Consider the following 57,671-nt stretch of genomic DNA (forward strand, 5'->3'; position numbering starts at 1 on the left):
TCGGTGTCTACATCGGGACCATGGCCGATCCGGAGACCCTGTCCGGACTCGGGTCGTCCTGGCTCCCGGTACTCGCCATCGGCCTGGGCACGCTGGCCCTCTCGGTGATCGGCGGCGCGCTGCTGGGTCTGCATCGTCTGGTCGATCCGTTGACCGGATCTCTGGCCCTGGTGGCCGGCGGCGCGTCCGGGCTGGTCGCGCTCACGAGGGAGCTCGGCGGCGACGAACGTATGGTCGCGGTCATCCAATATCTGCGGGTCGCACTGGTCACCATCACGATTCCGCTGGTGGCCTCGGTGGTCTTCGACGCACATTCGTCCGGCGCCTCGGTGGCATCGCCGAGCGGCGGTGACCAGGCCTGGGGACTCCTGTTGCTGGCGGTCGCCCTGGGCATCGGCATACCGGTCGGGCGGCTCGTCCACCTGCCCGCCGCCGGACTCCTCGGCCCGATGGCGGTGGCCACCATCGCCGAACTGACCGGGCTGGCAGGCGACGCCGCGGTGTCGACGATTCTGCTGACCGTGGCCTACGCGGTGATCGGGTGGCAGGCCGGACTCGGGTTCACGATGGACCGGCTGCGGGCCATCGGCCGTGTCCTGCCGGCCGCGCTCGTACTGATCCTGGCGATCGGTGTGGGCTGCGCGCTGCTCGGGGTGGTGCTGTCGGCGTGGACCGGCGAATCGATGTTCGACTGCTACCTCGCCACCACTCCCGGCGGCATCTACGCCGTGCTCGCCGCCGCCACCGCGGCCGGCTCGAATGTCGCGTTCGTCGTCGCGGCCCAGATCCTGCGCGTGTTGCTGATGCTGTTCGTGGCGCCCTTCGCGGCGCGTGCCGCGGCCCGCCGGTTGGTGCGGTGACCGGCGACCTCGACCGGGTACCGGCACCTGACTAGAGTCGGGGGCATGAACGGGGATGCCAGCTCACCAGCACCAGGATCGAATGCCCGCGAGTTCGACGTCGTCGTATTCGGTGTCACCGGGTTTGTCGGCGAACTGACCGCCCGATATCTTGCCGAGCACGCGCCGACCGGCACCCGGGTCGCGTTGGCGGGACGGTCGGAGACCAAGCTGGCGGCCACCCGCAAACGGCTGCCTGCCCGCGCGCACGACTGGCCGCTGATCGTCGCCGACTCGTCGTCGCCTGCATCGCTCGACGCGATGGTCGCCCGCACCCGCGTCATCTGCACCACTGTCGGGCCCTACCTCCGCTATGGCGAGGCGCTCGTGGTCGCGGCGGCGAGCGCAGGCACCGACTACGTCGACCTCACCGGCGAGGCCCCCTTCGTCCACTTCTCCATCAACAAGGCGCACGAGACGGCCGTCGCGACCGGCGCAAGGATCGTCCATTCCTGCGGGTTCGACTCCGTTCCCTCGGACCTCGGTGTCTACCTGCTGTACAACAAGATCGCCGACGACAAGGCGGGCGAACTCACCGACACGACCTTCGTGGTCAAGTCGTTCAAGGGCGGCATCTCCGGCGGCACCTTCGATTCGGTGCGGGTCATCGCCGAGCAGTCGCGCGACGCGGAGACCCGGAGGTTGCTGCTGAACCCGCACTCACTGTCGGGTGAGCCCGGCAACACGCCGCGGGTGTCGATGTCGTCGGAGCCCAGCGACATGACGATGATCAGCGCCAAGAAGGTCGATCCGTCGATGCGCGGGACCTTGGCCCCGTTCTTCATGGCGGCGTCCAACACCCGGATCGTGCGCCGGACCGACGCCCTGCTGAACAACCCTTACGGCAAGGACTTCCGGTACGCGGAGACGATGTCGGTCGGCCAGGTCCCCGGTGTCTCGACACTCATCGCCGGTGTCGTCGCGGTGGGCACGGGCGTCTTTCTCGGCGCGATGAGCTTCGGTCCGACCCGCAAACTCCTCGACCGTCTGCTCCCGAAGCCCGGCGAGGGACCGAGCGTAAAGGTCCGGGAGAAGGGATCTTTCGTCACCGAGACCTACACAACCACGACCACCGGCCGCCGGTACCGCTCGCAGATGCGCATGAAGGGCGACCCCGGTTACAAGGCGACCGCCATCATGCTCGGCGAGAGCGCACTGACACTGGCCCTCGAACGCGACCGGCTCTCGAGCCTGACCGGCGTGCTGACCCCGGCCGCGGCCATGGGCGACGTCCTCGCGAATCGCCTCCGCGCCGCCGGCGCGACCCTCGACGCCGTCGAGCTCACCTGAGCGCCGCCAAGGCAACCGGAATCTCGCCGACGGCAACCGCTTTCGCGCCGACGACAACGTCAGACGACGACCGCGGCGGGGTCGATCGGCTTCACCCCGTCAACCGTCCGCCGCGTGATCGACGAAATCCCGTCCCCGGGCAGCGTGTCGGTCTCTGTGACAGCCGGACCGGCGGCCGTGCCCTGGGCAACAAGCGTGCCGTAGAGCCTTGGCTCACCTCGGGCGTCCCGCTCACCCTGCACCGAGGTGACCGCGTACGAGCCTTCGGGGAGATCGATGCGATGTGTCCCACCGGCCTCGACGACGTAGAAGTCGGTTTGCGGCAACGTGTTCGACGCCGCGCCACCGGTGAAAACGGTGACCGCGATGTCCTGATCGCTGTCGTTGTGGATGGTCAGCCCACCGGCGTCGGTCGTGTAGTAGACACCGTCCGCCGCCCCGTCGGCGCCGGTCGCGAAGGTCGGCCACAGGATGCCGGTCGCCACACCGTCCGACGGGTCCCAGAACCGGTCATCCGGATCCGCGACGGGATCGGCGGTATCGCGGATCGCCCCACCGAACGGATTGAAGTTGTAGCTCAGCGTCTGGTCATCCTGCACGACGACCATGCCGTAGATGATGGCGCGGCCGGCCGAATCACGTTGTCCCTGCATCACATAGCCGGAGATGTCGCCGGAGGCGTCGATCGTCGTCGAGCCACCCGCGGGAACCACGTACACGCCGTCACCGTGCGGAACGTTGAACTGATCGACCGCGATGATCGCGACATCCGTGTCGGTCGTGTTGGTGAACGTGATCGTGTCGGCGTCCGCGTCGTAGGTGTAGGTGATGCCGTCATTGTCGACGATCCGGTAGTTGTCACCGATCAGCACCTGGAAGTCCGAGGGGTCGAGGTACTTGTTCTCCGGATCGATGCCGGACCACACCAGCCGTGCGGTGAGAACCCTGATCGCCTGGGCAAACAGCGAATCGTCGGTGCCCGCGGCGGCCGGCCGGGTTCCCGACGACAGCTCCGCGACGGTCTGCGTCGGTAGGGTGAACCGCTCGCCAGGCCCCAGCAGACCGACGTAGTCGGTGCCGTCGTCGCGGCTGCGTCGGCTCAGCACGCCTGCCGTCACGAGACTCTGGTTGAGGAAGATCAGGCCGTCGCGCCCGGGTCCGTTCACCAGCCGGTAGAAAACACCCGAGCCGAGCGCCGCGAAGGCGGTAGCGGTGCCCGGTTCGCCGACGAACTCGTCGACCGGTTCGATTGACGACGATGCCGCGGTGCCGGCATCGGATGTCACCGCCGCGGCGGGGTCGGGCGACGTCCGTGTCTCGGAGGCCGGCGGACCCTTGCGATGGCGGCCCGGCGACGTCGGGTCGGCACGGTGACGACCCGGAGTACGGGTGCCGGCATGATGCCGCCCCGGCGACTCGGACTGCGCAGGCGTCGTCGACTGCGTCGTCGGAACCGACGACTCCTCGGCGGGCCGCTGCTCCGGCGTCTCGGGAGCGGCTGTCTCAGAAGCGGGCGTTTCGGGAGATGCGGTGTCGCCGGGTGCGGCGCCCTCGGGGTCGGCCTGGTCCGTCGATCCCGCATCGGCCTCGGGCCCGGTCGCGCCGCCCGTCTCTCCGGACGGCTCCGCTGTGCTCGGAGCGTCGGGTGCAGAGGTCGACTCGCCGGTCTCCCCCGTCGAAGGCACGTCATCGGTGTGACCCGCGCCCACCTCCGCCGTCTCCGATCCCGAGCCCACCCCAGACGGCGCCGAGACGCCAGAGTCGGTTCCGGCACCATCATCCGCGGCGGCGATCGCGGCGGGCGCAGCGATCACCAATGCGGCAGCAATGCCCGATGTGGCGACGATTCGCCGGGTCCGACTCAGCCTGTGCACCGACGATCTCGTCATTTCAGCCCCTCAGCGTCACGACCTCACCGAATCCCGGGAAATTGTCGCCGGGATGGTCAAGAGTTCGATCGCGAGAAAGGCCGGTGACGTTACCGATTCGACAGGTCGCCGGGCGAATCGCTATTGCTGGCCGGGATTGAGCTTGATGAAAAGTGCGTCCATCTCGGCGCAGAGTCGGTCACCGTCGTGGATTGTGCCTTTGATGAACACCTTCCGGCCGTCGACCTTCTCGGCCCAGGTCCGGCATTGCAGAGGCGTGTTCAACGGGGTGATCGATCGGTACTGCACGGTGAGATAGGCGGTCCGGCTGACGCCCTGGATCGCCACCGCCGACGCGTATCCGCCGAGATCGTCGAACGCCACCGCCACCTGACCACCATGCGCCGCCTTGTTGCCACCGAGATGGAAATCGCGGAAGGTCACGGTCGCGAAGACCCCATCATCGTTGACGTCGGTGACCTCGAACGGCGGCAGAGTGATGTTGCCGCGAGCTGGCAGATCAATGCGTGTTCCGGCAGGTGAATGCCACTCGTCGATGCGGACCGCCGCAAGCTTGTCGTTGATGGCGGCGAGCTGATCAATCAGTTCGTCGGTCAGCTCGGGCGTCGGGCAGGCGTAGCGCGCGCGGTCCATGAGCGTGCGGACCTGCTCGCTGAACTCTCCGTACCGCGGGCCGCCTCGTTCGGTCGTGATGGCCGTGTGCGCGCGGAAGCCACCCTCGTGGGGATCCTCGATCTCGGTGGAGGTATCGGGACTGACGGCACCATCGCTCATGGAGCAACCGTATAGAACGGACAATCAGCGGTCGCGACCGACTGTTGTGTTGCCGGCGTATACCGGACTGACGTCAACGACCAGTCAGTCGATCCGGTCGAATCCCGAAGGCGACGGACCTGAGGCCGAGGATTGAACGCGGGAGGATCCGGAATGGTCTCTCACATGGACCACGCGACCGACGACCAGCGCCACGACGAGCGCGACTGTCACCCACACCGTGAGTGCCAACACGATCGCGATCCAAACGGACATATCGTTACTCTTGCAAATAACGAAAACCCCTGCAATGAATTTAACGATAAATAACCGGCAGCTCCGTGTCACAAATGGCGCGCCCGCTTGCCGCCGACACCCCGGCGATACTCTGGCCTGATGGACGTCGATCATCCGACAGAAGACCAGCAGCCCTTCGACACCTCCGCGTGGGCGCCCATCCGCGCCATCGGGGACTTGACCGACATCACCTACCACCGCCACACCGGCTCAGGCCGCGAGTACGGCATCGTCCGCATCGCCTTCGACCGGCCAGAGGTCCGCAACGCGTTTCGGCCACACACTGTCGACGAGTTGTACCGTGCGCTCGACCACGCTCGCCGGTCCCCCGACATCGGCACGGTGTTGCTCACCGGCAACGGTCCGAGCCCCAAGGACGGTGGCTGGGCGTTCTGCAGCGGTGGAGATCAGCGGATCCGCGGCCGCTCGGGTTACCAGTACGCCGCCACACACGATTCCGACGTGGCCGGCGCCGGCGCCGACACCGTCGACGACGCGCGCGTCAAGGCCGAAGGCGGCCGTCTCCACATCCTCGAGGTTCAGCGCCTGATCCGCACCATGCCCAAGGTCGTGATCGCGGTGGTCAACGGATGGGCCGCCGGCGGCGGTCATTCCCTGCACTCGGTGTGCGATCTGACGCTCGCCTCACGTGAGCACGCGCGGTTCAAACAGACCGACGCCGACGTCGGCTCCTTCGACGCCGGATACGGCAGCGCCTACCTCGCCAAGCAGGTCGGCCAGAAGTTCGCCCGCGAGATCTTCTTCCTCGGCGAGGCCTACGACGCGGAGACCATGTATCAGATGGGGGCAGTCAATCGCGTTGTCGCACATGCCGATCTCGAGGCGACCGCCATCGAGTGGGGCCGCAAGATCAACGGCAAGTCGCCGACGGCGCAGCGCATGCTGAAGTTCGCGTTCAACCTCACCGACGACGGCCTCATGGGGCAACAGGTCTTCGCCGGCGAGGCGACCCGACTGGCATACATGACCGACGAGGCGGTCGAGGGACGAGACGCGTTCCTGGAGAAGCGATCTCCGGACTGGGACGCGTTTCCGTACTACTACTGAGCGCGACCTACCCGACGATCTCCCGCAACACCCGCATGTCCTCAACACGTTCCTTGTGCGACCCGGCCGCCGGCGTCCCGAGGATGCAGCCGACCCCGGCGGTACGGAAGGCCTCGACACGTTCCGCCACCAGCGAGCGCGAACCGATCAGCGACATCGCACGCACCAGCTCGTCCGGGACGGCTGCGGCGGCTTCCTGCTTCTTGCCGTCGAGGTACAGGTCCTGGATCAGCTTTGCCTCGTCGGCGTAGCCGTAGCGGACGGCGAGCGCGTTGTAGAAGTTCTTGCCCCGAGCACCCATTCCGCCGATGTAGAGCGCGGCGTGATGGCGGACGGTCTGAAGTGCGTTCGCGACCTCTTGTTCGTCGTCGGAGATCAGGGTCGCGGCCTGCACGACGATCCGCAGCGGCGGCAGCGACGGATCGCGCTTGGCCTTGCCCGCGGCGAGCGCTTCGCCGAACGCGACGTCGACGTACTCGGGATGGAAGAGGAAAGGCTGGAACTCCTCGAACAGTTCGGCGGCGAGCTCGGTGTTCTTGGGGCCGATCGCCGCGAGCAACATCGGGATCTTGTCGCGGACAGGGTGGTTGATGATCTTCAGCGGCTTGCCCAGCCCGCTGCCGCCGTCCTCCTCGGTCAAGGGGAGGCGATAGAGCTTGCCCTGGTAATCGGTCTTCTCGCGACGCCAGATCTGGCGGCAGATCTCGGCGTGCTCACGCGCCCGGCCCAGCGGGTAGTCGTACTTGACGCCGTGGAAGCCCTCGATGACCTGCGGGCCCGATGCGCCGATGCCCAGGATGGCGCGGCCACCGCTGATGTAGTCGAGGCCTGCCGCGGTCATCGCCAGGTTCGACGGTGTGCGCGAGTACATCGGCAGGATCGCCGTCTGCAGTTCCATGCGCTCGGTCTTCGCGGCGATGTAACCGAGCTGGCTGACGGCATCGAAGCTGTATGCCTCGGGGACCGCGATGCGGTCGACGCCGACCGATTCGAAGTCGGCGAGGTTGTTGATGGTCTCGCGGAAATCGCCCGCGTAGTTGATCGGCATTCCGAGCGTCATCGCAGCAGTCATGGTCGGATTCTTCCACAGCTGTCGTGCGGGTCACACAGCTGCCCGAGCGGTCGATCTGTCCCGCCGCAGGCGCGTGGGGGCAGGGAGCCCGCCCGTGCGGTGGCGGATTGGCGGCGGCAACATGAACAACGGATGAACATATCGAGATTCTTGGCAAACTCCCAGGTCAAATCGAACAATTCGGGTGTTCAAGGGTTAGGTGACCGGGCCTGCCGGACCGCATCATATGAACATGACCGGAGAGATGCTGATTCTTGTGCTGCTGGTGATCACGGCACTTGGCTTCGACTTCACCAATGGATTCCATGACACCGGCAACGCCATGGCGACCTCGATCGCGACCGGTGCGCTCAAGCCCAAGGTCGCCGTCGGGCTCTCGGCGATCCTGAACCTGGTCGGCGCTTTCCTCTCCGTGGAGGTCGCGGCCACCATCACCAAGGAAGTGCTGAACATCCAGCAGACCTCCGGTGACGACAAGGGCGACATCGTCAGTGGACTGACGCCCACCACCGCACTGCTGATCATCTTCGCCGGCCTCATCGGCGGCATCCTCTGGAACCTCTTCACCTGGCTCTTCGGCCTGCCGTCGAGCTCGTCGCATGCACTCTTCGGCGGCCTGATCGGCTCAGGTATCGCAGCGCTCGGGATGTCCGGCATCAACTGGCACGGCGTGCTCTCGAAGATCATCGTGCCGGCGTTGCTCGCGCCCGTGATCGCCTGCCTGGTGGCCTCCTGCGGCACCTGGATGGTCTTCGCGATCACCAAGAGGATCGCCGAGAACAAGAAGGAGGAGGGCTTCCGGTACGGCCAGATCGCCAGCGCATCACTCGTTTCCCTCGCCCACGGCACCGGCGACGCCCAGAAGACGATGGGCGTCATCGCGATGGCCCTGATCGTGACCGGTCACCTGGATGCATCCTCGGTCAGTCACGGACTGCCGTTCTGGATCGTGTTCAGCTGCGCAGGCATGATCGCCCTCGGCACCTACCTGGGCGGCTGGCGCATCATCCGGACCCTGGGCAAGGGCCTGGTCGAGATCAGCTCGCCGCAGGGCATGGCGGCCGAGGCATCGTCGGCGGCGATCATCCTCACCTCCAGTGCCGCGGGCATGGCGCTGTCCACGACGCAGGTCGCGACCGGCTCGATCCTCGGCTCGGGAGTCGGCAAGAAGGGCGCGCAGGTCCGCTGGGCTGTCGCGGGCCGCATGGCCATCGCATGGGTGACCACCCTGCCGGCCGCAGGCCTGGTCGGCGCGCTCTGCTTCGGCATCGCCCACCTGCTCGGCAACACCCTGGGTGCGGTGGTGATCTTCGGACTCCTGATCGTCGCATCGGGCTACATGTACTGGCGCGCACAGCAGAACAAGGTCGACGCCAGCAACGTCAACGCCGAATGGGACGACTCCACCAACTCGATCATCCCGGCCGAAGCGGCCATCGCCGAAGCCAAGGCCCCGGTCGCCTGACCACTGTCGCCTGACCGGCCTCTGACGCCGTCAGACACGAAAGGACACACCCCGATGGACATCGTCGAAGCGATCGGCAAGGTTCTGATCGTCGGACTCATCTTCGGCGCCGGCCTACCCGCCCTGTTCGCGTTCGGACTCCGGTTCCACGCCGAGGGTGCATCCGAGACCAATGCCGACGGCACTGTGTCGCAGGGCAATCCGGCCTTACGAGCGCTGGGATACGTGATCTTCGGGGTGGTCGGTCTGCTGATCCTGATCGGCCTCCTGTGGATCACCCGGCAGACGATCTACTACTACACCGACATCAAGATCTTCCCGTTCGGCTACAAGTAGGCGTTTCCGTCGCCACGGTTTGCTCATCGGCCAGGTTTGCCCATCGTCCAAGACTTCTGATCGTCACTGTCGGGATCTTCGCCTGACCACATACAATCGCGGCAGAAATGTCTGCGCTGCCATCGGGGGAGAAAGGGGGCCGCATCCGTGGATCGACCACAGTTCCTCCAGCGAATCGTCGAGTGGCTGCGCGCCGGTTACCCCGACGGAGTGCCGCAGGGTGACTACATCCCGCTCGTGGCGCTACTACGGCGCCAGCTGACCGAAGACGAGGTCCAGGAGGTGTCCGTCGACCTCATCGCCGAGTCCCCGCCGCCCCCGGAACCCATCTCCAAGATCGATGCCGCGGTCCGGATCACCAAGGTCACCCACGAACTCCCCCACGAGGCGGACATCGCCCGCGTCCGTTCGCACCTCGAGGCATCGGGGTGGCCATTCGACGACAGCCCCCTGACCTCGGCCACGCCCGACAATCCATCGACGGACCTCGGCGACCCGCCGACGGCAACCGATGATCCGTCGAGCGGGCGAGACGAGACCGACGAACCCGACGGTGATGAGTCCTGAAGACTCTCCACGCCCTGCACTTGCCTGCCCGACCCGAGGTTCTCGACCGCCTCGGTGACCTGTCCACGATCCTCGACGGTTCCGCCGCATTCGTACCGGTACCCGATGACCCTCGTGAAGTCGCCGTGCTCCGTGACGCACTCGGCGTCGGCGAGGTGATCGACGACGAGGTCTCGCTGGTGGTCTCGACGTCGGGGACCACCGGGGTTCCGAAGGGCGCACAGCACAGTCCTGCCACCCTGGCCGCATCGGCCACCGCCACTGCGACTCGCCTCGGCGGCCCGGGCAACTGGCTGCTCGCACTCACCCCGCACCACATCGCGGGAGTGCAGGTCCTGTTGCGCGCCTTGGCTTCTGGATTCACACCCGCAGTTCTCGACGTGACCGGAGGCTTCGATCCCGATGCATTCGCGGACGCCCTCGACAACCTCGATGGCCCTCGCCGCTACACATCGCTGGTGCCCACACAGCTGATCAAGGTGCTCGACTCTCCTCGCGCCACCGCAGCGCTACGTGAGGCCGACGCACTCATGGTCGGCGGCGCGGCAACGCCGATTCCATTGCTGCGCAGAGCTGTCGACGCCGGAGTCCCGATCACCCGCACGTACGGGATGAGCGAGACCGCGGGAGGCTGCATCTACGACGGCATACCACTCGACGGGGTCACCGTGCGTATCGACGACGCAGATCCGGAAGGTGTGGGCCGGGTGATCCTCGGTGGGTCCGTCGTCGCGCACGGCTACCGCAATCGCCCCGATCATCCCGCCTTCGTCGAACCGGGCTGGTTCCGAACCGACGATCTCGGCCACCTCGACGACGCAGGTGTCCTGTCGATCGTCGGCCGCGCCGACGAGGCGATCTCCAGTGGCGCACTGACAATCGTGCCGCAAGTGGTAGAGGCAGTGATCCTCGACGACCCGGCCGTCGCCGAGTGCGCTGTCGTCGGAGTACCCGACGACCGGCTGGGCGAAAAGGTCGTCGTGTTCGTGGTCGCCTCGGGCACAACAACTCTCGACCCCGAGCGGATTCGGGGCGCGGTTGCCGAGCGACTCGATCGTTACGCCGCGCCACGCGAGGTCATCGAACTCGCCGACCTCCCGACGCGCGGACCGGGCAAGGTGGATCGTCGGGCGCTGCGGGAGCGGTACAGCTGATGACGTCGATGGTCCATGTGTCAGCTCGCGTTTGACGGCACATGGTTTCGCCACGGTCGACCCGTCTGACGATAGAGCGTCTTGTAAGCGTGTTTTGCCCGCTCGACCCCATGTAGCCGAGGGCGAAGACGATGTAGTTCGTCGGCAGTTGTCAGAGCGTCGGCGTACGACGTTGCCCTGCGCTGCAACAACGGATCATCTGTCGGAAATGCGGCGCGAACCGCAAAGTAGTGGTACACAACATCGTTCGCCGCCCGCAGTCTGGTCTTTGTCTGCATGAAATAGCTCAACGCGAATTGCTCGACGTTGTGAGAGAGCTGGTACTCCGACCATATCTGGTCGATGTAATGAACGCTCTCGCGCAGCACATCGACATCCGATCGACTGAGACCGATGACGCCGGAATTCCACATCTGAGTCTCCGGTCCCACAGGGATCGGACGGCCGGATCGGTCCGAGAACGGACGTGACTGCAGGACGTCGAGCAGGGATTCGTTGCTGGGATTCGGGTATGCCGTCAGGCCGCCCTCGCACATGTGCATCGCCGACCTGCCTACGCCCACTCTGTCGATGAGGTGTTGAGCCGATTTCGCGAACCAGGTATCTGTGTCCAGCATGACAACGGGGCCGTCGGAGCGCTCGAGTGCATCGATCATGGCCATCGGCTTCCGCCGGAAGATGTACTCGTGGGACCCGCATCGACCCCACTCGGAGAATGATTCGCTGGATACGACGTCCAGCTCGACCGGTAGATCGTCATAGTTGCGTGGTTGATCGGTCATCATCGTGATCGTGATCGATGGCGAGCGGCGGCAGGCGCGGACCGCAGAGTACAGCGCAAAGCGGGCTTCTTGAACATGCCGCGGATCGGCACCCCAGGAAACGTATAGCAGCGAACCGCTCGAATCCGACACAGGTACAGCTTAACTGGCTGGTCGGATATTACGTTGGCGCTCGAGCACCTTGGCTGACGCCGCCTGGCCGGCAGGTTTGCGATCAGTCAGGAACTGCCACCATTGCCCGTTCGATCGATTCGGCACGTTCCTCGAGTAGATGTCGGCGGCGGGACATCGCCGCGGTGTCACCGAGATCCGCTGCCGCGAGTATCTGCCCCCATCGATACACGTGATCGTGGCGCCGAAGACAATTCGCCACATTGGACTGTGCAATTCTCTCGAGCCGATCTGGATCGGAGGTCAATGCGTCGATCACCTCGGACACGTCCGGTGAGTCGAACGGCAGTGAGATGACCGCATCCGGCCAGCCGAAATCGTCGTCGAAAGAAGCGTTGCGCGGCGCCTCACCGATCAGAACGGCACCACCCGCGGCACCCTCCACATACCGGTAGCCCAGTTCCTGCTGTCCGCCCGTTCGGTCTGGGTCGTCGCAACGAGCAGGATTCACCAGGAAAAAGCGCGATCGCTTGATCATCTCGGCGAAACGGTCACGATGTTCGACGTGATCTGCGATGGGGCAATTGGGGACCGTGTCATAGAGGTAGTAGAAAGCAGGATCCTCCGCCAGTCGCATCAATGCGGCGTGCGTCTTCGGCGGTCGCCTGCCCATCGCGTAGAAGTCGATCAGCCGTTTCGGCGGATCCGGATAGGGGCAGAAGTTGAGAGTGTCCGTGGAGGGAGCAAGATAGTGGCACGGACGCCCAGTGGCCGCGGACAGTGTCTCGACAGTTCCCTGACACCCCACAAAGATCTGGTCGAAGCCCTTCAAGATCCCCAACAAGTCGCCGAGCGCAGGTACGTCGGGCGAATACAGCTCCTGGACGTGACAGATGGTCTGCGGAGCCAATGCTCGCCACATCGCCGACGAACCGATGCTGTAGAGATCATGGACACCCTCGACACTCACGAAGACCAAGTCGTATTCCGCTGCCGCGCCGGGCGGACGCCGACGCGGCAGGACATCGGGCAACAGCACTTCGGATTTCACCTGCAGGCGACGGATCACCTTCACGGCCTCTGATTCGATGGTTCGAATGCTTGCGCCAAGCGAACTCGCCGCCCCTGCAGGGTCCACCTCCGTGGGCGCGATGACGTCCACGGCGTCGACCGCGGCGACGAGGTCCTCGAACTCGTACCGGATGGAACGCGAGATCGTGTGGTCGATCGCCCGATACGAGACACAGAGAATCCGAGGCGACTCAGATCTTGCGCCGAAGCGATAATTTCTCATCAGTGCACACCCCAGTCACTCACATGGTTCTGACGTTCTCGCCTATGCCTCACTGACCCTCTTGAGCCAGATCTCACGCCACATCGGATAAGCACCTCGCGGACAGAACATATAACCGGGGTTATAGCAGCCCATGCACACCGCATCTTCGAGGATTATGGCAGGAGTCTTCATCGTGATCATTTCGCCGCTGCCCTCGTCGAGTAATCTGTCCACGCGCTTCTTCACGCGATAACGCTTGCCGCAGAACGGAATCATCTCGGTGGTGAAAAGCATGCCACGATTGCTGCCCTCGACATTCAATGTCCGCATGATTTCCTGATTGGACTTCACCTCGACGATTTCCCCGGGTTGCAGGTCAAGTGACTCGGTCGGGGTCTTCTTTCCTTTGATCAGGCCGTTGACCATCGGATACTTCCGTCCATGCCCGGACCTGCCGACGATTGTGTTGTAAACGGCGAGCGGCATGAACCGCATCATCGTCCACAGGGTCACGTTCCTGGAGGTCAGGTCCCGCCAATATTGCCGAACGTCTGTCTTGCCCAGCGGCGAACTGGCATCGAAGAGCTTCGTGGCCTGACACGAATACCTGACCGAAGACTCGTCAGGACCTGTTTCGGCGGACCTGGACCCCTGGTCGATCACGGCCCGCTCAGCAGGGTCCAACTCGACATCGGCGGAGTGTTCGTCCGCACCCCCGGGACCGTCCACCGGTTTGATCCACGACGTCTTCCAATACAGCAGACAGCCGGCGTCGCATCCCCCATGACTACTGCCGTCACACCGGACACCGAGATGTACGGCGTCATCGACCTTACGATTCTGAAAGGTGTTGACGATGTCGCAGGCCTTGTGGGCAGAGGCGGACACCTGCAGGCGTGTGCCCGCGAATTTGAGCATCTCGGGCATGAATGGCATGTTTTCCAGCGCGCTCTTGTCATCCAAGGTCTGGAAGATCTCTTCCGGGCTGAGTACCTCCACCCAGTCGCCTCGACGATACGTCTCGCTCATGCGCACCTTCCACGTTGAAATTTGCCACCGGGCAGAGGTGACGCCCAAACACGCTTTTCACCCTGCATTTTAGCGGGATATCGACGCGATGCGCACCGTGAGACGAGCTCACGAGACGTACCATCGACCGATTTATCGCACGCCCGATTCCGGGCTCACACCAAGCGTTTCGTCAAAACCCTCGGTCGCGTTACGTGCCGGATCGAGTCCATTTCCCGACACTGTTTGACGCACAGCCAGGACACAGTCAGGTGAGAAAAGTCAGCTCTGGCATGAACCGGACAAAACGTGCATTCCGGTGGCGGGCCATCGCCAGTTGCTCCATGATCTGAGCGGCCAGCGGCCACACGAGAATCACAATGTCATCTGCCGCCGCCTCCTCGATGGCGGCCGGGTCACGAATGGGTATGAGTGCCCGCGGAAGGAGGCGTCCCTGCTTCGCTGTCGACCGGTCGGCGACCAGCGGGAGGAGGTCGGTTCCGATACCGGCGATGTTGATCAATGCCGTGGCACGGGAGGCGGCGCCGTAGCCGACGACACTTCGACCGTCGCGCCGGCAGCCACGAAGAAACTCCGTCAGATCGTCACACACGTGCCGAGCACGTCGCCCGAGGTCGCTGTAGCCGGACGCGTCGGTCACCCGCTCCGCGCGCTCGACTGTGCGAATCCGCTCTGGGTCGAAAAGGCCGTCAGCAACCTGCGTCGACGTTGCGGCGGAAGCCGCGAGGACGCGCACCGTTCCCGCGTACTCTGAGATCTGCTGAGCCGCAATCGTTACCAGTCCATTTCGCTCAAGCGCGTGCTCGAGACTGAGCAGCGAGAGATAGCTGCGGTGCGAATGGGAGACCACGTCGAACTGGCCTTGCGCAAGGCCGAGAACATGATGAAAGTCGATCGCAACGAGTCCGTGCGGTGCGAGCACGGCCGCCGCTTCGGCGATGAGCCCGTCGAAATCGTCGACATGCGCCAGCGCATGCCCGACGAGAACGAGGTCGACCTGGTCACGCAATTCCTGTACGGCCCCTGCCACGTGTCCGGTACCGGCGAGTGCTGTCGCGGGGAGACCACTCGAACCATCCACATCCCACACCACCATCCGATCTCGGCCGATCGTTTCCGCGATCAGGCGCGGCCACGGATCGTCCACGGGCAGAGCCATCGAGTGTCCGTGCTCGGGTCGCGGACCGATCGGGCGGTCCCCAACGAGTTGAACGAGTGCGCACGACGAGCAGATGGCGAGCTTGACCGGGGCTTCCGGGGCCGGCTCGGAATCCGGCCTGTCACGTAACGCGTCCGGGTCCGGCTGGTCGCCCAGATCGAGGATCGGCGACAAGACCAGACCTCCACACGAGCAGCAACCGCCCGCGTCCACGGGTATCGACGTCAGTCCGGGGTCATTCACCTCGATCGGTCCACCGCATCGATCCGTCGAGCGCACCGCGCTCCTGTAGCGACTCCAGCCGCGCCAGGCGAGTGAATTTCTTCGCGAAATCATCGGATTGCAGACCCGCTGCGGTGTACTCCTTGTAGAGCTCTGCGGCTCCATCGGAGACCGACCACTCGGCGTTGAAGCCGAGCGCAGCGCGGAAACGGGAGAAGTCCACGCGGTAGGAACGCGGATCCGCCCCCGTTTCACCGGTGATGAGGAGCTTCGCCCCGGGGACCGCGTCCACCACGGACTCTGCGATGTCGGCCACCGTGAGATTGTTGGCCTCGGAGCCGACATTGTATGCCACACAATGGATCTTGTCGATCGGCGCCTCCAACGCGGTTCGAAATGCTGCGGCGATGTCGCGCGCGTGTACCAGCGGACGCCAGGGCGTCCCGTCCGAGAGGACGCGCACGTCACCGGTCAGGACCGCATGGGCGACAAGGTTGTTCAGCACGATGTCCACCCGCAGTCTCGGCGAGAAACCGAACGCAGTTGCATTGCGCAGAAACACCGGGGAGAAAGAGTCGTCAGCGATCGCAGCGACATCATCCTCGACGCGGACCTTGCTCTCGGCGTACGGGGTGAGCGGGCGCAACGGCGCGTCTTCACCGACCAATCCGTCGCCTGCGGCACCGTAGACCGAACATGTCGAGGCATATAGGAATCGGCGCACGCCGGCTTCCTTGGCGACGCGTGCCAGACGCACCGAGGCCAGGTGATTGATGTCGAAGGTGATCTGAGGGGCCAACGCCCCGAGTGGATCGTTCGACAAAGCGGCGAGATGAACCACCGCGTCGAACCCCTGCAGGTGCTCCACTGTCACGTCCCGCAGATCCACCTGAAGTCCCGGCGGATCCGTCGGCCACGTGCCGAGAACGCAGTCAGCGAAGAACCCGGTGTCCAATCCGGTCACGTCGTGCCCCGCCGTCTGGAGCATCGGCACCATGACCGTGCCCAGATATCCCTGATGGCCCGTGACCAGAACCCGCATTTCGGTCTCCCTATGACGTGCGGGTGTCACCCGCGGACAAAATCGATGACAGATTTTTCGACGACGAACGCCTCGGCATACCGGGCGTGGCACTGAACCCCACGCAGCCTCGACAACCCGAGAAATGCACTTTCGTCGAACCAGTCGCGACCGACCTGCGACGGATAGTGCCGATGAAGCAGCTCCACCTTCTGGTCCATGATGTCGTGGTCGAGTGGGTGATACATCGATGGTCGCGGTGTGTCGCCCTCCCACTTGAGAATCTCATAGCCCAGCACGAGATGATCCCGGAACTCGGTCGGAAGGAGCTCGGCCAACAATCGGTGGTCCTGATGAGCATCCCCGCGATGCGGGCCGAACACGACCTGCGGTTCGCACGAGAGGCGAAACTCATTGAGCTGCTCTTTGATTCGATTCCAGTTCGCCGGCCCACGACCGTCTGGGATGTCCGCCACCGAAACCGTCAGATCGGCGCCCGGGCAGAAGGCGGCAAGAGCGTTGCGCTCTTCGACCTCGCGCTCGGTCGACCCACCTGAGAGAACCAGGGCGCGCACTCGCACGCCCGGATGGTGACGGCAGATCGCGAGCAGCAAACCGCCCATACCGATCGCGATATCGTCGCAATGCGCCCCGAGAACTGCGATCTCATCGAGTCCGCCGCCGACTGCGAGCCCGATCATTCCGATCCCACATCGCCACCGATTCCCGATGGCTTCTCGGCACTCTCCCACAACATCCACGGACGGTCCCCGAGGTGGTACCTCTCATCGAGCTCGGCTCGCTCTTTGAAGGTGTCGGCAGGCTTCCAGAAACCGTGGTATCGGTAGCCGAAAAGGCGCCCTTCCGCAGCCAGCGCCGCGCAGCCGTCGGCGACCAGGTCTCCTCCGCGTGGGATGCAATCGAAGATGTCATCCGACAAAACGAAATAGCCTCCGTTTATCCACACCTCGGCCATCTCCGAGAGCGGCGTGATTCCGCTGACAGCTCCCTCCTCGTCAACCCGGACACAGTGAAAGGAGGTCTCGGGAGGAACGATCACCATCGACGCGGCCGCCCCCGACTGATGAAACCGTTCGACGATCTCGTCCAGTGGCGCGTCGGTCAGGACGTCCGCATAGTTCGCCAAGAAGTGCTTGTCCCCGTCGAGAAACGGCCGGACGCGGTGGAGACGTTCACCGATGGCCGATTCGAGGCCGGTGTCCACGAAGGTGATGCGCCAGTTACTGATGTCGGAATGCATCAGCTCGACCTGTCCGCCGTGCATCACGAAATCGTTGGAGGCGGCTTCCTGGTATGTCAGGAAGTAGTCCTTGATATGCGACGCGCCGTACCCGAGGCACAGGATGAACTCGGTGTGCCCGAAGTGCGCGTAATAGTGCATGACATGCCAGATCAGCGGCCGCGGGCCCACCATCTGCATAGGTTTCGGCATACCGGAGCCGACGGAATCACGCATGCGCATTCCGTAGCCACCACAGAACAAGACGACCTTCATGACACTCCCTCATCTGGCAACAACTCCGCGCCACCCACCACGTGCAACTCGGGCAACGGGTAGGCCAAACGTCCGCCCCATTGCGCAATATGGGCCAGTTGTGCCGTCAACTCTGTCTCGAGATTCCAGGGCAGTACCACCACGACGTCCGGACGGTCCTTGTCGATCTGCTCCGGATCGCGGATCGGAATCCGTGTGCCAGGCGTGAACCGGCCGTGCTTGTACGGGTTGCGGTCGACGGTGTACTCGATCAGGTCCGTACGAATCCCGCAGTAGTTCAACAAGGTATTGCCTTTGCCGGGGGCCCCGTATCCGACGACGCGCAACTCGTTGTCGCGGCAGCCGAGCAGAAATCTCAGGAGGCCCTGCCTGACCGCTTCTGCCCGCGGACGCAGCGCCAGGTAGCCATCGACCTGGTGCAGACCCGACCGTTCCTCAGCGCGCAGCACCTCCTCGACTCTGTCGCTCGGTTGTCCGGCGGCCTCGGCGGGGCGGGCCCACACCCGCATGGACCCACCGTGCGTGGGGATCAGTTCCACATCCACAACGGCGAGGCCGCCCGTCCGTAGTGCAGCAATGGCCGAGTACAGCGTGTAGTACTGGAAATGCTCGTGATAGATCGTGTCGAACTGCCCGAGACCCACGAGATTGAGAGCGTGGTGCACTTCGATGCTCAACCACCCGTCATCGGCGAGCAGCGCGCGAAGGGAACGCGTGAATCCGAGCAGATCCGGGATGTGAGCGTAGACGTTGTTTGCCACCACCAAATCGGCGGCTCCATGCTCGCGCTTCACATCCGCGGCCAGGTCTTCATTGAGAAATGCAGTGCGCGTGGGGATTCCACGATCACGCGCGGCCGATCCCACGTTGACCGACGGTTCGATGCCGAGGCAGGGTATTCCCGCCTCGACCACATGCTGGAGTAGGTACCCGTCGTTGCTGGCGACCTCCACCACCAACGACTGTTCGTCGAGTCCGAGACGTCGGCGAGCGTCCGATACGAAAGTTCGGGCGTGCTCGACCCAACTGTCGGAATACGACGAGAAGTACGCGTACTCGGTGAAGGTGTCCTCCGGAGCGATCAATGCAGGGATCTGCAACAGAAGACAGTCTTCACACAATCGCAGATGCAGTGGATAGGTCACCTCCGGCGCATCGAGTGCGTCAGCGGTCAGGAATGCTTCACACGGTGGGGTGGCACCCAGGTCGAGAACACTGAGCAGGCGATCCGAACCGCACAACCGACAGTTCATTGTTCCCCTCTGGGCGCGGTCCGACGGAATCGAGAGCGTCGCACGTGACGCACCTTTCGCAACGAGATTGACAGATCGCGACCATAGCAGTTATTCGTTGTGCGCGCGCTAGATTCGACCGTTTGGATGCGGAATTCGTGTGACCTTCACAGCGCATTTCCGCGCCCCCGGATTCAACCTGGACGGCCCGTTGCGAGCAGGCTCCGGACGAGCGGATAGATCCGATCGGCGAAGACGAGATGAGCGCGATCTGTCGGGTGGACACCGTCGCCACCGACCATTCCCTGCCGATCACCGAGCCAATCCTCCGCAATAGGGTCGGCAAACTCCGCACCGTCATGTCGTGCAACATCTTTCAGAGTCCCGACCCGAGCGAGAAGCTGACCTGTTGGCGGCTCGAACCGCGACCAGGCGGGTCCGATCACGAGGATTCGGGCGCGTGGCGAACGGTCACGGACGATCGTGTACGCGCGCGTCACCGACGCAGCGTAATCACCCGGCGCATCGGTGTCGTTCGCGCTCCCGAAGAAGACGACCAATGCCGTGTCCTCGGTGACCGTTCGTTCGGCTTGCGAAACGAAAGTTGTTCCCTGCGTTCCGGGCAAGAGGTAACCCGCACCTCCTTTCGCAGAGACCACGAACCGGACACCGAGGCGATCGTCCTGCGCCCGTCGCTCGGCGATCCTGACCCAGTTCGATCGACCGAGACCCCCGTAGCGCGTTCCGGACGTTGTGCTGTCGCCGATGACGACGACAGTCGGTCCGAGGCTCACGATCTCGGGTTCCGAGCATCCCGACACGCCCACCGCCAGCAGGATCGATGCCACCCACATCACCAGCGACCTCATCGACCATCCCCCACTCCGCGAGCAAATGTGATCATCATGACCAGGACGACCACCTGCGACACGACCGGCACCATCGCCAGCACTCCCACACCGCCTGTGGACCGGGCGCCCAGCACCACCAACATCACCAGGGACACGCCCGCGCCGGTCAGCACGGCGGCTGTGGCCAGACCCGGGCGGCCGACCGCCAGCAACTTCGCGTTGAATCCCTGCGAGCAGGCACTCAACCCCGCACCCACGATCGCACCTGCCACCACCGGCATCGCGTCACGGTACTGCGGGCCCGCGACGTCAACGATCACCCAGGCCATCGGGACGGCCGCCACCACGACGAACGCGGCGTAGCCCGAGCAGACGCCGATCAGCAGGCGGTACAGATGTTCGAAATCCTTCCACCGATGCAGACGCCTGGCCAGTTCGGGAACGAGGACGACGGTGATCGAGGCGGTCACCAGGGTGATGGGCCCGACCACACGCGTGGCCATGGCAAACGCCCCTGCGGTCGCCGTCGTCGCCACGGCGGTGAGCGTCGGAACCTGTAGTTGCGTCGCCACCGCCGAGCCTGAGTACGCCCAGTACCCCAACGAGCTCCGGAAGAGACCCTCGATCGGCCCGACTCCGAACGCCCGAGCGCTGCGCAGTGGAGCTACGACACCCAACGCCACAGGAACAGCGAAAGCAACTGTGACGGCCGGAAAGCTCACCTCCCCGACGTCCAGGTACCAGATCACCACGACGCACAGCGGCACCAAGCGATGAAGCAGCACAAGCACGTTGGCGGAAGTGAGTCGTCCCAGACTGGTCATCTGACCCTGGGCATAGTTCTGTACCGTGTCACCGAGAGCGAGCATCAATCCGGCCATCACCGTCCACGTCGGGATCGTCACTGCAGCAACGAAGAAGGCCATTCCGAAGGCGGTCGTGACCAGGATGGTGTGGACCGAGTAGAGGGTCCCGTAGACGGGACGGTCCTCCCCTGGTGCACGCAGCACGCGCGTCGGCGCACCAATACCTGCTGCCAGTCCGACGATGATGCCGATCGAGTATGCGGTCATCATTCCGCCGAATGCAGTGATCGAACTCCCTCTGGCGACCAGCAACAGACACACGCCGAGCGATGCCGAGCTGACGACTCGACACCCGACACGGACCAGGGAGTTCATGGCGACGCGTCGATCTGCATCCCGAGCAGATCGACCGCCGATGCGGTGAACCGGCTGCACCGCTACCCCGTCACGGAGCCGGCTCGGACGAGGAGCCGACGCGCTCTCCGATAGCCTGCGGTGAGTCGGAGACGGAAGACCGGCCGGGTGGCGACATGGATCGCCGTGGCCAACAACCCGCGTGCTCGTATCCGCCAGGAATCGGCGTATGACAATCGGACCCGATGACTCTCCCGCACGAATTGCGCCCACACGTTGGCCGTCTTTGACCCCTCGTGGAACCGAAGCGCGCCGACCGGCTCGGGGATCACAACCTGTCTGGGCAGACGGGCGGCCATCCGGAACTGCAGTTCGAGGTCCATCACTGCATGCAGATGGTTGTCGAAGCCTCCGACGCTCCGAAGGAACTCGGTCTTCATCGCGATGGAACCGGAGAACGCCGAGCATCCCCGCACCACCAGCCGGTCGACCCTCAGTAGATGACCGGAGTAGTTGTCCACCAACGAACCATCCGCACGAATGATCTGGTGCCCACCGATAATCACGTCGATATCGTCGCAGGAGCGAATCACCCGCCGGATCGCTGCCACGCCGCCGTCGACCACGACGTCGTCGGCGTTGAGCCAGATCGTCCACTCTCCGATCGCACGGTCGAGGCATCGGTTGAGCGCGTCAGACTGACCACTGTCCCTCTCGAACACACACCGCACGCGGGCATCCTGGCGTCCGATGGCCTCAAGACACTCACGACTGCCGTCGGTCGAGAACGCGTCCTGCACCACGAGTTCGTCGTGGACGCCGAGCTGCGCGAGGACGCTGCGGATTGCGGGCAACAGATAAGGCCCCGGGTTGAACGAGGGCATGATGACACTGAGAGAGCCGGGCTGCGGTCGGGATGTCATCGCCGGATCACCACGTGGCCCGGACCCACCGAACTCGCAATCACGGTCCCGGCACCTATCGTCGACTGCGCTCCGACCGTGACGCCTCGCAACACTGTGGCGCGGACCGCGATCCAGACTCCGTCCTCGATCCTGATAGGCGACGAATCCCGCTCGAAACTGGGCGAATTCGGATCATGCCCGCCTGAACACAGCATGGCCTCCTGCGACACGCAGACGTTCGAACCCAGCGCCACGGACTCGGGGTTGATGATCCACACGCCTTCGCCGATCCAGGAATGATCGCCGACGCTCAACTTCCACGGCATGTCGATGCGGACCCGCGGACGGACGATACAGCCGCCGCCGATCGACGCCCCGAACAACCGGAGTACCGCCACGCGGACCCGGTTCGGGACCCACCACCGCATCAGGATCGACGTCGAGACCATCAGCCACAGGCCGCGTACCCACATGGGGCGCCCCCGGTCGATACCGGTGCCCGTGTACGCCGACAGATCTCGCGCCGATGCCCGCGCATCGTCGTCAGACACCGTCGACCTTCTCGTGCTTGCCGGCCTCGTTGACCATCACGTCAGTCTCTGTGGACGTGTCACCGACAGCCCGTTCGTCGGGGTGGTCGCCCGATTCATTGTCGGCTAGTGCGTCATTCGACGGCCTGTCGTCGGACACCTGGCCGGATCGCGGCCGCCTCGACCGCGACGGCCATAGCCTGAAGCGAGCCGGGATCACCAGGGCGAGGAACACACCTACGGCGAGCCCCGCGATCGTGAAGATCGCCACCTTCAGAGGGTCGATGGCGGGGATCTTCTCGATGCCTGCGGCCGCGGGCTGGAGAATCAGCAGGCCGATGGAACCGCCTGCGCCGTCGATGGGTTTCTCCGCTTCCGACACCAGCCCCAGCAACTCATCCGCCACTGCTTGCGCCCTACGAGCAGCCGACTGAGCGGAGTCGGCGGTCGCGGATACATCGATCAGGACGGTTCCTGGTGCCGAGGAGACGGTAACGGTCCGGGCAAGTTCCGCGCCGGTGATGTCTTCTCCGGATTGCTGGGCCGCACGATTCATCAACTCAGGACCCGTGGCCAGCACGAGGTAGGTGGGTATTCGGGCCTGGGCCGCGAGAGTCCCTTGATACGCCGATGTGACGTCCTTCGCCGTCGTTGCCACGAACAGTCTCGTGGTCGCGCGATATGAGTCGGCCGCCGTTATCGAGATGAGCATCGGGATGAGGAACGCGACCAGGCCACACGCGAGCACCAACGGCCATCGACGTACGAGTGTGCTCAGCAAACTGATCACAACATCTCCTCCTGATCGACGGCTGCCGGGCGCCGTTGCAGATTTCTTCCCGGCTGTCGAATGCGATCGGCCTGCACAACGGCCGAGATCGAATCCTGATTCCTGCCGAGAGCCTTGATCCCGAGCCATATGTCGCGTTTCGGTTCCGCACCGAAGGCCGAGTCGCCTCGGCCCACAAAGAACGGAAGGAGCGCAGCAAACGGGGCGACGATTCCGAGAAAGTAGGGAACGAAGACGGACTCGAGGGTGGATATCGCGAGCAGGACGCAAAAGTACACAATGAGCGTCTCGCGTTCACGTCTCGATGCAAGGCAGACAAGCAGCACCGCTGATCCGACCACGACGAGAATCCCCCACAGCCCGACCGACACGCCCATGTCCAGCCAGGCGTTGTGCGGTGAATAGTTCGCCTTGATGATCGACGAGAAACCGAAGTGTTCCCACGCGGTCGGGCCCTGTCCGAATAGCGGAAAGTCCACGATCATCGCCTTGGCACGGTTCCACAACACTCCCCGAAGGGCGAACGCCTCGTCGCCGTACACGAGAACCGCTGGCATCAGGGAGATCGTGAGAGTGCTGAAAAGGCCGAGCGCGAGGATCACATCGCGCATTCGACCGTAGGCCACCCGCAGGGCGAAATGTAGGACAGTCACCACGGCGATACCCAGCAACGCCGTACGGCTTCCCGCGAGGTCGGCGAGGAGGGCGCTTGCGAGCACCAGCATCGCCGCCCGGCCCACTCGAGTGCCGGCGAGCGCAAACGGCAGCATCAGCGCGAGCGTCAGACCCAATACGTTCCCGTTTCCGGAGAACGGCGACGTGATCGCATGGCCGGCGAGTCCGCATTTGTCCACGCGACAGTTGGCCACCACGACATCCGGTTCACAGACGACAGCAACCGCAATACTCGGCGCAGTCAACAAGACGCCTATCCGGCATCCGACGGCGACGGCGGACAGTCGGACGCCGCGGCCCGTGGTCAACACTGCAAGCATCAGAACCACCCACACGCCCCAGCGCAATACTTCGCCGCCTCGTCCATCGTTCACGAGCGGTAGCAAACTCATCGGCAGCAACGTCATGAGCAGGACAACGGGGATGCGGACGCGGCAGGCGGGAGCATTGACGTTCGCGGCCAGGATCACGACCGCGACACACATGGCCGGGGCGAACCAGATGAACGGGAAGAAGTGGGATCCCGGGCCGCCGAGAAACATCGGCCCGAAGAGGAATGTCCATGCCATCGGCCACGCAGTGATCGCGACGACGAAAACGATCACCCGAAGTTCTTCGCCGTCGAAGTCGGCGGGCCGTGGAAACGGCACCACGGCGATGAGGACGATGACCACCGCTGCGACGGCAAAGGTGAGGGCCATCAGTCCGCCGCCCAGATCCGGGTCAGGGTGGCGCCGACATCACCGGCGTTGTTCTCGAACAGTTCCCACACCGCGTACCGACCCGAATACGACCCGATCCGTGAATCGGACACCGACTCCATCCGCCCATCGGGTAAAGCGATGTGCACCGTGTCACGGCGACGTGTGACATCAATGCTGAGAATTCCGACAAGAACGGGGTCGAACGAGCCAGAGGCCAGCGTACGTTGCCCAAAAGACCGTTCCCACACCGACATCTCCCATGTACGAGCATTGACGACAAGGTGCACCCCGGCATTCGGGAAGTCACTGTCGAACCTCGCAGGGGCAGAAGGTAGCCCGCGTGCGGGAAGCACCAGTGCAACAGAACCACTGCCCGATCGCCCGAAATCGACGGATGCACCGATCCTGCCGACCGGACTGGCGAACTCACGTTGGAGATAGACGGCGGCGTCCGGTGCGCGGGCAGCGCCGTGCCCGAGTCCCGAGTCGCCGATGGCCACGCCCGAGAGGTTCCTGTTCCGGTCGATGACCGTGAGTCCTGCGAGGCCCTGGTGCACCGGGGTGAAATCCCACGTTTGCACCCGAAGCGCATCATCGGTCCTCCACTGCGTCGCGGACGCCGCGGCAACACCGAGGCCGAACAGAAGTGCGACAGCCACACAGCAACCGATGGTGCGTACTCCAAGGAACCGTCGTCGGCGGCGGGTCGGCTTCGCTGCGGCATCGGCTGGTTGTTGTACCGGTCGCTCATGCTCGGTCATGAACGAGTCGTCCTTTCCCGTGACAGGTGTGTGCACATGCTCGCGGGTCATCCACGCAGCGTCGTCGATCGCCTTCAACCGCCTCGCAGGCGTTCCTGCGTACAGTCCGGGACTCGCGTCGTCGTCGAGTTCGGTCCATGTCGCCCCGGCGGCCACCACCGTCCGATCCGGGATTCGCGCACCTTTCAACACCAGCACCGCAGTCCCGGTGAACACGTACTCCCCTATGTCTATCGTCCCGATGCTCGTCGCATTGTCGTACAGATCGAGCTCATGTGACTGAATGATCGAGCGGATTCCACCGATCATCGACATGCGACCTATGCGCACAGAACCCGAGCAATCCAGATAGTGGCGATTGACGACGCCCGCACCGTCGGCCAGGAACAACCGGCCTGCCTCGCGGTGGTACTTCTGATAGGCCGGTGCTGCCGTGATCTGATTCCAATTGCCGATGAATGCCTCATCTCCGAGCGACACCGCACCGAGATTCCGGAAAACGTTCATCGAGCCGATGCTGGCGCCACTCCCGAGTGTGAACCGACCACATCTGAGAACAAGATTCGGTCCCACCCGGACGTCGGCTGCCACGGTGTTGCCGAGTGCGCGCAGCAGACGGTTCTTTGCGCGGATCGGTGGAAGGAGCCAGACAACCGAGGACAGTATCCCTTGTACCCGCCCGATCAGCTCGCCGATGATCATCGCGACCTCCCGATCATCGACCGCTGCGAGTACGACCGCCACAGCGCAGCGCCGAGGGCCACCGTGAGCCCGGCCACCGCATAGCGGACCAGGTAGAGCAACGGGCTGTTGTTGAACGGCGCACTCGGCACCGGCGCCGTCGCCACAACCGTTGCGCGCACGGGCAACAGGTTCTCCCGCTCCGGGATCACCTTGGTCAATTCGCGTGCAACAGCGTTCGCCTGGTCGGCGGCGACGACCGGGGAGCTCGCGCGGACCGTGAGGTCGAGCAGGCCCGTGCCACGTGGTGAACCCACGTAGAGGCGGTCACTCAGGTCTCCCGCCGATACCCTGAGGTTGTTCATCGTGACGACGCGTTGCACAAAGGAGTCCGTCACTGCGAGCGCGGCGTATTCGTCCACCCGCGAGTCGAGGAACTGTACGCGCCCAAGCGCGCCTTGGTCGAGCGGGCCACTGTCGGCGGACGTCATGACAGTGGCAGTCGATTCGAATGTCGAAGCTGTGAGCGACGAGGCGACACCGCCGAACACTGTGCCGATCGCCGCGCCGAAAAGGAGCAACCAGAGGTTCGCCCGCAGGAAGCCCGGAATCACCGACATCCTCATCGTCGAACCTCCGACGCTGACGTGACCTCGTGGTAGATACGTTCCAGATTGTCCACGACCGATGGAAGGGCGAACTCGGTGCGCGCTGCCACCAGGCCGCGCCCACCGGCCGACCGCGCCTCATCCGGATTGTCGAGGTAGTACCGAATCGCCTGTGCCAGAGACTCTTCTGAATCATCAACTGTGACGCCGCATCCGTGGCGCTCCACCGCCTCCGCCAGTCCGCACGATCGCCCGACGACAACCGGCCTGCCCACCGCCATCGCCTCCAGCACCGACATCGGATAGGGCTCCTCGACGGATGGCAGAACGTACAGCGACGCTGCCGCCAGCCGGGCGGGCACATGGTCGGGAGCTATCGGCCCCTCGTATCGAATGGCGTCAGAACCCGCTGCCGCGACCTCGTTCTGGACTTCACGTTCGGCGCCACCAGGTGGGCCCACGACCGCGAATCTGGCTGACACGCCGTCCTCGAGGAGCCGGCGGGCAACTCGCACAAATGCCGCTGCCCGCTTTCGCGGGTGAAGTCTGGCGAGAAAGATCACCTCCGGCACCGGGCCAACCGGCCACGCCCGATCCCCGGCAGGCGGAACACCGTTGCCGAGCAGCGCGACCGGCAGCGCGTGTCCACCGAACTCCTCCAGCCGTCGAAGCTCGGTTCGGGTCAGATAGAGTACGCGGCTTGCGCCGCGGAGAGCGGGACGCGTCCACAGCCGGTCGAGAGGAACCGCCAGGAGTCGGGACGAGGCATCGACCATCCCGTGGGGCTGCACGACGTAGGGCACTTTATGATGGCGCGCCATCAGTGCGACCGGGAGTGTCACGAAGTCACGGGCCAGATGAACGTGGACGACGTCGTACTCCGTTATCTCGGCCCGGATCTTTCGCAACAGCCCGTGCGCGGCCAGCCCCGCGAAGCCCACACCGGGGACCACTGTCCTCGCGGGAAACCATTGACATGCAACACCATCAACCAAGCCAGGCACCACGTCGTAGCCCGAGGTCGCGCCGGCCAGGGTGACCACGTGACCTCGATGAGACAGTTCAGCAGTCAGATTGAGCGCAACCCTCGCCGGGCCGCCGTAGGCGCCCGCTGCGTCGAAGAGTGACGCCACATGAAGCACCTTCATCGGCGGCCCGCCGATCGCACCGGTACGTCTGACAGACGCGCACACCAACTCTCGTACCTGTCGAGTGCGGCCTCTCGATCGAACATCTTCGATGCATAGATCTGTCCCGCTTCCGCGAGTTCGGCACGTCGGGCGGGGTTGCCGGCCAACGCGAACACCGCACGCAACAACGCCTCCGGGTCACCGGGACCGATGAGCTCGCCTGCGGCTGATTCTCTGAGCACCGCGGCGGTCACACTGTCGGCCTCCGTCGCCGCAAGCACAGGCCTTCCGGCGCTGAAGTACGAAGTCAGCTTGCTCGGGAGTGCCATCTGAGTGAGCCCAGGGTGCTCGTTCACCAGGAGCACGTCAGCGGCATCGAGCACGGACATGTACTCATCGTCGGGCACCGGAAGGATGAACTGCAGTCGATCGAGCCGGCGACCCAGCCTTTCGAGTTCGTCCCGCTGGTTTCCGTCACCCATCAGCACGAAACGAATCGCGAGGGATTTCTCGTCGGCGATCCGCGCGGCCTCGACGACGTTCTCCAACCCCTGCTTCATACCCATGTTGCCCGTGTGGAGGACGACGATCTCGTTCTCGCCCCACCCGAAACCCTCACGAACATCCGTACGCCCACGACCGACCCCGTGTCGCTCCACATGTGTCCAGTTGGGAATCACGGTGAGGCGGTCCCTCCGCACACCGATCGTTGCGAGGGTGTCCACAAATCTGGCGTGGATGACGACGGCACCGGCGGCCAGATTGATCGAGCGGGTTTCCATGCGAGCCAGCAGCCACGAGACCGCGACGGGCGCACCACCGATCTCGTGGACGCCTGCGCTGTAGATGTCCTGAACGACCACGCCGACCGGCACACGGGCCAATCGCGCCCGCAGGACGACGAGCACCGCCGTGATCAATGACGGGCTGACGGTCACGACCAGGTCAGGATTCTGCTGCCAGCGTCGTAGCAACACGGCTCGCGCAAAACTCAACTCCATGCGTATCCGCCCCAGCACGCGAGGGCGCCTCGGGACATAGTGACGAAGCCGACGGATACGTGCGCCTGAATCGAGTTCCATGTATTCACGCTTGCCGGCGTACCGCCGGTCGACCGTCCACGACGGGTAGTGCGGCAGTCCTGTCAACATTTCGACGCTGTGTCCGCGCGCGACCAGCCCACGGGCTAGGTCCGCGGTGTACGGCGCAATCCCGGTTGTTTCGGGCGCATAGTTGATCCCGATGATCGTGATACGCATCATTGTGCGGCCATTCAGGACGACTACCTCCGAAACACATCGTATACAGCCACGTCAATCGACCTTTTACGATCGAGAACCGGGCTCTGGTCGACAGCACGGAACCGATTTCGCTCCGCCCATCGGTCAGTTGGGGTCGGCACCCGTAATGCCGCTCCAGTATGGGTCGGATCGGCGTGGTACGTGTGGGGGATTCATCGTCATTCCGCAGCAAGAGGTTACGAAGGACCGATCAGCGGCATGGTCCGGCAGGTGTGTCGGCAGAGCAGTCCTGTCTACACATATCGCCGGGTGTGCTCAAGATAAGGTGTGGCAACAAGTCGAACCGGCGCGATGGAGCGGCAGATGACGCAGGATCTCGATCATGTTCTCCTGACCAGATTCAACTTGCCCTCGGTCGGTGCCGAAGGTGTCATCCGTGCACAGGACGGGTGGCTTCGTGACCGAGTCGCGCTCTTCGAGCGCTACTGCCTGCCTTCAGTTCGGTCTCAGACCAACACCGACTTCCAGTGGATCATCTATTTCGATCCGGACTCACCGCAGTGGCTCCGGGAGCGCATCGACACGCACGGGACGACATATACGGCGATCTTCCGGGAGTCCGTCAGCAATGCGCAGCTCCTCGCCGACATCCGGTCGGTGGTCGGTGACAACCGATCCTGTCTCATCACCACAAATCTCGACAATGACGACGGGCTTGCGAACGACTTCATCGACCAGATCCAGTCCGCGGTCACCAGGTCGTCCCGGACGGCCATCTACCTTGCCAACGGATTGATCACTCAATCTCGGCTCCTGTACCTGCGCAATGATCGTTCGAATGCTTTTTGCTCGGTCCGCGAACTCTGGGACGGTGCGCGCACATGTTGGAGCGATTGGCACAACTTGCTGGGCACCAGCATGCCGGTCGTCGTGGTTGATGCCGAACCCGCGTGGCTCCAGGTCGTTCACGCCAGAAATGTGAGTAATCGGGTCCGAGGCAAGCTCGTGTCACCGAGCCCGTACAGATCACGGTTCGTGGGATTGCTCGACGGCGTGGCTGCGCCAACCCCACGAGAACAGATGGCAGACCTCCTACTCGAGCGTCCCAGCCGATTTGTTCGTGAATCAGGGCGTGCCGCCGCCAAAGGCATCATCATGCGTCTGTTCGGAAAAGACGGCCTGGGGAGACTGAGGAATCGCCTGGCAGCCTGAGCTGTCCTGTCTGCACAGCGATGCGCCCGCGCTCACCGGGCAGCCGTTGGTCGGGGTAGCTCGAAGAGTTCGGCGAATGCCTCGCCCCGCTTCTCCCACGTGTTCTGAGAAGCGAGTGCACGACATCGTTCGGCGACCTCCGGGTCCTGCGTTCGGGCGTACAGATCGCGCGCGGCACGCCGGTACTCCTCCACGCCTGAGGCGGTGACAACCACGTCCGAGTCGAGCCACCGCATGGACGACAGAGCGCTCGAGAGGACGGGCTTTCCACACGCCAGGTACTCGAACGTCTTCAGTGGAAAGCTCGACTGATTGAACTCTGTGTCGGCGTACGGGATCAGCCCGATATCGGCCTGTCTGATGATGTCGTTCAGCGCCTCGTCCCGGCGCGGCTCGAACCTGATGAACCCGTCCTTGCGAGACAGAGCGAGCCATTCGCCCATCTTCGAAAAGGTCTCCTGCACAGGGCCGACGAAGAGAACATCGAATCCGTCGTCGACGAGGCAGTCCATCAGACCGAAGTCGATTCGGTCGGAAAGCAAACCGATGAACACCGCGACCGGACGATCCGACCGGGCCCCGGACACGGGTGCTGCGGGGGCCGGGAGGAGGCATCCCGCCGGGACAACCGTAGAACGTACGCCTCGTTTCAGTACCTGCTGCTGAAGATGAGGCGACACGACGACAACCCGGTCCGCGTGCCGCATCATCCTCTTGAACTCATTACGTATCCGGCGCACAGACATTCCCAGCAGCGCGCTGGCCGCGAGGTAGTCATCCAGGATCAGGAAGACAGAGCGCCCCTTGGGCAGAAGCGCCCACGCACTCGGATGAATCCCGATGACCAGGTATCTCAAGCCGCCGCGTGGTGCTCTCCCCCTGAGCACGAACGCCCAGATCTGCACAGCGATCAGCGGTCCGTTGATCACCGACGACGGCCACCAGCCGCCGAATGGGGCACGAACCGGGGAGAACACCGTGAGCCGCCCGTTCTCGCGCGTGCCAACTGTCGGCCGCCAATGTGGCCGCCCGATAGTCCGTGCAGGCTCGACGAACACGATGTCGGCGCGGTCGGCCAACACTCTGGCGATTCGTTGATCGTAGAGCTGGTGATCGTCGAATGTGGTCCCGCCCAGGACAACGATCACCTCACGCCCGCGCTGTGTCATTTCAGCATCTCCTCGAGCAATGAGGAGTGGCGCTTGCGCCAAGACAGGCTTTCGACTCTCGCGATCCGTTCGTCCTCCGCGATCGGCCCCGTCGCGAGCGCAGCCAACGCCGCGGCACCGAAATCATCACCGTCATCCACGAATCGAACCGCTTGCCGCAACACCTGATCCCCCTCGATACCGGCCAGCCGGCTGCTCACGACAGGTCGACCCGAGCACGCGTACTCGTAGGCTTTCAGCGGCGACATCGACTCCGTGAGCCTGGAACGCCGGTGCGCGAGAAAACACACATCGGAGCTCATGAGCAGTTCGACAACCCCGGTTCGCGAGAGATTTCCCACCAGCTCGACACCAGGCATCGTCTTCAAGTCCGCGCCGACCTCAGAGTCGGCCACCGGCCCGGCAAGCCGGACGACGAAACCGCTGGCAACGAGTTCGCGGACTGCATCGACGTCGAGCCTCTTGTCGATCGTTCCGGCGTACGCAGCCACGGGCGCGCCTCGTTCGTCGCGGCGCACCCCGCGAGGAGCCCTCAGCCACAAGGCCGGATCGATGCCGTTCGGCACCACCACCCCGTTCGGGACTCCGCCGATGCGATCCAGGAGGACTCGGGAGACCGCAACCACTCTCGTTCGCTCCGCTGCCAGCTGGTAGGCGCGGTCGAGGCGCCGGGCCACCGCCGCGCTGGTCTCCGGGAACTCCCGCTCATCGTCTTGGGCATAAAAGTAGACCCGCCGATAGCTTTCGTGGTTTCCGTACGCTGCGTGCCAGACATTGAACGTGACGAGGACCGGCGAAGTGATGTGCCGTCGCTTCATCGCAACATCGACCTGTCGGTCGTAGATCCGGTAACGGCGCGTCACCGCCTTCTCGCTGTCGGGCAGTTCGGTCCGGACCGTCAAAGGGCGCACCCCCGACAGGAACGAAGTCGACGGCGCGGGGCGCTCACCCGCGGCCCGCCGCTTGAGCTGAGAGAGAATGCCTCTCGGATGATCGGCGACAAGAAGTTCGCGGACCGAGCCTTTGTCGAGAGCGGAAAGAATGAACTGATCCTCCGTCGTGTAGAAATCTCGCCGTTCGGCATCCACCCACGTGTCCGACACCATTGCGACCACGATTGCGTCTGGGGTCACGCCGCAGCACCGATCCTGGTTGCGTGGGTCCCAGACTGTCGATCGCGCTCCGGGACCAACGTCCATGCGATTCCCATGAGCAAGAAGAAGAGATATGTGACCTGAGGGAACGCGAATGTGTCGAAGAGAAACATCGAGACGAGAATGGCGCCCACCGACGCACCGATGGCGAACACGAGATCACGCTCCGAGCGGCCGGTCGCCCGACGAGATGAGACAGTCAGCCCGATCAGGCATGAAAGAATCAGCAAGATGACCGCTGCCACTCCGGCAATGCCCCCCATGACCAGCTCCTGGAGCCATTGGTTGTCGAGATAGCGGCTGTGCTGGGGGATCGTGCTCGCCGGTCCATGACCAAAGAATGGTTCCTCGCGAAACAGTTTTCCCACGTACGCATAGTCGTCCGTTCGCGACTCGATACTGGGATCCTTCGATGCCCCGGTGAACAAACTGATCACGGCGTCGAACAGGTCAGGGGCGACAACGAAGTAGACGCCGACGATGGCCACCAGGGCACAGATTCCGGCGACGATGAACTTGACGGGCTGAGCCAGCAGGTAGATCACGAGTGCGACGACCAGGGTGACATACGCCGTCCGGGACACGCTCGCCGGCACGGCAACGAGAAGCAGCGCGGCACCGACATAGGCAATTCGGCGCGTCATGGGGGTCGCCGCGAATCGACTGTAGTGGAAGGCGATCGGCAGAAGTGCTGACACCATGACGGCAAACTCGATCGGATGTCCGGCGGTCCCGATGACTCGGGTGAATCCGTCGCGCTCCGCAAGTTGCGTCTCGGTCAGCAATGTGAAGCCGGGCGGGACAAGCAGTGTCCGATAGTCGATGTTGGCGAGGCCCTGAACCAGGCCGATCACGGTCGAGATCGCTCCACCGGCGAGCACCGCGAACAACACCGCGTCCCGAATCCGCTCGGTGGTGACCGTCGAGATGGTGTACAACACGATGCCGAAACACGCTGCCGTGGTGAGCAAGAACCGCAGAGTCGTAGCCGCCGCGTCTGGCGGATCCGACGGACTCGTGGCTCCGTGAACGTAGATGACCAACCGCAGCGCGAGATACGCCATCATCATCGCCACCGCAACCATCTTCGGCGATGTGGCGAGACTCCTCAGGCGCACGACCTGCCCGTCACCGCGAACAGCCGGTACCAGAAGCGAAATCGCGACGATCGCGAACATGACCAGCCCGAGTAGCCGCGCAGGAGAACCGTTCCCGCGCAGCGGGCCGGGAATCACGGCCTCAGCCGGTAGCGCCAGCAGTACGAATGCGAAGACGATCAGTGTGATCGGCAACGTGGCATCGCGCCGGCGCGTCGTCGCGCCGGCTGTCATGTCGAGCGAATCCCGGCCGATGGGCCGTCAACGGCCTCATGCGTCCCGTCTGCATCTTCCGAGGCCACACCGTCCTTCGGGTCCGCGTCGCGTCCCGATCCTGTCCGACGTCTGCCGACCGCGCGCAGGACCGCGTCGACAACCACCGCGAGCACAACGGCAAGCAGCACGCCGATCAGGAGCGTCGCGATGAGCTTGCGAGTTCTGGACGGCATTCCACCAATGGGCTGGAAAGCGTCGGCAACCGTGAATGTCGTGGCCATCTGCCCAGGCGGAATTCCCGCGGCAACCTGGATGTTGCGTAGTGCTTGGTTGGAGTATTGCGTTGTGAGCTTCACACTTTGCATGACCGCATAAGGGCTCTCGCCAGTGGCGGTGATCTCCACAATCGGAACCGCCGCGCCGCTCTGCTCGGTCTTCACACCGGTGGTCACCGGCGCGGTGCCGCCACCGGCGACCACCTTGGTGGTGATGTCGGGCTGAACAAGTGCAGTGGACAGCAGGTTTGCCAAGAGCGGATACCCGCCTGAATCGGTCAATCCGTTGCTCGTCGTGAGTGTGGAACCATCCGACCTGGTAGCCGGAATCACCTTCACACTGGGGGCGGTGATCCCGACGACGGACGTCGAATAGTACTGCGGTCGTACACTCGAGTACTCCGAATACGCGTACAACAACGTGAGCGCGATAACGGGTAACGTGACCCACCACCGACGAAATGCTATTCGCGATACATCGAACAGATCCATTATTCCGCACGCCTTCCCGACAAGATCTTCATCGCCCCGCGCCCCTGGCAGCGTTACATCCTCTCGTCAGGGATCCGCGTCGTCGGCGGCCGTCGAGCACCGCGGTGGCCGCTGTGCCCATCACGGTAGGCGACGAGCGCATGTGACACCCGGTGATCACCATCCTCGGCGCCATTCCGCTCTTTGCTGCCACAGCCCGTTCCATCCACGCGAGCGCCGAACGCCGAACCGCCGGTCCAGCACTGCCCGCAGGAACACCCCCGTCTGCAGAAGTCCGAGTTCGATGCGGAGCCTCAATCCGGCCGACCGCTTGGTGATGAGAGTCGCTTTTCCGCGGAACAGGAGGACCTGTTTGGCCACGACGCTCGCGGACGATGCACCGATTGCGTGCACGGCACGTGCGTCGGGCGTGATCGACGGTCGGTATCCGAGCTGACCTGCCCGCCAGCACAGGTCAGCATCTTCTCCATACATGAAGAATCTCTCGTCGAAACCACCGAGATCTTCGAACAGTTGCCGCGTCATGAGCATCAGACAACCCGTGATGACCCCGACCTGGCGCACGCTGTCACGCTGCCACGAACCGAGCCCTTCCGGATTCGCCACCCGGTTGCGGGGTAACACCGTGGACAATCCCGACGCAAAGCACGCGAGACTGTAGACGGTCTGGTGTCCCCAGCACGATCCGTAGTCCAGTTCTCCGTCCGGCGCGGTGATCCGGCCACCCACGATTCCTCGTCGCGGGTCCTCTTCCAAGAACCGGACGAGAAGATCCCCACACCGTGGCTCCATCACAGCATCGGGATTGAGGAACAACAGGTATCGGCCACGCGCGCGCTCGACCGCCCTGTTGCATCCCGGTCCGAACCCCAGGTTCGTGTCCGAGAAGACGACGGTCGCACGCGGCCCCGCCCATCGTGTCAGCTCATCCCGGTCCAGACTCGTCGATGCATTGTCGAGGATGATGAGCTCATAGTTGCGCTCTGAAAACGCGGCGCCGACAGCAGCGAGCGAGCGTTGCGTCCAGCCCGCTGCGTTGTAGGTGATCATGATGACCGAGACCTCGGGGCCGGGACCCGAACGATCTGAAGCCGACTCCAATTCATCCGCTACCGTCACAGCACTTCCTCATCTCGCTGCCTGCGTGCTGCCCGCCATACCAGTTGAGACAACACCCTCACCTCGGTTCTCAGTGGCCGGGACACCGCGATGATCGCCGCCGCCACGGCCACCTCCACTCCGACCGCGAGGAGCGCGCGGGGCCAGGCGGCCCCTTCGTCCACCCCGACCACGAGCCGCGCCACCAGGTAGGCGAACGACCATGCCGCAAATGGCCGGGAGAAGGCATTGAGCACGCCACCGACACGGATGAATGTTCCCCGCGCTATCCACCAACCGCTCACGATGACCGTGACAAAGGTTGCGCAGACGTATGCCACAGCGACTGCGAACACACTGTGGGCAGAAGCCGCGAACAAGACGCCAGCCGTGGCAACCTGTGTGGCGACTGCCGCGACGATCTGGCGCTTCATCTGCCCGATGGCGGTTGCAGCGACTTCGATGAGGACGAAGAAGCCGCGGATCGTTCCTGCGAGAGCGAGGACCACGAGCAGAGTTCCTGCCGCGGCCCACTGAGAGCCGTAGACCATCGTCACCGCGGGGACGGCGACCAGGCTCAGTATCGTGAAGGCAGGGGTCAAGACGTGACTCATCACTGACACCGCCCGCTCCAACGCCGATTGAAACCGCTCGTGTTCGTCCTGGAGTTTGCTCAGTACAGTCAGTGCCACCGACGACACGGCAGCCATGATCTGTGTTTCCACGAGGCCGACAACCTGGGAAGCCCGGTTGTACAAGCCGGTTTCACCGGTCCCGTGGAAACGGCCGACGGCGACCACGTCGAGTCGCCCGGACAGATAGGTCGTCGCCTGGATGACCGTGATCTGCGCCCCCTGGGTCACGAGCTCCCGGACCTCTCGAAACGGCGCAGGCCGGCACAGTCGGATTCGCGACAACGAGAAGAGGACCACCGCTCCGCTCAGACTCCAGACCAGGTTTCCGATCACCAGCGACCAATAGGTGAGTCCGAACAACGCCAGCGCGACGGTGACCACGAACTGGAGTATCCCGATGCCCAAGTGGGTGAGGGTGATGGCGCCGAAACGCAGGTCGCGCAGGAGGTTGGCCTGCGGCTGACCGCCCAGAGACGCGAACAGGAAGGTCAGCGAGACCGCCCGCGTGACGTTGGCGACCTCGGGCGCGTGGTAGAAGGATGCCAGCGGAGCCGCGAGGAGGAACACGACCACCGCAATTGCGAGGCCCATCAACACATTCAGGAGATAAATGGTCATCTGCTGAGGTGGAGTCAGGTCACGGGCGCGAACAGCCGCGGAACTGAGCCCGAAGTCCTGGAAGATCACCACGAACCCGCTTACGGCGGTCACCATCGCGACGATTCCGAAATCCGACGGTGTCAGTAATCGCGCGAGAACGACCGACGACACCAACATGATGATCGTGTTTCCCCACCGACCGAGGAGCGTCACCACCACCCCGCGCATCGCGCGCTGCCCCAGGCCCGACGTCACTGCACGGCCTCCTGGACACGCTGTCGCCGCTGGTTGTGCATTGCGTGCTCCGCAGTCCCAAAGTACTGTTCACGCCGGGTTTCCAAGGTTCCGACCAGAAGCGAGGGAGCATGCGTTGAAGTCTCCGGCCGCACCCCGCAGACTCTTTTTCTGGGGCGTCCCCGTCGATGTGCTCTCACGCCGCGACGCCCTTGCCCGGATCGCGCAGCTCGCCAAGGGCGACCGTTCCACCTTCGTGGCTTTCGCGAATGCGCACGTCCTCAATCTCGCCGCCGACGATCCCGGGTATCGCCTTGTCCTGCAGGGACAATCGCTTGTTCTGAACGATGGCGTCGGCGTCTCGATGGCCGCCCGAATGTTCGGTGTTCGATTCCCCGACAATCTGAACGGCACAGATCTCAGCCCAGAGATTCTCAAGGGAGCCGCCGAACGTGGTGACCGCGTCGCATTCATCGGCGGGCGACCGGGAGTCGCAGAGGCTGCCGCCCGCAATCTGCAGGCTCGCATCCCGGGACTGATGATCGAGTTCACGTCGCATGGTTTCGTCTCCCCCGAGGGGGTCGCCGATGTACTGAAGGAACTCGCTGAACGCCGAGTGAAGATGGTGTTTGTCGCAATGGGGTGCCCCTTGCAGGAGAAGTGGTCGCTCGAACACCTCTCCGGCACATCCGTGGCGGTATCCGTCGCTGTCGGCGCGTTCCTCGACTTTGCCGCGAACAATGTGCCTCGAGCACCACGCCTTGCACGAAAGGCCCACCTGGAGTGGGTATTCCGGTTGCTCAACGAACCACGCAGACTCTTCGGCCGATACGTCATCGGCAATCCGCGATTTCTCATCCGTGCGGCCAGGTATCGCTTCACTCACTCGCCTGCTGAGGCCTCGGGACATCACTAGGTATCAACTCGCGAGGTGAGATCGGTCGACCATTCATTGGACGTGCCCACGATCCGCCGAACTCGGGCGAGCATGATCGCAGCTGTCGTCACGATGAGGTAAACGCCGACATCCCAGGGCCGGACACGCGACGCGGAGACGGCAGACAGAATGGACCCGAGAGAGGTGTCACGACGACCGCTGGCAGGAACTCGGTCGATGAGATCTGCATTTCCCACAGCAACCCGGGCGCGACGTCTGATCAGTGCACCAACCGTCCGCGGAGCGCACATCGTGAAGCAATCGGCCGAGTTCAGCCGCTCATGGTCGCCGAAGATCGACCTCACATACTCGTCGTCATTCAAGACGTCCGGAAAGGCGCCCTTGCGTACCCATCCGGCCTCGTTGACCGCATACACCCCTGATCCGATCAAGCCTTTCCGGACGTATGGCAACTGCAGCCAGACACGATCGTAGGCTCGGACGGCCCACGGAGAAGATCGATCGTCGATCCGGATGTGCGGGCTCGCAACGCGTGGGGCGTCGGCGGCGGCGAGGACTGCGATCAGATCGCGTGCCGCTTCGGTCGACAGAACGACGTCGGCATCGAGATAAACGCGAGGGAAGCCATGAAGAACCTCATCCCCGGTCCGTAATGCCTCGATCTTCGAGGGCTTTGGCAATTCCACCACGCTCGACCACGCCCGATTCTGCAAGGCCTGCCTTGCCACATCCGCCGTGTCGTCGGTTGAACCGTTCGACACGACGCAGATTTCGAATTCGGTGTCCTCGGCATCGGCCAGGAGGGCACTCAGACAGCGTTCGATGACGGCCGCCTCGTTGTGGGCAGGTATGAGAATGGCAGGCGGTGTCACCATCGGGCTCCAGTCATGTCCGACGCTGCTCGCGTGGCAGGGCCGGACGGCGCGCGCACTGCAGGTTCAACCATCCGACCCTCCTGCCGCGGCGGGCGATTCGCGCCTACCGCGATATCCATCGACCGCGCCGACCACCGTGTTACAACTCGTCATGGCGGCGACCGAGGTCCTCGTTCGAGCGTAGGACAGCACGTTGGGGCCAACAACTCGATTCGACGACATCGTGCGCTCCGCCGATCGCTTCACCTCACTCGGGCGAAATCCGCAAAAACCTTTCATGACCTCGGCTGCTTACCCGTCGAACCCCGGCAGGCTCAGGCACAATGGCGACGTGGAATCGAGCGGAGACGATACCGCGTCGGGCCCGTCCCGTGACGATACCCAGACACCGCGGCACAGGTGGCTACGCCGGACGATGTGGACGATCTACTTCACGGTGATCGCTGTGATCGCGGCCGGCGTGCCGGTCTATGTCTTCCCTCAACGAGATGAACTGCGCCACGCCGACGCGATCATGGTGCTCGGTGGGCCTGGCTACGAGCGATACCCCTACGCGTTCGAACTCGCCGCCGCTGGTTGGGCTCCTGCTGTCGCGGTATCCAACCCGATCGGCGCCGCGGACCCGTGGCTCACCGAGTACTGCGCCCAGACACATCCGGGCTTCACACTGCACTGCTTTGTGCCCGATCCACCGACGACAAGCGGTGAGGCCCGCGAACTCGGGCGGCTCGCCAAGCAATACGGCTGGCGCACCATCATTGTGGTCACCTTCCGTCCACACATATCGCGTGCCCGATACATCCTCGAGCACTGCGTCGACGCAGAACTGATCATGGTGGACAGCCCCACGCACGTGTCGGCGCTTCGTTGGGTGCGGGAGTACGGGTACCAGACCGCCGGATTCGCGCGTGCAGCGCTGCACGGAGGTTGCTGAAGCGGTTGGATCGTCGTCGGACTGTGCTGGGCAGCAACCACATAGACGACGTCCGTGGCAGATGTGAGGGAACCATGTTCACGACGAAGGACGTCAGGCGCATCTTGTCTGCGATAGCATCCACACGTCGGTTCCCGCACCTCGGCCATCGCGTCGAACGCAGCAATCATGATGAGGACGAAGTGAAGAAGGCACTGATCACTGGCATCACCGGCCAGGACGGCTCCTACCTTGCTGAACTGTTGCTGTCGAAGGGTTACGAGGTCCATGGCCTCATCCGTAGATCTTCGACATTCAACACATCCCGGATCAATCACATGTACGTCGACCCCCATGATCCGAGCGCGAGACTCTTCCTGCACTACGGCGACGTCAGCGATGGGAGCAGACTGATACCCCTCATCTCTGAGATCGATCCCGACGAGATCTACAATCTCGCCGCTCAGTCTCATGTCCGTGTGAGTTTCGACGAGCCCGAGCACACCGGAGACATCACCGGGCTCGGATCGGTTCGGGTACTGGAAGCAGTTCGGCTCGCGGGGGTCGACTGCCGCTTCTTCCAGGCATCCAGTTCGGAGATGTTCGGCGCCTCCCCGCCTCCACAGAATGAGGGCACACCTTTCTATCCGAGGTCTCCCTACGGCATCGCCAAGGTGTTCTCGTACTGGATCACCCGAAACTACCGCGAGGCGTACGGCATGTTCGCGGTCAACGGCCTGCTCTTCAATCACGAATCCCCACGCCGCGGCGAAACTTTCGTCACGCGAAAGATCACACGCGCGGCCGCTCGGATCAAAGCCGGCGTCGAACAGACTCTCTACCTGGGAAATCTCGATGCAGTGCGCGACTGGGGTTACGCACCGGAGTATGTCGAGGGCATGTGGCGGATGCTCCAGGCCGACACCCCAGAGGACTTCGTACTCGCGACCGGAAGCGCTTACACGGTCCGAGATTTCCTCTCCACGGCGTTCGATCACGTTGGCCTCGACTGGCAGAAGCACGTCAGGTTCGATGAGCGCTACCTGCGCCCCACCGAGGTCGACGCCCTCATCGGCGATGCGGGCAAGGCTGAGCGCGCTCTCGGGTGGCGACCTACCGTGAAGGCCCTCGACCTCGCCCGCATCATGGTCGACGCAGACACCGCGGCCCTCGATCACGAATCGGAGCCATGGATCGACCGTCCCGCCCTACCGAGTTGGACATGATGACGTGAGCGGGTTCGGTTCCATCGAATCGATCGAAGGTTCTCCGGCGCGGTCTGCACGGATCTACGTCGCGGGCCATCGCGGACTCGTGGGATCGGCCGTGTGGCGACTGCTGGAGACCCAGGGGTTCACCGGGCTCATCGGTCGCTCCCGAGACGAACTGGACCTCACCGACCGGTCGGCCGTGTTCCAATTCTTCGATCTGGTCCGACCCGAGATCGTCGTACTGGCAGCCGCAAAGGTCGGAGGTATCCTCGCCAACGACGCACACCCGGTGGAGTTTCTGTCAGAGAATCTGCAGATTCAGACCAACGTTTTCGATGCCGCTGTTGCACAACGAGTTCCGCGGCTCCTATTCCTAGGATCGTCGTGCATCTATCCCAAATTCGCCGAGCAGCCCATCCGCGAGGAGGCATTGCTCACCGGCGAACTCGAACCTACGAATGACACCTATGCGATCGCGAAGGTCGCGGGAATCCTCAATGTCCGAGCCGTCCGCAAACAGTATGGACTGCCGTGGATCTCTGCCATGCCCACAAACCTGTACGGTCCGGGCGACAACTTCTCTCCGACCGACTCTCACGTCCTGCCTGCGTTCATTCGCCGTTACGAGCAGGCCCGACTGCGGGGCGCAGAATACGTTGTCAACTGGGGAAGCGGAACTCCGCGCCGCGAATTCCTCCATGTGGACGACGCAGCGTCCGCTTGTCTCCATCTGCTGCAACACTACGATGGGGCGCAACACGTGAACGTGGGAACCGGAGTCGACCATACGCTCCGCGAGATCGCCCGGATGGTGGCCGCCGCGGTCGGATTCGACGGAGAAACCCGGTGGGACACCAGCAAACCGGACGGTACGCCACGCAAGCTGCTCGACGTGTCGAGGCTCAGGGGTGCAGGGTGGGAGCCATCGGTCGACCTTCAGGACGGGATAGCCGAAACCGTGGCATGGTATCGCAACCACGGCAACGCATTACGGCCGTGACTTCATGCGTCACCATCAGTCGCATCGGACCGCCAGGACATCCGACGTCCGACAGAACTACCCGCGTGCTTCAGTAGGCTCCGTCTTTGGAGATAACGGCTTTGGAGGTGCGCCACAGGATCACCAGATCCTGCATGATCGACCAATTCTCCACATAGGAGAGATCCAAACGAACCGACTCCTCCCACGACAGGTCCGATCGCCCCGAGACCTGCCAAAGCCCGGTCATCCCCGGCTTGACGAGCATCCGCCGCGCCGCGCGACCGTCATACTGTTCGACCTCTTCGGGGAGGGGAGGTCGCGGGCCCACCAGACTCATGGTCCCCCCGAGCACGTTGAACAACTGTGGGAGCTCATCGATGCTGTACCGGCGAATGAATGCGCCGACGCGAGTGACTCGCGGGTCGTCCCTCACCTTGAAGAGAACACCGCCGGCGCCCTCGTTGAGGTCTCTGAGGTTGCTCTTCATCGCGTCGGCGTCGCGCACCATCGAGCGGAACTTCCACATCGGGAACTGAAGGTTCCCGACCCCGACCCGGTTGGCGCGATAGAACACCGGGCCGCGTGAGTCGAGCTTGATCGCCACCGCCACGGCCAGCAGCACGGGCAGGATCATCAACACGATGAGCGAGGCGCCTGCCCGGTCGACCACCGCCTTCCGGAATCGGTTGGCGCCCTCGTATTGCGGTTTGTCGATGTGCAGTAGAGGTAGCCCGGCCACCGGACGGACCATCATGCGGGGTCCCGCGATATCGGTGACACCGGGCGCGACGACCATGTCGACGTCCAGACCTTCGAGGTCCCACGACAGGTTCTGCATGGCTTCGTGCCCGAGGGCCTCCGCAGAGGTCACCGCAACTGTGGTGGCACCGCAGCGAGTCACGGCCTCGACGACTTGGTCGAATGTCCCGCACACCGGAACCGTTCCATCGCCAATCTGAATCTGTGTGCGATGCCCGGCACGCTCAGGAACGCAGAGCCCGACGACGCGATAGCCGAGGACCGGCTGCGCGCCGAGACGCTCGATCAGCGGGATCGCGGACCTCAGCCCACCGACCACAAGTACATTCTCGAGATTGCTCCCTCTGCGGCGCTGACTGACGAGGCGACGGCGCCACAACCATCGAGACCCGAGCAACGCTCCGGTCCCCACGGGGAATGCGATCACCAGAAACCCTCGCGCGAGGTCGAGTTTGAAAGCCAGATCCACCATCGCCATAAGGCCGAAGACCGACAGACAAGCCGTCGTCACACGACTGTATTCCTGAGATCCCGACCCGATGATCCGCCGGTCCGCGGTGTGGAATATTCGCAGCCAGACGATCCAGACAACGATCAGCAACGCCGATACCGCGCCGGCAGGCAACGAACTTCCGTTGGGGACCTGGCTGCTACTCGGTCCGAAGCGGACCCATTGACCGGCCATCACCGCTCCGGCGATGATCAGCGCATCAGACCAACCAAGGCGGGCGACGTAACCGTCAACCCACGATCGTGACCGTTCACGAGCGCGACCGACCAACAGCAAACGGGAAACCACACCTGGCGACCCAGAGCTCTGCGCCACTGCTCCGATAGCGGACTCACCGGTCACGCTGCCTCCCCTACTCGTCGAGGTCTGGCCCAAACCAACACCACCGAAACCGATCCGCTTCGTCAGTAGCGCCGCTCCGTCGATCGCAGAACCCCGACCTCGACCAACAACGAGAAGACTAAGCCACGGAGCCGACACCAACAACCACTTATCGGCTTAATTCACAACGTTTGTTACACATCAAATCGCGACGTGGGGAAATGGCCGAAATCGCTGTAGTCCGAACGGACCAATCCGGCCACCGAGGTCGCGTGACAAAGTCTTTAGCAAGACGAAATATGTTGTTGCACAACACTACTGGCAGGTCAGAAAGGGTGATGCGACATGGCCGATCTTGGCTGAATTTGCCAAGACGAAATATACGAAATTTCCCCCAGAAGGCATCAAGAACGCCCGGGCGTGAATGCAATAAGGGTCCATCCGGCCCGTAACGAAATCGAGCAAATACGAAGAGCTATTTCATCGTCCGGAAGATCTGCACCCGAACAATTCTGCCCTGACCCCTTGTGGGGCACCCCCGCCCCGGCCTCCCGTTCAGTGCCTCTGCCGACCGACGGCTCGTTCACCGACGGCCTACTGCCAGACCGCAACCGATGAACTTCGGCAAGGCTAGAATTTACGGCATCGGAACCGGACCGGCAACCCAAATGCCGCCGTCGTTGCACGTAGATGTCGATTTCCGGTCTGCGTCTCCGTGATCGACCGACTCGAGTCTCCCCTCTGGGCTCGAGTCTCCGCTCGCGGCCTCCAGGGCAACACAGCAGCGAACGCCATATCGGCAAGCGACCTGACAGCGCCCGCTGAGATCTGCGCTCACTCCGGGCGCCGGGAGGCCTTGCGACACTGCCCGCCCGCCCGTTCGGCCGGGAGTCACCGTGTCCCAAGAACACTCGTTCGCAGACAGCACGGTGGGTCCGAGTCCGAACATGGTGGCGCGACGACAGATCGCGCGGCAACGCTGGGCACACCGATCGATGCGTTCGCACGGACCTTGTGCGGTGTCAGCCAGTCGAACCAATGTCTCTCGATATCGAAGCCGGCATGTGAGAAAATCGTCCTCGAGCCCGCGGCCGGAAGGACAGTTTTGCACTGCGGCGGGCCAGGGCGACCCGATTACTTAGTGTGGGCAACGAAACGTCGTGAGACTTGTTGAGGGCGTTGCACAACGAACGATCAGCGGTCTGATGTCGATCTCGAGTATCTCCAGAACAGAGCAGCCATGTCCACCAGTATCCGAAGAGTCGCCGCCGGCATCGCCGTCGGCGCGGCAGCGTCGATGTCCTTGGCACCCGTCGCCATGGCGGCACCAACAGACGCCGCTGTGACCGCACCGCACGATGCAGCCACCATCTACGTACCAGACCTCCCGGTACCCCTTCTCCCGGTTCCACTTCTCCCGGTGCCCCTCGTTCCGATCTTCCCGATCCCCGACGCACCGAAGTCCGTGTGCATCACGATCGTCTGCTTCCCGGTGTCCTGACGCCGTTCGGCTCAGCGCCGCCGAACGTGAACCGAAACCACCTCTACTCGCAGGCGACGCCGTCGCCGTCTCGATCCAAACCGGACCGATAGCCTGGCTCGCCTGCACGAATCGGCGCAGCACCGGCCGCGCGCACCGCTGAGCAGTTCCGGTAGTAGGTGCTGCCGCCGTCATCCGCCGCGGGCGCAGGCGCCACGTACACCGGCTGGGTGGGGCTCGGCGGCGGCGTATAAGTGGGCGCGGGAGTTGCTGTCCTCGTTGCGGTTTGCGACTGATCAGACATCTGAGTGGTGACCGGCAGGCCACCACAACCACTGAGGACCCGCACCATCGCGTCCTTTTCTGCCTGGGTCACCCACAGGCGATAGAGCACCTTCACGTCGATCTGACGGGATACATAGGCGCAGCGATACGACTTGTTCGGCGGGAGCCACGTCGCGGCGTCACCATCGCTCTTCTGCTGATTCGCGGGTCCGTCGGCGGCTTGCAGGTTCCGCGGATCATTTGCGAGATTGCGCCGCTCCACCGGGCTCAACTGCTGGGCGCCCTTCTGCCACGCGTCCGACAACGCCACGATGTGATCGATCTGCACCGCCGACGACGTGGTCTTTCCCCGCACGAACGAAATGACTTTGCCCGTGTACGGGTCGTTCAACGTGCCGGTCTGCACGGCGCATCCGTTAGAACCCGTCCTCAGGGAGATCGCCATCAGGTCGCGGCGCAGGATGTCGTTGCGGGTATCGCAGCCGTTGTGTCCGCCGGCCACCGAGACGTCGTCGGTCCACGACTGTCCGAACTGCTCGCGGGAGTAGCCGGTCTTCGGGGCGCGGCCCTTGACGGCCAGCGTCTCGAGCTTTGCGAGCGACCCGTCGGACGGATTGGCCGAGACCGCGGTTGCCCCGACGGCGACACGTTGCACGGTCGGCCCGCCCGACGACGCCGTCGTGGTCGCGACCGAGGTCGTCGACGACGTGGCCACCGGTTCCGACTCACCCGGTCGACAGGCCGTGGCGAGCACGACGACACCTGCCAGCACGGCGACGCCGACTCCCAGAGCGGACCGACTCTTACGCGAGATTCTGGACTCTGACTGCGCGTTCACAACTCAAACCCTTTGTTCCTTGGCATTCCCACCCACTGATCGGCGGAGGCCCCCAGCCCGTTACCTCGGGACCGGGCACTGCGCCGATGCATCCGCGCAAACAGGTAGTCGATTACTCGCGTCACACGCTACCCGGATACCGATACTGCCTTTGTGTCACGAGCGACCCTGCTCCGTCGCCCCACAGCCCGTGCGGCGATGTCACTCTGCGCGGTCACAGCCATCGTGATGATGTGCCAGGCGTCCTTCCCACCTTCCGCACCCGTACTGGCACAGCCGACCACATCTGGGTCAGTGGGCTCCGACGCCGGCCGAGTCGGCGATCGCGGGAAGCGGGCCGGCGACGAGGTGGTGATCAGCAACGAGAACGAAGGGGTGACCGACGAGAGCTCAGAACCGAACACGGACGGGCCGGTTGTCGAGCACCCTGACGAAGCCAAGGACCTTATGGCCCTTGACATCACGAGCGGCCCTCGCGGCGCCACGGTCACCGCGACGTCGGCCACTGTCTGCCCGTTTCCGATGACTCTTCGATGGGACGGTGGCGTCGTGACCACCACGGGTCCGGACCAGTCCACCGTTTCGTTCAGGGTCGGCTCGGACGAATCTGCCGGCGGGCACCTCGTGAGTGTGAGTTGCGGTCGGCTTCCCATCGGGAGCCAGACGTTCACAGTTGAGGAGCCCACCGTCATCGGACCTGCCACGGCCGCCGTCCGACCAGACCGCGTGGTCCCGGATCGGCGCGTCGCGGTCACCGTCGACGATTTTGCCTGCCGTCGTGACCGCGTCGTGGACTTCTCGTGGGACGGCGGAGCGTCGTTGGGTAGTGCGGTCCTCGACGGATCGGGGCACGCCGATGCCGAGGTTCTGATACCCGGCACCGCCACGATCGGGCCGCACGCGATTCACGTTTCGTGTCCGGACGGACCGACGGCGGTCGAAGTGGCCATCACCGTGCTTGCTTTCCCCCTCCCTACTCCGGCGCCTACCACCCTCGATCCGAACGCGACCAGCGCGGCGACAGACCTCACGCCCGGCATCTGGACGATTGCGGTGATCATCGTGGTCGCGACGATCACCGGCCTGACCTATTTGCGGATCCGCCACCCCCGACACTCCAGACCGCGGACACGACCCGACGTCGAAGCCGAGATCCGTTGGACGACTCCGCCGTCGGCAACGATCCGCGAGCACGCCCGCCCGAACGAGGCCACCCAGGTCGTTCGGGTCGAAACCCGCTGGGACACCGGCACTCAGACGATCAGAGGGGTCGACGATGACCGCAACCGCCTTGATTGACACAACGACCGTACGTGATCTCCTCTTCGCCGGTCGGTCGATCGAATCCACCGGTGCAGTCGACACGATGTTGCAGGAACACGGCGTCGTCAAAGCCCGGCTGACCGATCGGCCCAACGTCGGGAGAGCTGCGCATGACGCGGTCGCCGCGTCCGCAAACCAGTTCCTTTCGACCGATCTCATCGACCTTGCCGTGGCCGGCTGGAAGCGTCACCGCGCACTGATAGATGCTGCCCGCCGCACTGCCGCCTCGCCGAACAGCGAAGAGATCGTCGAGTTGGTCACGCACACCATCGATTCTGTTCAACGCCCGAAGATCGAGTTGGTGGTCAACGGCGTCCCGGTGGGAACGATCGCCCTTGATCTCCGTGTTTCCTTCGCACTGACCGGCGTAATCGCGGTCGTGCGCCGCGGGTGCCTGACCCATGTCCGTTCGGGTTCAGGCGTCATCAGCGGGCGCCTGACCATCGAGGGCTTCGATGCCGTCAGGCGTGAACGGGAGTACGTCATCCCCGGGGTTGTCCAGCTACCGGTTCCCGTTCGACTGGCGGCACCGTCGCCGCAAACGCGCCGCTGAACGGATTGTCCCGTATCGTCCACGACGATCACAGCGATCGGCTCCTCGATGGAATCCCATCTCACCGATCGAGGCCGACGGTCCCGGTGGAAGCCGGATGCCACCGACACCCCGCCACAACTGCGTGGCAGGATCGACGTCGTGGCAACCCCGAAGCAGTGGCTAGAAGGAGCGCGCCCGCGCACGCTGCCCAACGCGATCGCGCCGGTCGTCGTCGGCGTGGGAGCGGTCCGCGAACTCGGCGATGTCGTCTGGTGGAAAGCAGTACTCGCACTGCTGGTCGCGGTCGCCTTGATCATCGGCGTGAACTTCGCCAACGACTACTCCGACGGGATACGCGGCACCGACGACGATCGGGTCGGTCCGATGCGACTGGTCGGCTCCGGCGCGGCTTCTCCCGGTGCGGTGAAGCGCGCCGCGTTCGCCTGCTTCGGGGTCGGGGCGATCTGCGGGTTGGCGCTGGCCATCAGCACCGCCTGGTGGCTGGTCGTGGTGGGCGCGATCTGTATCGCCGGTGCCTGGTTCTACACCGGCGGCCGCACACCGTACGGCTACATCGGGCTCGGCGAGGTCGCCGTGTTCGTCTTCTTCGGGCTGGTCGCGGTACTCGGCACGCAGTACGTGGCCGGCGACGCGGTCGACTGGGTGGGCCTGCTGTGTGCGATCGCGATCGGCTCCATCTCGTCGGCCGTGCTGGTGGTCAACAATCTGCGCGACATTCCCGGCGACACCGAGTCCGGCAAGGTCACCCTCGCGGTTCGGCTGGGCGACAAGAAGACCCGTACCCTCTTCGGCGTACTCCTCGCCGTCCCACTCGTGGTGAGCCTGGCGCTCATCGCTGCGACGCCGTGGGCGCTGCTGGGACTGCTCGCGGCCCCGTTGGCGTGGCTTGCCTACAAACCCGTGCGGGCGGGCGCACTCGGTCCCGGACTGATCCCGGCGCTCGGCGGTACCGGACAGGCCATGCTCGCGTGGGCGGTGTTGTCGGCGGTCGGTCTGATGATCGGCTGACGGGACTCCCGTTCGGCCACCCAACGGTCACGGCTTGTACCGGGCGATCATGCCCTCCAGCCATTCGACACCGACCGGGTTGGCACTGTGCACCCGAACCTCCTCGGGCCACACCCCGTGTTCACACATCCACAACACGATGGGGCGCGTCGTGTCGTCACCGCCGAGATCGTGATCCAGCGAGAGTTCGTCGACTGGTTCTGATCCGCTCAGCGCGTCGATGGCAGCAGCGCTGGTGGTGCACCACCGCCAGCCGACGGGTGCCGGGCGGAGATCGTCGACCCAGAGTTTCATCCGACCACGGTGACAGACTCGCAGGTCCGGGGCGAATGAATATCTGCACTCCCCTCACCTGCCTCGGCGCTGTCGCTGCGGCGGAGCTGTATCCGCAGGCCGCAGTGCCCAGCCGGGCACCCAGTGCGTCACCTTCTCCTCCCGGTCCTTGGCGGCGATCGTGTAGCTGACCTTGCCGTACCACTCGCCCCACTCCGACCGGGCCCACGCCGTCAGTACACCGAGGTGCACCGACCGAATCTGCAGGCCGTCCGGAAAGTACTCGCCCGTGTAGTGCGGGGTCTGTGGGTACAGGGCGTTGAGGTCGACGAGCACCGCCTTGTGGCCGACCGGGAAGTACACCGGTCGTCGTGGTTGGCCGCTGTCGCCGCCGATCCACTTCATGCCCACTTGTCGAACACTAGTTCGAATCGAACCCATCGACAAGCCGTCCTCCGCACCGGTCACGGGATGGACCCCTCAGGCCGATCAGGCGATACCGAAGCGCGTGATCACATCGCGCCCTGCGGACGTCGTCAACGGCAATCGCAGCACCCGTCGCACGCACCGATCGGTCCACATCTGTTGCACGCCAGTACTTTCTGACTCACGTGCACCCCCGGGCAGTCGCGGCCGGCACGCGGTGTGACGTCCCATGATCGGGGGCACAGAGGTGGCCTCGCGAGGGTTCGATTCGACGGCCGCATCTCCGTGTCCCCAGTTATGGGACGAGTACCGCGACGAAACCTGTTCACGCCCTGACGGTCACCATGTCACGTAGTCGGCTACGCATGTGATGACCGCCGAACTCACCGACACTTGTAGTGGACCCCACACCCATCACCTGGAGGCGGACATGTTCAAGAGCCTCGAACGAGTCAGCGTCCCGTCCGACAGCACACCCAAACCGGACGGGTCGGCCGACCCGAAGAGCCCGATCTATCTCGACCGCAAGAGTCTGACCTTTGCGGGTGTGACCGGCGCATGCCTCGTCATCGCGCCGTTCCTGGACTGCGTCACGTCGATGTCCGACCTGTGGCTGGCCTTCTCCATCACGGTGCCGGTCAGCATTCTCTTGACGCTCATCGGGCTGACCGTCGACTTCGGACCGAGACTCACGGCCAACTATCTGCTGAGTTCCGTCCTGATCGCCGCGATCAACTGGTCGCTGCTGTTGATCTCGGCGTACGGCGCCATCGCTCTGACCCCGTAGCGAAAGAGATCGGCCGGCCGCCCTCGATCACGAGGACGACCGGCCGATCATCTTGCGCCGCTGATCATCTTGCCGGCGTCACACGCCGGCATCGACCTCCGGCAGGCTCGCCAATACGGCGGCCTTGAGATCATCGGCACTGGTGGCCGACTCGATGACGGCGCGCGATGCGTCGTCACCGGCGTCGATGATGCCGATCAGGAGGTACTCGGGGCGCAGCCGCCGGTCGCCGCGCTCACGCGCGAGCTCCACGGCCTTTCCGAACACCTCTCGGGTCTCGGCGGCGAACCGGGGACGCGACCCACGACCACGCGGTCCGCGTCGTCCGCGACCCGGCTCCCAGGGCCCCTCGTCGTCGGCGAACGGCCCACCCGGACCAAAGGGGCCTGGGCCGAATCCGCCACGGCCGAAGCCTTCCGGACCGAAGCCCGGGCCACCGGGGCCGAAGCCGCCAGGGCCGAATCCACTGGGGCCGAAGCCCTCAGGACCGAAACCCTCCGGACCGAACCCGTCCGGGCGAGGTCCACGACCCCGATGCGGGCCATGTCCGTGCCGGTGTCCTCGGCCACGGCCGCGGCCATCGGGCCCGCCGCGGCCGCGTCGGCCGTATCCGCGGTCCGGGCGTTCGGCCCAGCCCTCGGATACGTCTTCACCGAATCGGCCACGGACGGCCTCGCGCACCTTGTCGAGGTCGATGCCGATGCTGCGCAGGGCATCTCGGTCCTCTTCGTAGCGTTGCTTCGCCGATTCCTCGACGCCTGCGTCGGTGGACTCGGCGGTGTCGTCGTGCTCGGCGTGATACTTCTGCGCCGCCTCGCGTGCCGACGTCAGGGTCAGGCCCTGCTCGCCGAGCAGCGTGAACAGCGGACTCCGGGCGTTGCAGAGCATGCCCAGGATGAGGTGATCGTTGCCGAGTTGCCGGTGACCCAGGTCGCCGGCCTCCTGCATGGCGAAAGCCAGCAGCATTCTGTCATCACGGTTGAATCGCTCAAACATTGTTGATGTCTCCTTCTGGCCCACTCGCGCGGGCCTCACGTTGTGAATGTTTCTGGTGCACGGCTTGGCGGCTGATCTGCAGGACTTCTGCGATCGACTGCCAGCTCCATCCGTTGGCGCGGGCATTGGCGACCTGGACGTCCTCGAGACGGTCGGCCAGGGTGCGCAACGCCCGTACCGCGGCCAGCCCCCGGGCGGGGTCGCTGCTCGCGGCGTCACCCGCGAGGTCGGCGCCAGTGGCGTCGTCATGTGCCGTATCGGTCGGATTCTCTTCGTCGTGCATGGTGTCAGGTTATGTTGACATCACACGATTGTCAAGAATTATTGACAACGAAGGCTCGCAAGCGGCTGCCGAGCGGCTCACCAGGGCAAACGCAGTGGAATATCCGGGATGGGACCCGGCAGGTCGATGTCGCCGTCGAGCAGATCACCGAGCGGACCGAGACCGTCCCTGATGATCTGCCTGCCGCCCTCGACCACGATGTCGAGCAGCCCCTCGGCGTACGGATCGGTGGGCCGATCGGGCGCGCGCTCGATGTATGGGGTCGGGTCGTCGCCGTTGATGACCCGGACGATGTTCCGGAAGGCGTCGGAGTTCGGGTCGTGCCAGTAGGAGCCGTGTGAGCTCGTGCCCTCGATCAGCGTGCGCTGCCCGTTCGCGTCGGGCCCGGTGAATCCGGTGTCCATGCGGACGACCCCCGCCGCGGTGTCGGGGTCGGAACCATGCGGGTTGCCGGGCACCGACTGGATGTACTGGATCGGGTCGCCCGGGGCGGTCAGCGAATATCGGTCGACGTCGGGGTTCGGGTTGCGCCACGGGCCGTCGAACACCCCGGTACCCGCCGCCGACGCGTAGACGACGCGGTCGGCGCGCAACCCGAGTTGTTCGGCCGACCCGACGACCGACCCGCCGTAGGAGAATCCGATGAACGTCGTAATCGCCTCCGGCGCGCGCTGCTCGAGTTCGGCGTCGAGGGCCGCGCCGAAGCCGACGAGACGTGGGGCCATGTCCCGCGCGAAACCGGTCTCGACTGCGGAATCGTCGATCGACGCGGCGAGGCCCGATCCGATACCGAGAAGCCCGGCCACCGCTCCCCTGCCGACTACGTCGGGCAGCCCCTCGAACCCCACCTTCTGGGGGAGGTCACCGTCGAGGTAGACGAACACGGGTCCGCCGGTTCGCTGTGCGAGATCTTGTGCAACGCCGTGGGACTCCGCGCTCCGGTTCATCGAGCTCCGCGTGCCGGGGACATACACGGTGGCATTGCGGGTGCCTGTCCCGACTGCGCCGACCATCTCGATGAACCGTCCGTCGGCGGTGTTGTCGAAGGCGATGAACCTGCGTTCCGCGGTCCCATCAGGACCCCGCTGCGCGAACTCCTCGAGCACCGCCGCGCGCGGACCGCCCCCGCGCCCGGCCTGCCGCTCCTCGGTCAACGCGTTCCGGATGTTGATCTCGTTGGCGTCTGCGCGGGTGTCGAAGTCGACACCGTCGAGGTTGCCGATGGTCTGGGGATCGGCATGCATGACCCGGCGGCGGTCGTCTGGGGTCATGCGCGACCACAGTTCCCGGCGCGCGGTCGCCGTCATGCTCCGCAGCATCACCACCACATCGTCGGGATTGACGGTGTGTTCGTCGGGGAGCCGGAGCCCTGGGCGGCCGGTTCGCATTGCGGCGAGGTCGTCGGTGAGCCGTTCGAGGCGCGCACCGTGGTCGTCGTCGATCTGCTCGATCACATCGAGCGCCCTCATGATCGCCACCCCGAGCGCCTCGGCGTCAGCCTCTTTCGACATGTCGACGGACGCCACCTCGCCGAGATCGGTGACGACGAATCCGTCCGCGAGCGCGGTGTCGACCACTCGGAGCACGAGTTCTCGTGCATGGGTCAGATCGGCACCGGCGTCCTCGGCCTCGTCGGCGATCCGGTGCAGGATGTTGCGGATCTCGTGCACGTGTCCGCGCTCCCGGGTAACGGTCAGATCTGCCGCACAACGGCTCTCGCCACACCAATCCGACGTGGCGTCGATCGCACGGATCGCCGCATCCATCGCACCGTCGAGGGTTTCTGCCGCCGAGGCGGCGGCCGCCGCCGCCTCACCGAACCGGTGCGTACGCCAATTGCGCAGTTCGGAGATCGTCGGTCGCATCAACGTCCGGCGAGGTCGGTGAAAGGTGTCGCGACCGCACGATCCTCGCTGTCCGAGTCGATCCGCAGGCGATGCAGGGTCATCCCCAGTGCCTCCAGCCGTTCGGCGACCGCGGCCGTCGCGTTCCTGGCTGCCACTGCCGCAGTCCGCAATGCCGACGCCACCCGACTCGACGGGCACGAAACATGCTCCAGCGCTTCGAGGTCGACACCTCGGATCACCGCCGCCTGAGAACGCCAGGTATCGGCCGACCTCGCGACCTCCTCATGGCGGAATCCGAACCTGTCAATGGGCGGGTATCGCCGATCCGAAGCCATCGTCGACCTCCTTGGAAGCGGATCGGCACAACGCCGATGGGATCTGTCTGGAGATACGACGCAGTGCCCATCGTCGGGGTTCCATGAGCGCCGGTTGTCCACAGATGTGCCACGAGCCCGGTGTGCCGGCACATCCTCAGGTGACACTCATCGCCCCGACGTACATCGGGGTGGACCACTACGCCGAGCTGATCGCCAACAGGTTGACACGCAAAGAGATTCGGCGGCGAGGCACGACGACGGACAGCAGGAGCCGACTACTCGGTCAGAATCGACTCGCTGATGTTCATCCGGGACGCCCGCTGGGCCGGCACCAGCGCCCCGACGATGCAGAGCGCACAGGCGACGCCGACGAACAGCAGCGTCGATGGACGGGGCGAGTACGCGATCTCGATCGACGTTGTCGCGGAGAGGATCTTGTCGGAGAGAAAGTGCAGCGCACCGCCGAGCACCAACCCGGTGACCGAGCCGATCAGCGCGATGCCGGCCGCCTCTGCCACCACCATCCGCGAGATGAATCGGCGCGATGCGCCCATCGCTCGCAGCACGCCGAGTTCCCGCCGACGCTCGATCACGGAGAGCAGCAAGGTGTTCAGCAGTGCGACCGCGGCCGCGAGCGCCACGATCCACTGGATGGCGATGGTGAACGCACCGGCCTGTTGGGCCTGTTCCTGGGCGGCCGACAAGGCCTCCGCTCCCGACTCCACGGTGACGGCCTGGCCCCCGGCCGACGGGTTGGCCGTCGCGACCTCATCGAGCCGCTCCCGGATCCGGGCCTGGTCGGCGTTCGGGTCGGTGGAGACCTGGAGGTAGGTGTTGTAAGGGCGGTCGAACCAGTCGGAGAGCACCGCGTTCGACATCGCCGCGGTACCCGAGCCCATCGAGATGTAGTTGACGGTCTCGATCACGGCGACGTCGCGGTAGCCGCTCGGGGTGGCCAGCCGCAGGGTATCGCCCGCGTGCGCGTCGAGGGTCCGGGCGAGCACGTTCGACAACAGGATTCCGTCGCCGGCCAGAACCCGCTGCAGCGCTTGCGGACTCGCCTTCTTCACAAACGGCGCCAATGATCCAGGCTCGAGTCCCTGCACGTATACCGCGGCCTCGCCGATGTTGAGGCTCGCCCATTGAGCGCCGACAACCTTCGTCACGCCCGGCACCTTCGCCACCTCGGACTCGATCTCCGACGACATCGGCGGCCCGGTGGGCAGGCCACCGCCGGCGTCGGAAGACAGATAGAAGTCGGGGTCCGCCAGACCGTCGAGCGAATTCGATATCGACCCGACCAGGTTGTCGAGCGCACCCGAGGTACCCATGCCGACTGCCACGGCGACCGCGACGGTCATCAGGGTGGCCCACGCACGCCGCGGTGCCCGTTCGGTGTTCACCGCCGCGAGCTGTCCCGGCCCGCGGAACCGACGCGTCAACATCACGACCAGCGCGACGAGTTGCTTGGTCAGCGCGTAGCAGAGCAGAAGTCCGCCGACGGCGTAGACAGCCCCTGCCAGGATGGCGGGACGACCGGGCACGGTGGTCGCGACGAACCACGCCGCCACCAGCAGCGCCACCCCGACGACTCCGGAGATCCACACGGCGCGTCCGGGTTTCGTCGAGTTGTCGGCGACCTCACCGGCGATCATCGCCTCGACGGGCGACACCGCGAACACCGACCGCGCGGCCAGCGACGTCGCTGCCACACACGCCACGACGCATGCGACGATCGCGATCACCGGCGCGTAACCCGGCAGGTGATAACTCACCGCGGTCGCCAAGGTATCCGTGTCGGCCTCCGGAATCCTGCCGATCGCCCATCGTCCGGCGAGGATGCCGATGGGTACCCCGATCAGTCCGCCGACGAATCCGAACAGCGCCGATTCGCCGAGCAGGTCACCGACGAGATGTCCGCGCCGTGCGCCGAGCGCACGCATCATCGCGAGTGACTGCCTGCGTGACGCCACGGCCATGTTCATCGTGTTGAACACCAGGAAGCCCGCGATGACCAGTGAGATGAGCGAGACGAGGAGGGTCGCGTCGCGGGTGACCGAACTGGCCACTTCTGCCTGCTTCGCACGGAAATCCGGGTCGACGACCACCGCACGGCCGTCGACGACTCGCGAGACGTCCGACTTGAGGGCCCCGATGTCGGCTCCTGGTCTGGCGACGATGAGGATCGAGTCGACCTTGTCGGCCCGCGACGCCAGACGTTGCGCGAGGCCCAGATAGGCGAAGATGAAGTTGCCCTTGTTGAGTACCGCCGCCTGGTCACCCTCGACCACCGAGATGACCCGCACCGGAACATCGTTGATGGTCAGTTGCTGACCCTTGCGCAATCCGGTCCCGGCACCGACGACGATGCCGTTCTCGAGATCCTGCTGTCCGATGCCCGAGGATTGCTGGGCCGAGACCGCTTGCCGCAGTTCGCCGGACAGCGCGGTGACCCGGAAGTCCGAACCCAGCAGAGCGGTCTTGCGGTTGTCGATCACCACCGAGTCACGGATGAGCGGCACCACAGACTTCGCCGCGGGCACGCCGCCGCGGATCTCGCCGGCCAGCCCTTCGTCGATACCCGAGTCGGCGATCGACGCAACCTCCACCTGGGCGGTCCCGGTGATCGCCGCATTCACCTGGCGCACCGACTCGGTCAACGACCCGTACAGGCCGAGCACCGAGATCAACAGCGCCGACGCGACGACCACCACCAGCAGTGACGTGACCACCCGCAGTCGGTGGGTGCGGATCTCGCGAAGGTTCAGCACCCGAATCCTCGACAACCCGGACGCAACCGAGCGGAGCGGATTCGCCTGCCGGCCCACGGTCCTCACCGGGCGAGCATTCACGCGATCTTCCCGTCGCGCACCGTGATCGTGGTGTCGGCGACGTCGGCGGCATGCGGATCATGGGTCACCATCACGACCAGACGATCGGCCGTGTCGTGGGCCACCTCCGAGAGCAACGCCAACACCGAATCCCCTGTTGTCGAATCCAGGTTCCCCGTGGGCTCATCGGCCAACAGAATCGTCGGATCCATGATCAACGACCGGGCGATCGCCACCCGCTGCATCTGCCCACCCGAGAGCTCCGACGGCCGGTGATCGACACGATCACCCAGCCCCACCCGCTCCAGGAGTTCGATCGCACGCGGCTTCGCCTTGCGCAACGACTGACTGTCCAGCAACCGCGGCAACGCCACGTTCTCCCACGCCGCCATCGTCGGCACCAGATTGAAGAACTGGAACACGAAACCAACGCGGTGACGCCGGAACGCCGAGGCCTGCTCGTCGTCGAGCGAGCCGAGATCGACTCCGTCCACCGAGATCGTGCCCGACGTCGGAGAATCCAAGGCACCCAACACATGCAGCAGGGTGCTCTTGCCCGCGCCGGACGGACCGACGATCGACGCGAACTGCCCGC

General features: G+C 64.4%; 55 protein-coding genes and 1 pseudogene (2 of these 56 only partly in view). 17 read left to right on the forward strand and 39 right to left on the reverse strand.

Going from position 1 to position 57,671, the window contains the following annotated elements:
* On the forward strand, positions 1–860 hold the 3' portion of the coding sequence (locus IDF66_RS05365; protein ID WP_190265947.1) for an AbrB family transcriptional regulator. The gene continues 238 nt to the left of window position 1, outside the view; only the last 860 of its 1,098 coding nucleotides appear in the window; its start codon lies off the left edge, out of view; its stop codon occupies positions 858–860.
* Between the two features lie 45 nt (positions 861–905).
* Positions 906–2,189 carry a saccharopine dehydrogenase family protein gene (locus IDF66_RS05370; RefSeq protein WP_190265948.1) on the forward strand — a complete coding sequence of 428 codons (1,284 nt, stop codon included), beginning with the start codon at positions 906–908 and terminating at the stop codon, positions 2,187–2,189.
* 59 nt (positions 2,190–2,248) lie between these two features.
* On the opposite strand, the gene IDF66_RS05375 is transcribed toward IDF66_RS05370, so the two are convergent.
* Positions 2,249–4,063 carry a hypothetical protein gene (locus IDF66_RS05375; RefSeq protein WP_223309115.1) on the reverse strand — a complete coding sequence of 605 codons (1,815 nt, stop codon included), beginning with the start codon at positions 4,061–4,063 and terminating at the stop codon, positions 2,249–2,251.
* 135 nt (positions 4,064–4,198) lie between these two features.
* Entirely contained in the window at positions 4,199–4,852 is a 654-nt protein-coding gene (locus tag IDF66_RS05380; protein WP_190265950.1) for a PaaI family thioesterase, read from the reverse strand.
* 375 nt (positions 4,853–5,227) lie between these two features.
* On the opposite strand from IDF66_RS05380, the gene IDF66_RS05385 reads away from it, so the two are divergent.
* A complete protein-coding gene (locus tag IDF66_RS05385; protein ID WP_190265951.1) occupies positions 5,228–6,196 on the forward strand; it encodes a 1,4-dihydroxy-2-naphthoyl-CoA synthase in 969 nt (322 codons plus the stop codon).
* Positions 6,197–6,203: 7 nt separating this feature from the next.
* Here the strand turns inward: IDF66_RS05385 and IDF66_RS05390 are convergent, their stop codons facing one another.
* Positions 6,204–7,256: an LLM class F420-dependent oxidoreductase gene (locus IDF66_RS05390; protein ID WP_190266325.1), complete on the reverse strand. Its 1,053-nt coding sequence runs from the start codon at positions 7,254–7,256 to the stop codon at positions 6,204–6,206.
* Positions 7,257–7,500: 244 nt separating this feature from the next.
* On the opposite strand from IDF66_RS05390, the gene IDF66_RS05395 reads away from it, so the two are divergent.
* From IDF66_RS05395 to menE, 4 genes are all read left to right on the forward strand, one after another.
* Entirely contained in the window at positions 7,501–8,733 is a 1,233-nt protein-coding gene (locus IDF66_RS05395) for an inorganic phosphate transporter (RefSeq protein WP_190265952.1), read from the forward strand.
* A 54-nt stretch (positions 8,734–8,787) separates the two neighbouring features.
* Positions 8,788–9,069 (forward strand): hypothetical protein, encoded by a 282-nt coding sequence (locus IDF66_RS05400; RefSeq protein WP_164310922.1) that lies wholly within the window; start codon positions 8,788–8,790, stop codon positions 9,067–9,069.
* Positions 9,070–9,216: 147 nt separating this feature from the next.
* Positions 9,217–9,636 (forward strand): DUF3349 domain-containing protein, encoded by a 420-nt coding sequence (locus tag IDF66_RS05405; protein WP_190265953.1) that lies wholly within the window; start codon positions 9,217–9,219, stop codon positions 9,634–9,636.
* 20 nt (positions 9,637–9,656) lie between these two features.
* Positions 9,657–10,790 (forward strand): o-succinylbenzoate--CoA ligase, encoded by a 1,134-nt coding sequence (gene menE, locus IDF66_RS05410; RefSeq protein ID WP_223309116.1) that lies wholly within the window; start codon positions 9,657–9,659, stop codon positions 10,788–10,790.
* 20 nt (positions 10,791–10,810) lie between these two features.
* On the opposite strand, the gene IDF66_RS05415 is transcribed toward menE, so the two are convergent.
* From IDF66_RS05415 to IDF66_RS05500, 19 genes and pseudogenes are all read right to left on the reverse strand, one after another.
* Positions 10,811–11,704, reverse strand: coding sequence for a hypothetical protein (locus tag IDF66_RS05415; RefSeq protein WP_190265954.1), 894 nt, complete (start codon positions 11,702–11,704; stop codon positions 10,811–10,813).
* Between the two features lie 82 nt (positions 11,705–11,786).
* Positions 11,787–12,977, reverse strand: coding sequence for a glycosyltransferase family protein (locus tag IDF66_RS05420; protein ID WP_190265955.1), 1,191 nt, complete (start codon positions 12,975–12,977; stop codon positions 11,787–11,789).
* 42 nt (positions 12,978–13,019) lie between these two features.
* Positions 13,020–13,988 carry a hypothetical protein gene (locus tag IDF66_RS05425; protein WP_190265956.1) on the reverse strand — a complete coding sequence of 323 codons (969 nt, stop codon included), beginning with the start codon at positions 13,986–13,988 and terminating at the stop codon, positions 13,020–13,022.
* Positions 13,989–14,235: 247 nt separating this feature from the next.
* On the reverse strand, positions 14,236–15,147 hold the full coding sequence (locus tag IDF66_RS05430; RefSeq protein WP_223309325.1) for a class I SAM-dependent methyltransferase: 912 nt from the start codon (positions 15,145–15,147) through the stop codon (positions 14,236–14,238).
* A gap of 57 nt (positions 15,148–15,204) precedes the next feature.
* Positions 15,205–15,483, reverse strand: a pseudogene (locus tag IDF66_RS24110) (hypothetical protein); the annotation flags it as partial.
* On the reverse strand, positions 15,383–16,411 hold the full coding sequence (locus tag IDF66_RS05435) for an NAD-dependent epimerase/dehydratase family protein (protein ID WP_190265958.1): 1,029 nt from the start codon (positions 16,409–16,411) through the stop codon (positions 15,383–15,385). The pseudogene IDF66_RS24110 and the gene IDF66_RS05435, both read right to left, overlap by 101 nt.
* A 26-nt stretch (positions 16,412–16,437) precedes the next feature.
* Positions 16,438–17,091, reverse strand: coding sequence for a PIG-L deacetylase family protein (locus IDF66_RS05440; RefSeq protein ID WP_190265959.1), 654 nt, complete (start codon positions 17,089–17,091; stop codon positions 16,438–16,440).
* Positions 17,088–17,906 (reverse strand): sugar phosphate nucleotidyltransferase, encoded by an 819-nt coding sequence (locus tag IDF66_RS05445; protein ID WP_190265960.1) that lies wholly within the window; start codon positions 17,904–17,906, stop codon positions 17,088–17,090. The genes IDF66_RS05440 and IDF66_RS05445 overlap by 4 nt, the downstream gene beginning before the upstream one ends.
* On the reverse strand, positions 17,903–19,159 hold the full coding sequence (locus IDF66_RS05450) for a class I SAM-dependent methyltransferase (RefSeq protein WP_190265961.1): 1,257 nt from the start codon (positions 19,157–19,159) through the stop codon (positions 17,903–17,905). The genes IDF66_RS05445 and IDF66_RS05450 overlap by 4 nt, the downstream gene beginning before the upstream one ends.
* 173 nt (positions 19,160–19,332) lie before the next feature.
* Positions 19,333–20,007, reverse strand: coding sequence for an SGNH/GDSL hydrolase family protein (locus IDF66_RS05455; protein WP_190265962.1), 675 nt, complete (start codon positions 20,005–20,007; stop codon positions 19,333–19,335).
* Positions 20,004–21,170 carry a hypothetical protein gene (locus IDF66_RS05460; protein WP_190265963.1) on the reverse strand — a complete coding sequence of 389 codons (1,167 nt, stop codon included), beginning with the start codon at positions 21,168–21,170 and terminating at the stop codon, positions 20,004–20,006. Before IDF66_RS05460 ends, IDF66_RS05455 begins: the two co-directional genes overlap by 4 nt.
* A 62-nt stretch (positions 21,171–21,232) precedes the next feature.
* On the reverse strand, positions 21,233–22,072 hold the full coding sequence (locus tag IDF66_RS05465) for a glycosyltransferase (protein WP_190265964.1): 840 nt from the start codon (positions 22,070–22,072) through the stop codon (positions 21,233–21,235).
* Positions 22,069–22,605 (reverse strand): DapH/DapD/GlmU-related protein, encoded by a 537-nt coding sequence (locus tag IDF66_RS05470; RefSeq protein WP_317628594.1) that lies wholly within the window; start codon positions 22,603–22,605, stop codon positions 22,069–22,071. The genes IDF66_RS05465 and IDF66_RS05470 overlap by 4 nt, the downstream gene beginning before the upstream one ends.
* Positions 22,598–23,374 (reverse strand): YveK family protein, encoded by a 777-nt coding sequence (locus IDF66_RS05475; RefSeq protein ID WP_190265965.1) that lies wholly within the window; start codon positions 23,372–23,374, stop codon positions 22,598–22,600. Before IDF66_RS05475 ends, IDF66_RS05470 begins: the two co-directional genes overlap by 8 nt.
* Positions 23,371–24,750 carry an O-antigen ligase family protein gene (locus IDF66_RS05480; protein ID WP_190265966.1) on the reverse strand — a complete coding sequence of 460 codons (1,380 nt, stop codon included), beginning with the start codon at positions 24,748–24,750 and terminating at the stop codon, positions 23,371–23,373. The genes IDF66_RS05475 and IDF66_RS05480 overlap by 4 nt, the downstream gene beginning before the upstream one ends.
* Complete coding sequence (locus IDF66_RS05485) at positions 24,750–26,021, reverse strand: acyltransferase (protein ID WP_190265967.1); 1,272 nt, start codon at positions 26,019–26,021, stop codon at positions 24,750–24,752. Before IDF66_RS05485 ends, IDF66_RS05480 begins: the two co-directional genes overlap by 1 nt.
* Positions 26,022–26,212: 191 nt before the next feature.
* Positions 26,213–26,815: a YveK family protein gene (locus IDF66_RS05490; protein ID WP_190265968.1), complete on the reverse strand. Its 603-nt coding sequence runs from the start codon at positions 26,813–26,815 to the stop codon at positions 26,213–26,215.
* Between the two features lie 2 nt (positions 26,816–26,817).
* Positions 26,818–27,936: a glycosyltransferase gene (locus IDF66_RS05495; RefSeq protein ID WP_190265969.1), complete on the reverse strand. Its 1,119-nt coding sequence runs from the start codon at positions 27,934–27,936 to the stop codon at positions 26,818–26,820.
* An 11-nt stretch (positions 27,937–27,947) separates the two neighbouring features.
* Positions 27,948–29,195, reverse strand: coding sequence for a glycosyltransferase family 4 protein (locus tag IDF66_RS05500; protein WP_190265970.1), 1,248 nt, complete (start codon positions 29,193–29,195; stop codon positions 27,948–27,950).
* A gap of 342 nt (positions 29,196–29,537) precedes the next feature.
* Between IDF66_RS05500 and IDF66_RS05505 the strand changes: the two genes are divergently transcribed.
* On the forward strand, positions 29,538–30,386 hold the full coding sequence (locus tag IDF66_RS05505) for a glycosyltransferase (protein WP_190265971.1): 849 nt from the start codon (positions 29,538–29,540) through the stop codon (positions 30,384–30,386).
* A 32-nt stretch (positions 30,387–30,418) separates the two neighbouring features.
* On the opposite strand, the gene IDF66_RS05510 is transcribed toward IDF66_RS05505, so the two are convergent.
* The 6 genes from IDF66_RS05510 to IDF66_RS05535 all read right to left on the reverse strand — a co-directional run bounded on the left by IDF66_RS05510 (position 30,419) and on the right by IDF66_RS05535 (position 37,377).
* Entirely contained in the window at positions 30,419–31,555 is a 1,137-nt protein-coding gene (locus IDF66_RS05510) for a glycosyltransferase (RefSeq protein ID WP_190265972.1), read from the reverse strand.
* The gene (locus tag IDF66_RS05515; protein WP_190265973.1) at positions 31,552–32,688 is read right to left on the reverse strand and encodes a glycosyltransferase; all 1,137 of its coding nucleotides are present in this window, start codon (positions 32,686–32,688) and stop codon (positions 31,552–31,554) included. The genes IDF66_RS05510 and IDF66_RS05515 overlap by 4 nt, the downstream gene beginning before the upstream one ends.
* Positions 32,685–34,040, reverse strand: coding sequence for an O-antigen ligase family protein (locus tag IDF66_RS05520; RefSeq protein ID WP_190265974.1), 1,356 nt, complete (start codon positions 34,038–34,040; stop codon positions 32,685–32,687). The genes IDF66_RS05515 and IDF66_RS05520 overlap by 4 nt, the downstream gene beginning before the upstream one ends.
* Positions 34,037–34,579, reverse strand: a complete 543-nt coding sequence (locus tag IDF66_RS05525) for a hypothetical protein (protein WP_190265975.1) — start codon at positions 34,577–34,579, stop codon at positions 34,037–34,039. The genes IDF66_RS05520 and IDF66_RS05525 overlap by 4 nt, the downstream gene beginning before the upstream one ends.
* 366 nt (positions 34,580–34,945) lie before the next feature.
* Positions 34,946–35,908, reverse strand: a complete 963-nt coding sequence (locus IDF66_RS05530) for a glycosyltransferase family 2 protein (RefSeq protein WP_190265976.1) — start codon at positions 35,906–35,908, stop codon at positions 34,946–34,948.
* Complete coding sequence (locus IDF66_RS05535) at positions 35,905–37,377, reverse strand: lipopolysaccharide biosynthesis protein (protein WP_190265977.1); 1,473 nt, start codon at positions 37,375–37,377, stop codon at positions 35,905–35,907. The genes IDF66_RS05530 and IDF66_RS05535 overlap by 4 nt, the downstream gene beginning before the upstream one ends.
* Before the next feature lie 355 nt (positions 37,378–37,732).
* Between IDF66_RS05535 and IDF66_RS24115 the strand changes: the two genes are divergently transcribed.
* Positions 37,733–38,272 carry a WecB/TagA/CpsF family glycosyltransferase gene (locus IDF66_RS24115; protein ID WP_388000415.1) on the forward strand — a complete coding sequence of 180 codons (540 nt, stop codon included), beginning with the start codon at positions 37,733–37,735 and terminating at the stop codon, positions 38,270–38,272.
* Here the strand turns inward: IDF66_RS24115 and IDF66_RS05545 are convergent.
* A complete protein-coding gene (locus IDF66_RS05545; protein ID WP_190265979.1) occupies positions 38,269–39,129 on the reverse strand; it encodes a glycosyltransferase in 861 nt (286 codons plus the stop codon). The genes IDF66_RS24115 and IDF66_RS05545 overlap by 4 nt on opposite strands.
* A 331-nt stretch (positions 39,130–39,460) precedes the next feature.
* Here IDF66_RS05545 and IDF66_RS05550 point away from each other — a divergent pair, with 331 nt between their 5' ends.
* From IDF66_RS05550 to IDF66_RS05560, 3 genes are all read left to right on the forward strand, one after another.
* A complete protein-coding gene (locus IDF66_RS05550; protein WP_317628595.1) occupies positions 39,461–40,063 on the forward strand; it encodes a YdcF family protein in 603 nt (200 codons plus the stop codon).
* 182 nt (positions 40,064–40,245) lie between these two features.
* The gene (gene gmd, locus IDF66_RS05555) at positions 40,246–41,268 is read left to right on the forward strand and encodes a GDP-mannose 4,6-dehydratase (RefSeq protein ID WP_190265980.1); all 1,023 of its coding nucleotides are present in this window, start codon (positions 40,246–40,248) and stop codon (positions 41,266–41,268) included.
* A 4-nt stretch (positions 41,269–41,272) separates the two neighbouring features.
* Positions 41,273–42,253: a GDP-L-fucose synthase family protein gene (locus IDF66_RS05560; protein WP_317628596.1), complete on the forward strand. Its 981-nt coding sequence runs from the start codon at positions 41,273–41,275 to the stop codon at positions 42,251–42,253.
* 70 nt (positions 42,254–42,323) lie between these two features.
* Here IDF66_RS05560 and IDF66_RS05565 read toward each other — a convergent pair whose 3' ends face one another.
* Positions 42,324–43,820 (reverse strand): sugar transferase, encoded by a 1,497-nt coding sequence (locus tag IDF66_RS05565; protein WP_388000418.1) that lies wholly within the window; start codon positions 43,818–43,820, stop codon positions 42,324–42,326.
* Between the two features lie 1,246 nt (positions 43,821–45,066).
* Here IDF66_RS05565 and IDF66_RS05570 point away from each other — a divergent pair.
* Entirely contained in the window at positions 45,067–45,327 is a 261-nt protein-coding gene (locus IDF66_RS05570) for a hypothetical protein (RefSeq protein WP_190265981.1), read from the forward strand.
* A 43-nt stretch (positions 45,328–45,370) separates the two neighbouring features.
* Here IDF66_RS05570 and IDF66_RS05575 read toward each other — a convergent pair whose 3' ends face one another.
* A complete protein-coding gene (locus IDF66_RS05575; RefSeq protein WP_317628597.1) occupies positions 45,371–46,429 on the reverse strand; it encodes a GmrSD restriction endonuclease domain-containing protein in 1,059 nt (352 codons plus the stop codon).
* A 153-nt stretch (positions 46,430–46,582) separates the two neighbouring features.
* Between IDF66_RS05575 and IDF66_RS05580 the strand changes: the two genes are divergently transcribed.
* The 3 genes from IDF66_RS05580 (at position 46,583) to IDF66_RS05590 (ending at position 49,316) form a co-directional block, all read left to right on the forward strand.
* The gene (locus IDF66_RS05580; RefSeq protein WP_190265982.1) at positions 46,583–47,728 is read left to right on the forward strand and encodes a hypothetical protein; all 1,146 of its coding nucleotides are present in this window, start codon (positions 46,583–46,585) and stop codon (positions 47,726–47,728) included.
* Complete coding sequence (locus IDF66_RS05585) at positions 47,706–48,305, forward strand: hypothetical protein (RefSeq protein ID WP_190265983.1); 600 nt, start codon at positions 47,706–47,708, stop codon at positions 48,303–48,305. Before IDF66_RS05580 ends, IDF66_RS05585 begins: the two co-directional genes overlap by 23 nt.
* A gap of 141 nt (positions 48,306–48,446) precedes the next feature.
* Positions 48,447–49,316: a 1,4-dihydroxy-2-naphthoate polyprenyltransferase gene (locus tag IDF66_RS05590; protein WP_190265984.1), complete on the forward strand. Its 870-nt coding sequence runs from the start codon at positions 48,447–48,449 to the stop codon at positions 49,314–49,316.
* A gap of 27 nt (positions 49,317–49,343) precedes the next feature.
* Here the strand turns inward: IDF66_RS05590 and IDF66_RS05595 are convergent, their stop codons facing one another.
* Positions 49,344–49,610, reverse strand: coding sequence for a cyclic-phosphate processing receiver domain-containing protein (locus tag IDF66_RS05595; RefSeq protein WP_164310919.1), 267 nt, complete (start codon positions 49,608–49,610; stop codon positions 49,344–49,346).
* Positions 49,611–49,664: 54 nt separating this feature from the next.
* Complete coding sequence (locus IDF66_RS05600) at positions 49,665–49,994, reverse strand: hypothetical protein (RefSeq protein ID WP_190266332.1); 330 nt, start codon at positions 49,992–49,994, stop codon at positions 49,665–49,667.
* A gap of 391 nt (positions 49,995–50,385) precedes the next feature.
* Here IDF66_RS05600 and IDF66_RS05605 point away from each other — a divergent pair, with 391 nt between their 5' ends.
* Positions 50,386–50,802 carry a hypothetical protein gene (locus IDF66_RS05605; RefSeq protein WP_190265985.1) on the forward strand — a complete coding sequence of 139 codons (417 nt, stop codon included), beginning with the start codon at positions 50,386–50,388 and terminating at the stop codon, positions 50,800–50,802.
* 78 nt (positions 50,803–50,880) lie between these two features.
* Here the strand turns inward: IDF66_RS05605 and IDF66_RS05610 are convergent, their stop codons facing one another.
* From IDF66_RS05610 to IDF66_RS05635, 6 genes are all read right to left on the reverse strand, one after another.
* Positions 50,881–51,798 (reverse strand): Clp protease N-terminal domain-containing protein, encoded by a 918-nt coding sequence (locus IDF66_RS05610; RefSeq protein WP_190265986.1) that lies wholly within the window; start codon positions 51,796–51,798, stop codon positions 50,881–50,883.
* Entirely contained in the window at positions 51,791–52,081 is a 291-nt protein-coding gene (locus IDF66_RS05615; protein ID WP_164310916.1) for a helix-turn-helix domain-containing protein, read from the reverse strand. Before IDF66_RS05615 ends, IDF66_RS05610 begins: the two co-directional genes overlap by 8 nt.
* Before the next feature lie 77 nt (positions 52,082–52,158).
* Positions 52,159–53,946, reverse strand: coding sequence for a magnesium and cobalt transport protein CorA (locus IDF66_RS05620; protein ID WP_190265987.1), 1,788 nt, complete (start codon positions 53,944–53,946; stop codon positions 52,159–52,161).
* Positions 53,946–54,263 carry a hypothetical protein gene (locus IDF66_RS05625; RefSeq protein ID WP_190265988.1) on the reverse strand — a complete coding sequence of 106 codons (318 nt, stop codon included), beginning with the start codon at positions 54,261–54,263 and terminating at the stop codon, positions 53,946–53,948. The genes IDF66_RS05620 and IDF66_RS05625 overlap by 1 nt, the downstream gene beginning before the upstream one ends.
* Positions 54,264–54,520: 257 nt before the next feature.
* Entirely contained in the window at positions 54,521–57,073 is a 2,553-nt protein-coding gene (locus tag IDF66_RS05630; RefSeq protein WP_190266334.1) for an FtsX-like permease family protein, read from the reverse strand.
* A gap of 20 nt (positions 57,074–57,093) precedes the next feature.
* On the reverse strand, positions 57,094–57,671 hold the 3' portion of the coding sequence (locus IDF66_RS05635; protein WP_190266333.1) for an ABC transporter ATP-binding protein. Its footprint extends 52 nt past the window's final position; only the last 578 of its 630 coding nucleotides appear in the window; its start codon lies beyond the right edge, outside the window; its stop codon occupies positions 57,094–57,096.

This window comes from Gordonia hankookensis, assembly GCF_014673215.1.
Lineage (GTDB): Bacteria > Actinomycetota > Actinomycetes > Mycobacteriales > Mycobacteriaceae > Gordonia > Gordonia hankookensis.

Excerpts from the sequence above, each read along its gene's own strand:
- IDF66_RS05370 (WP_190265948.1), top strand. The coding sequence starts at position 906 with ATGAACGGGGATGCCAGCTCACCAGCACCAGGATCGAATGCCCGCGAG.
- IDF66_RS05380 (WP_190265950.1), bottom strand. The coding sequence starts at position 4,852 with ATGAGCGATGGTGCCGTCAGTCCCGATACCTCCACCGAGATCGAGGAT.
- IDF66_RS05385 (WP_190265951.1), top strand. The coding sequence starts at position 5,228 with ATGGACGTCGATCATCCGACAGAAGACCAGCAGCCCTTCGACACCTCC.
- IDF66_RS05390 (WP_190266325.1), bottom strand. The coding sequence starts at position 7,256 with ATGACGCTCGGAATGCCGATCAACTACGCGGGCGATTTCCGCGAGACC.
- IDF66_RS05395 (WP_190265952.1), top strand. The coding sequence starts at position 7,501 with ATGACCGGAGAGATGCTGATTCTTGTGCTGCTGGTGATCACGGCACTT.
- IDF66_RS05400 (WP_164310922.1), top strand. The coding sequence starts at position 8,788 with ATGGACATCGTCGAAGCGATCGGCAAGGTTCTGATCGTCGGACTCATC.
- IDF66_RS05420 (WP_190265955.1), bottom strand. The coding sequence starts at position 12,977 with ATGAGAAATTATCGCTTCGGCGCAAGATCTGAGTCGCCTCGGATTCTC.
- IDF66_RS05425 (WP_190265956.1), bottom strand. The coding sequence starts at position 13,988 with ATGAGCGAGACGTATCGTCGAGGCGACTGGGTGGAGGTACTCAGCCCG.
- IDF66_RS05430 (WP_223309325.1), bottom strand. The coding sequence starts at position 15,147 with ATGGCTCTGCCCGTGGACGATCCGTGGCCGCGCCTGATCGCGGAAACG.
- IDF66_RS05435 (WP_190265958.1), bottom strand. The coding sequence starts at position 16,411 with ATGCGGGTTCTGGTCACGGGCCATCAGGGATATCTGGGCACGGTCATG.
- IDF66_RS05440 (WP_190265959.1), bottom strand. The coding sequence starts at position 17,091 with ATGATCGGGCTCGCAGTCGGCGGCGGACTCGATGAGATCGCAGTTCTC.
- IDF66_RS05445 (WP_190265960.1), bottom strand. The coding sequence starts at position 17,906 with ATGAAGGTCGTCTTGTTCTGTGGTGGCTACGGAATGCGCATGCGTGAT.
- IDF66_RS05450 (WP_190265961.1), bottom strand. The coding sequence starts at position 19,159 with ATGAACTGTCGGTTGTGCGGTTCGGATCGCCTGCTCAGTGTTCTCGAC.
- IDF66_RS05455 (WP_190265962.1), bottom strand. The coding sequence starts at position 20,007 with ATGAGGTCGCTGGTGATGTGGGTGGCATCGATCCTGCTGGCGGTGGGC.
- IDF66_RS05460 (WP_190265963.1), bottom strand. The coding sequence starts at position 21,170 with ATGAACTCCCTGGTCCGTGTCGGGTGTCGAGTCGTCAGCTCGGCATCG.
- IDF66_RS05465 (WP_190265964.1), bottom strand. The coding sequence starts at position 22,072 with ATGACATCCCGACCGCAGCCCGGCTCTCTCAGTGTCATCATGCCCTCG.
- IDF66_RS05480 (WP_190265966.1), bottom strand. The coding sequence starts at position 24,750 with ATGGCCCTCACCTTTGCCGTCGCAGCGGTGGTCATCGTCCTCATCGCC.
- IDF66_RS05485 (WP_190265967.1), bottom strand. The coding sequence starts at position 26,021 with ATGAACGTTTTCCGGAATCTCGGTGCGGTGTCGCTCGGAGATGAGGCA.
- IDF66_RS05490 (WP_190265968.1), bottom strand. The coding sequence starts at position 26,815 with ATGTCGGTGATTCCGGGCTTCCTGCGGGCGAACCTCTGGTTGCTCCTT.
- IDF66_RS05500 (WP_190265970.1), bottom strand. The coding sequence starts at position 29,195 with ATGATGCGTATCACGATCATCGGGATCAACTATGCGCCCGAAACAACC.
- IDF66_RS05505 (WP_190265971.1), top strand. The coding sequence starts at position 29,538 with ATGACGCAGGATCTCGATCATGTTCTCCTGACCAGATTCAACTTGCCC.
- IDF66_RS05510 (WP_190265972.1), bottom strand. The coding sequence starts at position 31,555 with ATGACACAGCGCGGGCGTGAGGTGATCGTTGTCCTGGGCGGGACCACA.
- IDF66_RS05520 (WP_190265974.1), bottom strand. The coding sequence starts at position 34,040 with ATGACAGCCGGCGCGACGACGCGCCGGCGCGATGCCACGTTGCCGATC.
- IDF66_RS24115 (WP_388000415.1), top strand. The coding sequence starts at position 37,733 with ATGTTCGGTGTTCGATTCCCCGACAATCTGAACGGCACAGATCTCAGC.
- IDF66_RS05545 (WP_190265979.1), bottom strand. The coding sequence starts at position 39,129 with ATGGTGACACCGCCTGCCATTCTCATACCTGCCCACAACGAGGCGGCC.
- IDF66_RS05570 (WP_190265981.1), top strand. The coding sequence starts at position 45,067 with ATGTCCACCAGTATCCGAAGAGTCGCCGCCGGCATCGCCGTCGGCGCG.
- IDF66_RS05585 (WP_190265983.1), top strand. The coding sequence starts at position 47,706 with ATGACCGCAACCGCCTTGATTGACACAACGACCGTACGTGATCTCCTC.
- IDF66_RS05595 (WP_164310919.1), bottom strand. The coding sequence starts at position 49,610 with ATGAAACTCTGGGTCGACGATCTCCGCCCGGCACCCGTCGGCTGGCGG.
- IDF66_RS05600 (WP_190266332.1), bottom strand. The coding sequence starts at position 49,994 with ATGAAGTGGATCGGCGGCGACAGCGGCCAACCACGACGACCGGTGTAC.
- IDF66_RS05605 (WP_190265985.1), top strand. The coding sequence starts at position 50,386 with ATGACCGCCGAACTCACCGACACTTGTAGTGGACCCCACACCCATCAC.
- IDF66_RS05610 (WP_190265986.1), bottom strand. The coding sequence starts at position 51,798 with ATGTTTGAGCGATTCAACCGTGATGACAGAATGCTGCTGGCTTTCGCC.
- IDF66_RS05615 (WP_164310916.1), bottom strand. The coding sequence starts at position 52,081 with ATGCACGACGAAGAGAATCCGACCGATACGGCACATGACGACGCCACT.
- IDF66_RS05620 (WP_190265987.1), bottom strand. The coding sequence starts at position 53,946 with ATGCGACCGACGATCTCCGAACTGCGCAATTGGCGTACGCACCGGTTC.
- IDF66_RS05625 (WP_190265988.1), bottom strand. The coding sequence starts at position 54,263 with ATGGCTTCGGATCGGCGATACCCGCCCATTGACAGGTTCGGATTCCGC.